General features: G+C 45.3%; 35 protein-coding genes, 1 tRNA gene and 3 pseudogenes (1 of these 39 running past the window's edge). 26 read left to right on the forward strand and 13 right to left on the reverse strand.

Going from position 1 to position 57671, the window contains the following annotated elements; all coding sequences use genetic code 11:
• Window positions 1-272: 272 nt before the first annotated feature.
• Together ETF27_RS00545 and ETF27_RS00550 are read left to right on the forward strand one after the other, a co-directional pair.
• Window positions 273-1082, forward strand: coding sequence for a DUF3822 family protein (locus ETF27_RS00545; RefSeq protein WP_130830408.1), 810 nt, complete (start codon window positions 273-275; stop codon window positions 1080-1082).
• 74 nt (window positions 1083-1156) lie between these two features.
• Window positions 1157-1699 carry an RsmD family RNA methyltransferase gene (locus tag ETF27_RS00550; protein ID WP_130830407.1) on the forward strand — a complete coding sequence of 181 codons (543 nt, stop codon included), beginning with the start codon at window positions 1157-1159 and terminating at the stop codon, window positions 1697-1699.
• Here ETF27_RS00550 and cls read toward each other — a convergent pair.
• From cls to ETF27_RS00570, 4 genes are all read right to left on the reverse strand, one after another.
• Complete coding sequence (cls, locus tag ETF27_RS00555) at window positions 1694-3115, reverse strand: cardiolipin synthase (protein ID WP_130830406.1); 1422 nt, start codon at window positions 3113-3115, stop codon at window positions 1694-1696. The genes ETF27_RS00550 and cls overlap by 6 nt on opposite strands.
• A gap of 5 nt (window positions 3116-3120) precedes the next feature.
• Complete coding sequence (locus ETF27_RS00560; protein WP_130830405.1) at window positions 3121-4776, reverse strand: hypothetical protein; 1656 nt, start codon at window positions 4774-4776, stop codon at window positions 3121-3123.
• Window positions 4773-6710: a DNA primase gene (gene dnaG, locus ETF27_RS00565; RefSeq protein WP_130830404.1), complete on the reverse strand. Its 1938-nt coding sequence runs from the start codon at window positions 6708-6710 to the stop codon at window positions 4773-4775. The genes ETF27_RS00560 and dnaG overlap by 4 nt, the downstream gene beginning before the upstream one ends.
• A 175-nt stretch (window positions 6711-6885) precedes the next feature.
• On the reverse strand, window positions 6886-7743 hold the full coding sequence (locus tag ETF27_RS00570) for an enoyl-ACP reductase FabI (RefSeq protein ID WP_147785310.1): 858 nt from the start codon (window positions 7741-7743) through the stop codon (window positions 6886-6888).
• A 616-nt stretch (window positions 7744-8359) separates the two neighbouring features.
• Here ETF27_RS00570 and ETF27_RS00575 point away from each other — a divergent pair.
• The 4 genes from ETF27_RS00575 (at window position 8360) to ETF27_RS00590 (ending at window position 12515) form a co-directional block, all read left to right on the forward strand.
• Window positions 8360-9229, forward strand: a complete 870-nt coding sequence (locus ETF27_RS00575) for an electron transfer flavoprotein subunit beta/FixA family protein (RefSeq protein WP_130830402.1) — start codon at window positions 8360-8362, stop codon at window positions 9227-9229.
• A gap of 1 nt (window position 9230) precedes the next feature.
• Window positions 9231-10253, forward strand: a complete 1023-nt coding sequence (locus tag ETF27_RS00580; RefSeq protein ID WP_147785311.1) for an electron transfer flavoprotein subunit alpha/FixB family protein — start codon at window positions 9231-9233, stop codon at window positions 10251-10253.
• Window positions 10254-10270: 17 nt separating this feature from the next.
• The gene (locus ETF27_RS00585; RefSeq protein ID WP_130830400.1) at window positions 10271-11995 is read left to right on the forward strand and encodes an acyl-CoA dehydrogenase family protein; all 1725 of its coding nucleotides are present in this window, start codon (window positions 10271-10273) and stop codon (window positions 11993-11995) included.
• Window positions 11996-12125: 130 nt separating this feature from the next.
• Window positions 12126-12515 carry a lipocalin family protein gene (locus ETF27_RS00590; RefSeq protein ID WP_240048087.1) on the forward strand — a complete coding sequence of 130 codons (390 nt, stop codon included), beginning with the start codon at window positions 12126-12128 and terminating at the stop codon, window positions 12513-12515.
• 835 nt (window positions 12516-13350) lie between these two features.
• Here the strand turns inward: ETF27_RS00590 and ETF27_RS00595 are convergent.
• Entirely contained in the window at window positions 13351-14250 is a 900-nt protein-coding gene (locus ETF27_RS00595) for a diaminopimelate dehydrogenase (RefSeq protein WP_130830398.1), read from the reverse strand.
• A gap of 309 nt (window positions 14251-14559) precedes the next feature.
• Between ETF27_RS00595 and ETF27_RS00600 the strand changes: the two genes are divergently transcribed.
• The 8 genes and pseudogenes from ETF27_RS00600 (at window position 14560) to ETF27_RS00635 (ending at window position 30556) form a co-directional block, all read left to right on the forward strand.
• The gene (locus ETF27_RS00600; RefSeq protein WP_130830397.1) at window positions 14560-16296 is read left to right on the forward strand and encodes an Ig-like domain-containing protein; all 1737 of its coding nucleotides are present in this window, start codon (window positions 14560-14562) and stop codon (window positions 16294-16296) included.
• A 56-nt stretch (window positions 16297-16352) separates the two neighbouring features.
• Window positions 16353-16559, forward strand: a complete 207-nt coding sequence (locus tag ETF27_RS00605) for a hypothetical protein (protein ID WP_130830396.1) — start codon at window positions 16353-16355, stop codon at window positions 16557-16559.
• Between the two features lie 506 nt (window positions 16560-17065).
• On the forward strand, window positions 17066-17683 hold the full coding sequence (gene ruvA, locus ETF27_RS00610) for a Holliday junction branch migration protein RuvA (protein ID WP_130830395.1): 618 nt from the start codon (window positions 17066-17068) through the stop codon (window positions 17681-17683).
• Between the two features lie 204 nt (window positions 17684-17887).
• A pseudogene (gene sov / locus ETF27_RS00615) lies at window positions 17888-25288 on the forward strand (T9SS outer membrane translocon Sov/SprA); the annotation flags it as partial.
• 336 nt (window positions 25289-25624) lie between these two features.
• Complete coding sequence (locus tag ETF27_RS00620; RefSeq protein WP_147785313.1) at window positions 25625-26014, forward strand: PH domain-containing protein; 390 nt, start codon at window positions 25625-25627, stop codon at window positions 26012-26014.
• A complete protein-coding gene (dacB, locus tag ETF27_RS00625; RefSeq protein ID WP_130830392.1) occupies window positions 26011-27327 on the forward strand; it encodes a D-alanyl-D-alanine carboxypeptidase/D-alanyl-D-alanine endopeptidase in 1317 nt (438 codons plus the stop codon). Before ETF27_RS00620 ends, dacB begins: the two co-directional genes overlap by 4 nt.
• Before the next feature lie 6 nt (window positions 27328-27333).
• Window positions 27334-28500, forward strand: a complete 1167-nt coding sequence (locus ETF27_RS00630) for a mechanosensitive ion channel family protein (RefSeq protein ID WP_130830391.1) — start codon at window positions 27334-27336, stop codon at window positions 28498-28500.
• 70 nt (window positions 28501-28570) lie between these two features.
• Window positions 28571-30556, forward strand: coding sequence for a glucosamine-6-phosphate deaminase (locus tag ETF27_RS00635; RefSeq protein WP_130830390.1), 1986 nt, complete (start codon window positions 28571-28573; stop codon window positions 30554-30556).
• Between the two features lie 175 nt (window positions 30557-30731).
• On the opposite strand, the gene ETF27_RS00640 is transcribed toward ETF27_RS00635, so the two are convergent.
• Genes ETF27_RS00640 through rsfS form a run of 3 tightly spaced genes read right to left on the reverse strand, consistent with a single transcriptional unit; the run spans window position 30732 to window position 34096 of the window.
• Window positions 30732-31595 carry a phosphatidate cytidylyltransferase gene (locus tag ETF27_RS00640; RefSeq protein WP_130830389.1) on the reverse strand — a complete coding sequence of 288 codons (864 nt, stop codon included), beginning with the start codon at window positions 31593-31595 and terminating at the stop codon, window positions 30732-30734.
• Entirely contained in the window at window positions 31588-33687 is a 2100-nt protein-coding gene (ftsH, locus tag ETF27_RS00645; protein WP_130830388.1) for an ATP-dependent zinc metalloprotease FtsH, read from the reverse strand. Before ftsH ends, ETF27_RS00640 begins: the two co-directional genes overlap by 8 nt.
• 49 nt (window positions 33688-33736) lie before the next feature.
• Window positions 33737-34096, reverse strand: coding sequence for a ribosome silencing factor (rsfS, locus tag ETF27_RS00650; protein WP_130830387.1), 360 nt, complete (start codon window positions 34094-34096; stop codon window positions 33737-33739).
• A gap of 473 nt (window positions 34097-34569) precedes the next feature.
• Between rsfS and ETF27_RS00655 the strand changes: the two genes are divergently transcribed.
• Window positions 34570-34643 (forward strand) — tRNA-Gln (locus ETF27_RS00655).
• Window positions 34644-34835: 192 nt separating this feature from the next.
• Here ETF27_RS00655 and ETF27_RS00660 read toward each other — a convergent pair.
• On the reverse strand, window positions 34836-36704 hold the full coding sequence (locus ETF27_RS00660; RefSeq protein WP_130830386.1) for a DUF349 domain-containing protein: 1869 nt from the start codon (window positions 36702-36704) through the stop codon (window positions 34836-34838).
• A 245-nt stretch (window positions 36705-36949) separates the two neighbouring features.
• Window positions 36950-37876 (reverse strand): magnesium transporter CorA family protein, encoded by a 927-nt coding sequence (locus ETF27_RS00665; RefSeq protein ID WP_130830385.1) that lies wholly within the window; start codon window positions 37874-37876, stop codon window positions 36950-36952.
• Window positions 37877-38742: 866 nt separating this feature from the next.
• Between ETF27_RS00665 and lysS the strand changes: the two genes are divergently transcribed.
• The 4 genes from lysS to ETF27_RS00685 all read left to right on the forward strand — a co-directional run bounded on the left by lysS (window position 38743) and on the right by ETF27_RS00685 (window position 43678).
• Window positions 38743-40479 (forward strand): lysine--tRNA ligase, encoded by a 1737-nt coding sequence (gene lysS, locus ETF27_RS00670; protein ID WP_147785314.1) that lies wholly within the window; start codon window positions 38743-38745, stop codon window positions 40477-40479.
• A gap of 51 nt (window positions 40480-40530) precedes the next feature.
• A complete protein-coding gene (locus ETF27_RS00675) occupies window positions 40531-41526 on the forward strand; it encodes an NAD(P)H-dependent glycerol-3-phosphate dehydrogenase (RefSeq protein ID WP_130830383.1) in 996 nt (331 codons plus the stop codon).
• A 4-nt stretch (window positions 41527-41530) separates the two neighbouring features.
• Window positions 41531-42877, forward strand: coding sequence for a glucose-6-phosphate isomerase (locus ETF27_RS00680; protein ID WP_147785315.1), 1347 nt, complete (start codon window positions 41531-41533; stop codon window positions 42875-42877).
• 81 nt (window positions 42878-42958) lie between these two features.
• Window positions 42959-43678: an HAD family hydrolase gene (locus ETF27_RS00685; protein WP_147785316.1), complete on the forward strand. Its 720-nt coding sequence runs from the start codon at window positions 42959-42961 to the stop codon at window positions 43676-43678.
• A 114-nt stretch (window positions 43679-43792) separates the two neighbouring features.
• Here the strand turns inward: ETF27_RS00685 and ETF27_RS00690 are convergent, their stop codons facing one another.
• The 3 genes and pseudogenes from ETF27_RS00690 to ETF27_RS00705 all read right to left on the reverse strand — a co-directional run bounded on the left by ETF27_RS00690 (window position 43793) and on the right by ETF27_RS00705 (window position 46820).
• Entirely contained in the window at window positions 43793-45523 is a 1731-nt protein-coding gene (locus ETF27_RS00690) for a GH25 family lysozyme (RefSeq protein ID WP_147785317.1), read from the reverse strand.
• Window positions 45524-46177: 654 nt separating this feature from the next.
• Window positions 46178-46471, reverse strand: a complete 294-nt coding sequence (locus ETF27_RS00700) for a helix-turn-helix domain-containing protein (RefSeq protein WP_130830653.1) — start codon at window positions 46469-46471, stop codon at window positions 46178-46180.
• Window positions 46471-46820 (reverse strand): annotated as a pseudogene (locus ETF27_RS00705) (type II toxin-antitoxin system RelE/ParE family toxin). Before ETF27_RS00705 ends, ETF27_RS00700 begins: the two are co-directional and overlap by 1 nt.
• A gap of 547 nt (window positions 46821-47367) precedes the next feature.
• On the opposite strand from ETF27_RS00705, the gene ETF27_RS00710 reads away from it, so the two are divergent.
• The 7 genes and pseudogenes from ETF27_RS00710 to ETF27_RS00740 all read left to right on the forward strand — a co-directional run.
• The gene (locus tag ETF27_RS00710) at window positions 47368-49788 is read left to right on the forward strand and encodes a TonB-dependent receptor (RefSeq protein ID WP_147785318.1); all 2421 of its coding nucleotides are present in this window, start codon (window positions 47368-47370) and stop codon (window positions 49786-49788) included.
• Between the two features lie 64 nt (window positions 49789-49852).
• Window positions 49853-51298, forward strand: coding sequence for a hypothetical protein (locus ETF27_RS00715; RefSeq protein ID WP_130830652.1), 1446 nt, complete (start codon window positions 49853-49855; stop codon window positions 51296-51298).
• Between the two features lie 167 nt (window positions 51299-51465).
• On the forward strand, window positions 51466-52923 hold the full coding sequence (locus ETF27_RS00720; RefSeq protein ID WP_028901953.1) for a hypothetical protein: 1458 nt from the start codon (window positions 51466-51468) through the stop codon (window positions 52921-52923).
• A gap of 52 nt (window positions 52924-52975) precedes the next feature.
• On the forward strand, window positions 52976-54361 hold the full coding sequence (locus ETF27_RS00725; RefSeq protein WP_130830378.1) for a hypothetical protein: 1386 nt from the start codon (window positions 52976-52978) through the stop codon (window positions 54359-54361).
• Window positions 54362-54419: 58 nt separating this feature from the next.
• A pseudogene (locus ETF27_RS00730) lies at window positions 54420-54676 on the forward strand (DUF4876 domain-containing protein); the annotation flags it as partial.
• Between the two features lie 90 nt (window positions 54677-54766).
• Entirely contained in the window at window positions 54767-55762 is a 996-nt protein-coding gene (locus ETF27_RS00735; RefSeq protein ID WP_130830377.1) for a leucine-rich repeat domain-containing protein, read from the forward strand.
• A 531-nt stretch (window positions 55763-56293) separates the two neighbouring features.
• Window positions 56294-57671, forward strand: the 5' portion of a protein-coding gene (locus ETF27_RS00740; RefSeq protein ID WP_240048090.1) for a C10 family peptidase. 977 nt of this gene lie beyond the right edge of the window; 1378 of the gene's 2355 nt are visible here — the first part of the coding sequence; its start codon is at window positions 56294-56296; the stop codon falls past the right edge of the window.

A 57671-nucleotide genomic window follows, 5' to 3' on the forward strand; every position in this document is an offset into this window, starting at 1 on the left:
CGCGGGGTTTTACGTTTTGTCATAATTTCTTACTTTTTTTATAGTCAGAATTGTGACAAGCTAAATCCGTATAAGACATTTTGCAAATCAATTGCTATCTTATGGAAATCTTATCGCTTTCGGCTTGTTTCCAAATGCCCGATTTTTGGTTTACCGTACTTGCCGTGTTTTGCGTCCGGCTTGTATGCCGCGATGAAGAAAAAATGAGATTTGTGGGGCTGAATGCTCATAATCGAAAAAAAATACGTAAGTTTGCATCACATTGTACAACTATGGAGAAGACTAACAGCAAACCGGACAAAACATCGCAAGTTGTCATCCGTGTAGCAGCGCATCATCTGTCGTTTTCGATTGCCGATCCTCAAACGAAAGAGAAGATGGTCTATGAGAAATACGATCTGAACGAAGGCATCGCCATCGCTGCCAATCTGCGGGAGGCTTTCCGACATTCCACCTTGTTAAGAAGCAAGTGTAAGCGGGCGTTGTTGCTCATTGACAGTAGCGTAATGTTAGTACCTGTCGATGAGTTTCGGGAGCAAGGCGCGGAAACTCTCTACAAACACACGTTTCGGCTAAGTCGCAGCAGCGATGTGGTGAAAACCATGCTGCCCGACCTTAACGCCATGGCGGTGTTCAGCGTAAACAAAGACCTGAGATTGGTGGCAGAAGACAATTTTGAAGAAGTGGGAATACGTCCGCTCATGCAACCGGTTTGGTCGCGTCTCTACCATCGAGCTTTCGTGGGAACACGCAGAAAATTGTTTGTTTATTTTCATGACAAACAACTGGAAGTCTTCTGCTTTCAGCAAAATCGTTTCCGGTTCAGCAACGTTTATGAAGCAACGCGATTGAACAATATCCTGTATTACATTCTTTATGTTTGGAAGGAATTGGGCATGAACACCGCTTGCGATGAGCTGCTGCTTTTGGGAAACATTCCAAATCGCGAACAATTGGATGAGGAGTTGCGCAAGTTCCTGCAGCGTTGCTATGTCATCGACGATGAGACCGACTTCGCCAACGCTTCCATATCAAAGCGCAAAGACATTCCTTACGATTTAAAAGCCTTGTACTTGGAGTAGAACATCAGAACAATTGTGCGTTCCAAGCAAATCGAGACTTAGCGAAGGGAACGCAAAAAACCTCACCACACACCATGCGAATCATCACGGGAAAATATAAAGGCAGACGTTTCGACATTCCTCACACGTTCAAAGCCAGACCCACCACCGACTTTGCGAAAGAAAACATCTTCAACGTCTTGAACCAATACGTAAGCTGGGAAGACGCCACGGCACTCGATTTGTTCGCGGGTACGGGCAGCATCTCCCTCGAATTGCTCTCGCGGGGATGCAGAGAGGTGGTAAGCGTGGAGAAAGATCGCGACCACGCACGCTTCATATCGGAATGTATGGGAAAGATTGACGCACGGAACGACATTCTTATCCGTGGAGATGTGTTCAGGTTTCTCAAGAGTTGTCGCCAACAGTTCGACTTTATTTTCGCAGATCCTCCTTACGCGCTTCCCGAACTTCCTACCATCCCCGACATTGTCTTTCAAAACGAGCTGCTGAACGAGGACGGCATCTTTGTTTTTGAACATGGGAAACAATACGATTTTGCGGAACATCCTCATTTTTTTGAACACAGGAGTTACGGAAGCGTGAACTTTACGTTGTTTCGGAAGATGAAACTATAGCAGCGGACTTAGCAAACGCACTAAAGACTCCCACAAGCGTTGCAGGAAAGAACGATGTGTGATGTCCTTTAGCTCCTCTAAAGGAACACTATGGGCTTCATCCTTATAAAACAATTGTTTCACTTTCAGTGCCATTCGTTCATCGTAGAAGAAAACATTTGCCTCGAAATTATTTTCAAAACTCCGAAAATCAACATTACTGGAGCCGATGGAACACAGGCTGTCGTCGCTGACGAGTAGCTTGGAATGATTAAATCCGGTCTTATAGAGCATTACTCTCACTCCGGCTCTCACCGCCTCCATGACGTAAGTCCGGGAAGCCCATTCCACAATCTTCGTGTCGGTTTTCAAAGGAATCATCAAGCGCACGTCAATTCCCGATACAGCAGCGGTTCTCATGGCAAAGAGGATTGGCTCGGTGGGTAGGAAATAAGGCGTTTCCATATAGACGTAAGTCCTCGCGTTCAAGAGAATTTTCACATATCCTTGCTCTATCTCCGGCCATTGGCTGGTGGGACTGCTCGTTACTATTTGTGCCAAGCAGTCGTTCGGCTCAACACGTGTGTTGGGATAGTATTTCCTATCCGTAATAAGGGTTCGGTCCACATAGAACCAGTCGATGAGAAATGCACGCTGCAAGCCATATACCACTGCTCCAGAAATCTTTACATGCGTGTCGCGCCATGGTTGTTTGCCGCTTCCTTGTATGTAGCGGTCGGCAATATTCATCCCACCGATAAACCCCACCGTTCCATCAATTACGCATATCTTGCGGTGATTGCGATAATTCACTTTCCTTGTGAAGAGCGGAAAACGAACGGGCATGAACGGATGTACCTCGATTCCTTCCTCTCTCATCCGCTCGAAGAAACTATCCTTCGTTTTCCAAGAGCCGACATCATCGTAGAGAAAGCGTACTTCCACCCCCTCTCGGGCACGAGCTATCAGCGCATCAGCCACAAGATGCCCCGTGGCATCGTCCGTCATGATGTATGTAATGATGTGGATGTGATGCTTTGCTTTCGCGATGGCTTGGAGAAGAGCCGGGAAAAACTCATAACCGGATTCGTAAATCTCAGTTTCATTGTTCTTGAACGGCAATGCCCAGTTTTGGTTTACGAAGAGTCCTATCAATTCCCGGTGCCGATTGGGTAGTCGAAGGTTTCTCTGCTCCACGAATTCGAGCATGGAACGTTTCGTGAGTTGATCGAGACTGTTCTGCCAAATATGCTTTTCCTTGCGTGTTCGTTGCCCGAAGAAGAAGTAAAGAACTATGCCCGCCAATGGCATGAACACAAGTATCAATGCCCACGCCATAGTCTTTGCCGGCTGACGGTGTTCCATCAGGACGGTAACCAGCGCGACTAAAGCCACAATCGTGTAGGCAACTAGGACTATCCAATGGATGTATATCATTTGTTCTATTTCTTTTTGGCGCGTATTTGCTGTAAATAAGCCAGCTCTTTCAATGCGAAATCGTAACTGTAAGGGTCGTGGAGCATGGTGTTTAGCAGACTTTCTGCTTCGTCATGTCTTTCCTGCTCTATCAAGATGTATGCCTTCCGCCGGTGCAGAAAAGAGAGAAAAGTCTGTATATGTTCTTCGGGTGGCTCATTATCGTTGGCGTTCTCATAATTTTTGCTTACGTCTCGAATGACATTATCAATGAAAGGTAAAGCTCGGAAGTCGCGCAAGTTTATCATGCAGTTGATGTATTCCTCCGTATGAATAATCCGATTCTGAAAGATAGTGAGTGTAAGATAATAGAAAGCTCTTTGGTACTGTTTCAACTCATTATGACAGAATCCCAGCATGTAACAGATATCGAAGAAACTTTCCCATTGTCGCACCGTCAATTCGTGGCGTTCCTCCTTGAGCAGAGAGAAAGCGTTTTCCAAATGCAGAATGGCTTCAAAGAAATTTCCTTGCAAATAGAGTTGTTTCCCTCTGTATGCATACTTCGCGGCATGAGGAGAAGCAATTTCGTTAATCAGTTTTTGCTCCTCATTCAGTGAGTCGGTATCTTCCTTTTTTGTTCTGTCTTTGGCATCTTGCCACATGTAATTGAACTCATCGGTTCGTTGTTTCTCCGTTCTTAAATCAAATCCCATCACTGCCGTTACAGTCATTGGCTTCAAGAAGTTGGTCGTTTCATTAAAATTACTTTCGAGCGGCGATGGCATCAGTGTGGAAGTAACTCTGTAACACAATGCGTCTTGCGTGCTTTCTGCCTGCTCAACGAAGATGGTCATATATCTGTTTTGTTCCGATTCCAAAGGATTGACGAACGAGAGCGTCATGGTTGCCGTCTTTCTTGTGAACGCTTGATTGGCAATCAACAAGGAAGCGATTTCAAAATTCTCTATTTCCGCTCTTTCAGTCATTGTGTTCATCTTATCGGTGAAGATGGATAAATGAGTCGGAACAAAGTCAAAGCAGCCGTAAGCCTTATCCATCCATTGTTTCAAGGTTAGCACCTTTGTTTCGTTGGGTTGCCATTTTTCCATCGGCTTCTCGTGCATTGCTTCGTGTTCGCGCAGCAGGAAGAACTCGCGAGTAATCTGTGAGGTTATCAACTCCATGTCTTTCCCCTTATACTCCTTGTTACGGTTTATCAATATGTCAAGTTCTACGAGGAAATGGTTTCTGCCTTTGAAGAGTTCGTCCAAAGAACGTGCCAAAATCATGCTTTCAGCACCGGCGAATAACAAGAAGTTGTAATGCAAATCCACTTCCACTTCATCGATTCTTTCGTTGAGCCGGTAAGTGAAATGCAGTCCGTTGGATATCGAGTTGTATTGATTGCATAGTTGTCTGACATTGTTTAATTCCGGCATCGGGGCGGCAGCCATACCATAAATCGATAATTGTATGTTGCTAATGCCCATCTTTGCCACTATGACAAAGTGTTCGCCCTGATAAGTAAGATGCATAACATCGTTATTCCCTTGCTTTTCCCAGTCATTATCACAGCCAAGTTCTTTCAAGCCTTTGCTTACCAGCTGTTTATTGACAGCCGGAGATAATCCGGAAAGTGGGGTTTCGCATCTGAAAAGGTCTTTTATTCTTTCTATCATACTACTATGTCGTTTCCCAACCTTTTTGCCATTACGTTGCGCATCTCCTGTAATCGTTTTATCTCGGCCATGAGTTCCATCATTTTGCTCATGTCTTTTTCCTGCGAAAGTCTCGCTTGTAAATCCTTTAAATGGCTCTTTACGTAATCCAAGCGAAAATCCAAAACAAGATGAACGACCCTATCTTTCAAATCGATTTCTCGTTCTTTCACTTGCATGCTCTCGGAAAGTTGAAATTCATCCACGCTCAATTTCACTGCTAAGGTAGAGATGAGAATATCGGGATGATGCGTAAAATATTCCTCTGTCTTAAATTCGGAATCGTTGCCATGCTCGACTGCCTCGCGAAGAATTTGCATTGATAGCGGATTGTCGAACGACAAGTTATCCAATCCCAAGTCGTAAGCGATGTATTGTGCCACGTTCAGATTGATGGTCTCTCCCGTTTCCTCGTTTTGTATATCACGAAAAATGATTTTATTGCCATCCCTTACGATTGCCTGAACAAGCAAAGTCTCCACCTTTGAGATTTGATGCGATGGAGTAGGTGCTGACTGTTCGAGGGCAAAATTGGGAGTTTCTTTCCTCTCCGTTTTCCATTGTTCTTCTTTTCGCTTCTGTTCCTTGTTATTATAGATGTAGCGATTCATCTGGATGATGAGCGTTTGTTCCTTCATTCCGGTGCGATGCGCGCATTCTCTGAGATAAGTATCGCGCAGGATGGGGTCTTTTATGACGGCTATACTTTGAACGATGGAGCTTACAGCTTCGGAACGCTTTACGGGATCGGTAACGCCTTTGAGGAGAATGTTAATCTTGAAGACGATAAAGTCGGTCTGATTTCCCTCAATGTATTTACGAAATTCCTCCGCGGAGAGTTTCTTTGCCATCTCGTCCGGATCTTTCCCATCGGGAAGCAGGAGCACTTTCACGTTCATGCCCTCCGAAAGCAGCATGTCCGTACCGCGAAGTGCAGCGTGTTGTCCTGCCTCATCGCCATCATAGAGTAGCACGATGTTGGAGGTGAATCTTCTTAGCAGTTTTATTTGGTAAGTAGAGAGCGCGGTTCCGCTGTTTGCCACAACGTTTTCAATGCCACATTGGTGCATTGATACCACATCGGTGTATCCTTCCACCATATATACAAGGTCTAATTTCGCGATGGTTTTCTTTGCTTGGAAGATGCCATAGAGTTCTCGTTCCTTGTGATAAATCTCGCTATCGGGCGAGTTTACATATTTCTGTGTTACGCCTTTTGTCCTTGAGTCCAGCAGTCGTCCGCCAAAAGCGGTTACTTTTCCGCTTACGCTCATCCATGGGAAGATGACGCGTCCATTGAAGCGGTCGAAAATCTCTCCGTTGTCGCGTTCAAAACACAATCCCGTCTTGACAAGATATTCTTTCCGGTAGCCTGCTTGCAGAGCCGCCGAAGAAAAACTCTGCCGTCCCGAAAGGCAAAAGCCCAATCTAAACTTCTCAATGATGTCATCGCGAAAGCCTCTGTCTCGAAAGTATCGCAGCCCGATGGCCTTTCCGTCCGCATGATTCTTTAGTGTTTCGTGGAAATAGTCTGCAGCCCACTCATTGACAAGGAACATTGACTCGCGCTCGTTTTCAAGTTGTTTCTCCTCAGAGGTAAGTTCGCGTTCTTTCACTTCAATGCCATATTTCCTTGCCAGCCATTTCAATGCCTCCGGATAAGTCATCTGTTCATGCTTCATGATGAAGTTTACCACGTTCCCCGCCTCGCCGCAAGCGAAACATTTATAGACCCCCTTCACCGGACTTACCGAGAACGATGGGGTTCGGTCATCATGAAAGGGGCACAAGCCCTTGAAGCTTGTTCCTGCCTTACGAAGCGAAACAAATTCGGAAATCACATCGACAATGTTTGCCGCGTCCATGATTCTGTCCACTGTGGGTCTGTCGATCATCTGTTATCTCTCGTTCGTTAAAGAAAAAAATCATTGAGGTGTAGTTCTGCAAAGATAGCAAATTATCCTCATAATCAGATAAGATTTATTTTATTTCCCATGTAATAAGCGAAAAGAGAGGGGAGAATTTCCATACGGATTTCCCACCTCTTTCCTCAATCTCACAAGAGACGAGTTATCCGTAGATAATCTTTCCGTTCTCGTCCTTGTATTCGTCCAATCCTCTTTCGTAAGTCGCCATGGCGCGCAGGCTCATGCCTACATTCGAGAAACCTCCGTCGTGATAAAGGTTCTGCATCGTTACCTTCTTTGTCAAGTCGGAGAACATTACCATGCAATAGTCGGCGCACTCATCGGCGGTGGCATTCCCCAGTGGCGACATGCGGTCGGCAAAGTCGTAGAGCTTGTTCATGCCTTTTACGCCCTGACCGGCTGTGGTCATGGTGGGCGACTGCGAGATGGTGTTGATGCGCACATGGTGCTCGCGACCGTAGATATAACCGAAGCTACGTGCGATGCTCTCCAGCAACGCCTTTGCATCGGCCATGTCGTTGTAGCCGAAGAATGTGCGTTGAGCCGCCACGTAGGTCAGTGCCACTATGGAGCCATATTCGTTTATGGCATCCAACTTCTTGGCACTCTGTATCATTTTGTGGAACGACACGGCGGAAACATCGAGCGTCGTGGAGAGCATGTTGTAGTCAAGGTCGTCATAAGTGCGATGTTTGCGCACGTTGGGAGACATACCGATGGAGTGTAACACGAAATCAATTTTCCCTCCCAGCACCTCCATGGAACGTTTGAAAACGTTTTCCAAGTCTTCCACGCTCGTGGCATCAGCGGGAATGACCTCACAATTCAATTTTTCGGAGAGTGCGTTCACCGTTCCCATCCTAACCGCCACGGGTGTGTTGGAAAGCGTGATGGTGGCACCTTCTTCCACGGCGCGTTCCGCTACTTTCCACGCGATGGATTTCTCGTTGAGTGCACCGAAAACGATGCCTCTTTTTCCTGTTAATAAGTTATTGCTCATAAGTTTTCAATCCTTAATAAGGCTGTAAATTTACGCAAAAAAGTTGAGTAAGGCTGTTTATAATTGTTAAAATGGGCAAAAACGCGCTCAATGGTTGCGTAGAAAAGTGGAACTCCTTTTGACGTGAACAGGTCTTTCCTCAACGTCATGAAATTTCTTGAACGGCATCGGTTCAGTGCTTCTTGTCAGGATTTTTCACAACCGTGTTTCAAAAGCTTAGCTATTGCACGCCAAAAGCTAAGCTTTTGGAACGTAAAAGCTAAGCTTTTGGCGTGCAATAGGTCAGCTTTTGGAGACGAAAAAGCAGGGCGTTGATTATCAGTCGTTTATAGAGATGGGGATGGAAACTGAAATGTAAGGTTTATTTACTTCCCTTTAAAGCTATCGATAACCTATGTTTCGGCAAGATTGAAACCTTGCTTCAACCCACTATTCATTATCCACGCAACATGAGGTCAGGTTCGATTCTTATCCCATAATCATGTCATTGTGAACCAGCAAAAACAGCATTAAGCGACTATTCTCCGTAATTTATTTGTCAGTTATACAAAAAAAACGTACTTTTGCTTTCAAATATTCTGATGAGCACAAAACAGAAACAACACATTATATAATTATGAGTTTGAAAATTGTAGTACTTGCCAAGCAGGTACCTGACACAAGAAACGTGGGTAAAGATGCCATGACGGCAGAGGGAACGGTAAATCGCTCCGCATTACCCGCCATTTTCAACCCGGAAGACCTGAATGCGCTTGAGCAGGCTCTCCGACTGAAAGAACAACGCTCCGGAACCACGGTGGGGGTACTAACCATGGGACCTCCGCGTGCAGGCGAAATCATTCGGCAGGGACTGTATCGAGGAGCCGATACCGGATGGTTGCTCACCGATCGCAAGTTTGCCGGCGCAGACACACTGGCAACATCATACGCTTTGGCAACCGCCATCCGTAAAATTGGCAATGTGGATATTATCATAGGTGGGCGACAGGCCATCGATGGCGACACGGCACAGGTGGGACCACAGGTGGCGCAAAAGCTGGGACTTAACCAAGTAACTTATGCGGAAGAGATTATTAAGATGGAAGATGGAAAGGCTACCATCCGTCGCTGCATAGATGGAGGTGTGGAAACCGTTGAGGCTCCGCTGCCCGTGCTGATTACGGTGAATGGAACGGCAGCACCGGCACGCCCCTGCAATGCCAAACTCGTGATGAAATACAAGTATGCCACCTGCCCGATGGAACGTAAAGGGAATGAGGCGTGGAGCGAACTTTATGAGGAACGTCCCTACCTGACATTAAAACAGTGGTCGGTGGCAGATGTGGATGGAGATGAGGCACAATGTGGGCTTTCCGGCTCGCCGACAAAGGTGAAAGCAGTGCAAAACATTGCTTTCCAAGCCAAGGAAAGTAAAACACTCACCGCCGCGGACGAGGACATCGAGGGATTGATAAAGGAATTGTTGGATGAGAAGATAATCGGATAAGATGAATAACGTATTTGTATATTGCGAAATAGAAGAAACTACCGTTCAGGAGGTTTCACAAGAGTTGCTTACCAAAGGACGTAAGCTCGCCAATCAATTAGGAGTGGAACTTCATGCCGTTGTGGCAGGCTCCGCCATAAAGGGAAAGGTGGAAGAACAAATCTTACCTTACGGAGTGGATAAACTTTTCGTGTTCGATGGTGAGGGTCTCTTCCCTTACACTTCCGCTCCACATACCGATATCCTCGTGAAACTGTTCCAAGAGGAGCAACCGCAAATAGCCTTGATGGGCGCAACGGTCATCGGACGCGACCTCGGACCACGCGTGTCGTCATCGCTGACTTCGGGATTGACTGCTGACTGCACACAACTCGAAATCGGAGAATACGACGATAAGAAGACGGGAAAGCACTATGACAACATCCTTTATCAAATTCGACCGGCATTCGGCGGTAATATCGTTGCCACAATCGTAAATCCCGACCATCGTCCGCAGATGGCAACGGTGCGATCGGGGGTGATGCAAAAAGCTGTTTACGAAGGAAAGGCAAAGAACGAGGTTGTCTATCCGAAAGTGGCTGAATATGTTTCGGAAGCGGCTTACGCGGTGAAGGTAATCGAACGACACGTGGAAGCGGCGGGAAACAATCTCAAAGGTGCTCCGATAGTCGTGGCAGGAGGTTACGGAGTGGGATCGAAAGAAAACTTTGAACTGCTCTTCCAACTGGCAAAAGAACTGCATGCGGAGGTGGGAGCTTCGCGCGCGGCAGTGGATGCCGGACTCATCCCGGACAACCGACAAGTGGGGCAGACGGGAGTAACGGTGCATCCGAAGGTTTACATCGCCTGTGGCATATCGGGACAAATCCAACACATCGCGGGAATGCAGGATTCGGGCATCATCATCTCCATTAACAGCGACCCGGACGCACCCATAAACAAAATCGCTGATTATGTCATCAATGGCAAAGTGGAGGAAGTGGTACCGAAGCTGATAAAGTATTACAAGAAAAACAGTAAATAATAAAGGCAACACACACTATGGCTAATTATTATACAGACCAACCGGAGATAGAGTTTCACTTGAATCATCCGTTGATGAAGCGAATCGTTGAATTGAAAGAACGCGACTTCGCCGACAAGAAAAACTATGAGGACGCCCCCGTGAACTACGAGGATGCCATTGAGAATTATAAGCGAATTTTGGACATTGCCGGAGACATCGCGGCGAATATCATAGAACCCAACTCGGAGGAGGTGGACAAAGAAGGTCCGCACCTTGTGGACAACAGAATGCATTATGCAAGTAAGACTTACGAAAACCTGAAGGCTACGCGACAAGCCGGTCTGTGGGGCGTCAGCATGCCACGACGTTTCGGCGGACTGAACTTGCCCAATGTGGTCTTTTCCATGCTTTCCGAAATGATATCTGCTGCCGATGCGGGCTTCCAAAACATTTGGTCGCTACAATCATGTATCGACACTCTCTACGAATTTGGTAATGAGGAACAACGAGAGAAATACATCCCACGCATCTGCAATGGAGAAACCATGTCGATGGACCTCACGGAACCGGATGCCGGATCCGACCTGCAACGCGTCATGCTCAAAGCCACTTTCGACGAGAAGGAGAACTGCTGGCGACTTAATGGGGTGAAACGATTTATAACCAATGGCGACTCGGACATCCACCTCGTATTGGCACGCTCGGAAGAGGGGACACATGACGGACGAGGGCTGTCGATGTTCATCTACGATAAGAAGAATGGGGGAGTGGATGTCAGACATATTGAAAACAAATTGGGAATACATGGCTCGCCCACTTGTGAACTGGTGTATAAAAACGCAAAAGCGGAACTATGCGGAAACACTCGCATGGGACTCATTAAATATGTGATGGCACTCATGAACGGAGCGCGTTTGGGAATTGCCGCGCAGAGTGTCGGCGTGGCGAGAGAGGCTTACACGGAAGGATTGAACTATGCCAGGGAACGCATACAGTTCGGAAAAAAAATCATAACTTTCCCTGCCGTTTACGATATGCTGTCGAGAATGAAAGCCAAACTTGACGCAGGACGCTCGCTGCTCTATCAGACGGCACGTTATGTGGATATATATAAAGCACTGGATGATATTGCTCGCGATCGCAAACTCTCACCGGAAGAAAGGAAAGAAGCCAAACAATACAATCGCTTGGCTGACGCTTTCACTCCGCTATCGAAAGGAATCAACTCGGAATATGCCAACCAAAATGCCTACGATGCCATATCAATTCATGGCGGCTCGGGCTTTATCATGGAATACAAGAGTCAGAGATTGTTCCGCGATGCCCGCATCTTCTCCATCTATGAGGGAACTACACAGTTGCAAGTGGTGGCTGCGGTGCGTTACATCACCAACGGAACGTATCTTTCCATCATGAAAGAGATGCTGACCAATGAGGTTTCATCAGAAATGGAATCCTTAAAAGCTCGCGTTGCTAAACTCGTTACGCTCTATGAAGAGGCACTGGAAAAGGTGAAAGCCGACGAAAATCAGGACGAACAAGACTTTTTGGCTCGCCGACTTTACAACATGACGGCGAGCATAGTGCAGGCATTGCTTCTCATTGAGGACGCAAGTAAGGCTCCGGAGCTCTTCGCCAAGTCTGCCAACGTGTTCGTTCGCATGGCGGAAGAGGAGGTTACGGGTTGCGCTGCTTACATTCAAGCGTTCAACGCTTCCGATTTGGAATATTTCAAGGCAGCAGAGGAAAATAAGGAGTAAAGCAACCGCATTGCCAAACAACGTCCGTGGAGTCGAAAAAGGTTCTCGATGGGAGTCTCCACGGACTACTCTTTGATTCTGCATAATTGGTCTTTAGGCTCTTTTTGTCTCAATTATAATAAACAACACAATGATGAAGAAAATATTATCTGCTTGTATGGTGCTGTCCGCCTTGTTCGCTTTTGCGTCTTGCAACAACGGAAACACCAAAGGAAAAACGGAGGAAACCTCACCCGATACTCTCAGTCTTATAGGTAAATGGACAACCACCGGTCCCATTGATTCCACTGAATTGGGAATAGAACTGAAAGCAGACGGAACGGCAGCCTCCATCAATATGCCCACACTTCCATACGATAAGTGGAAAAAAACGAACGATAGCACCATTACCATTCACGGAAGAAGTATCTTCGATGGAGAAACCACGGAACTTACCGACACCTTTGATATTGATAAAGCAGACAATGCGTTAAAGCAAAGGAACACCGACATCATCTACCGAAAGTCCTCTGTACGGTAATGGGGCATTCCTGTTTGCTTCAAGTGGTACGTATGGTAATCTCGCCTCATGTTTTACCTGCCTAAGTTTAATAATCTGTTTCTTGCAGTTTTGGCATTGAATTCCAATTCATAGTCTGCAAATCTTCTGTGGCCGGCAAATAGGTAGTTATAGGCATTTCTCTTTGGAACGCCCAAACCAGGTTATCGCTATTGTCTTTTCTATCCTCAAAGTAGAAGTTTGTCAAATCGAAGATAGTTATACGGTTAATGATATTGAACATATGGTCATTCTTCCGCCATAAATGGCTTGCAGACAAAACCATTTTGCTCCTATTTCGCGAGCATTGGTATGTTTAACGGTGTTTACATCAGCAAGACATTCTGCCCTGTTTCAAGAAATTTCTGATCAACACCTCTCTGTTCAAGCAAGACAAAAGAGAAGCATATTCTTTATTTGGTCAAATCATTGAAAACGCGAAAATCCTTCCCGGGGATATGGGAAAAGTTCAATAATGTCCTAAAATTTCTTCATTCATCTATCAAAAGCTAAGCTTTTACTTTTCAAAAGGTAAGCTTTTGCAATGCAAAAGGTCATGAATTGGAGTGCAAAAGGTGAGCTTTTAAATTACAACTTTTATCATTCTGATTATCAGTAGGTTATGATACGTTTCCCGAACGCAGTTTTTGTAATGTAATTTCGTGGTGATGATTGGAGCGAATGTTCCCTGTTAAGCGTCTGTTTGCCATCACCTGAATGACAAGCTGTGCGTTACATGCCTCATAAAACCTGCTCGCCCGCTTTTTGATGGCTGACGCATCTGAAAAGCGGGCGAGTTGGTTTGTTTTATCATTGCTTACACGAGATGGCTAATCACCTCTTCTCGCGAAGCCGGCAGATAGTCGATTACCGGAATTTCGGGCATGGTATAGCAACCCGGCGACAAACGCATGGAGGCGCGGGCGCAATTCACCAGCACTTGTGCGGTCAGTGCGGGGTTGTTGATGCTCATGTTGAACTCGAAACGCTGATTGGGGGTCTTTCCGCTCACGCCCTTCCGTACCAAGTTCACGCCGTGCCCCATGTCGCGCACATCATCAACGCTTGCCACGGCAAACACATGTGTTTCATCATTGGCAAAGTAAGGGTCGGCTTTTATCTCCGCCGTAACGTCTTCCAAATTCGCGTCCTCTTCCAATTCCACATAGACCATGCGACGATGAATGCTCTCTCCCAGAGGGATGGTTACCGAAAGTGCGTTCTTCACCCCTTTCTTGCCTCGCACGCAGACCGAGTGTCCCATCGACATGCCCGGTCCGAAGTTGGTGTAGGAGAGTCCTTTTGGTGCCAGACTTTCCATCAACACGCGCACCACCGAGTCGGAACCCGGGTCCCATCCCGCTGCGATGATACTCACTTTGCCTGCTTTCAGACAGTTGGCAGTTTGCCTTGTGCGATAATCGAGGATGCTTGTGTGTATGTCGAACGAATCAACGGTATTGATGCCCGCTGCCACTATCTTTTCCGAATAGTCCGGACAGCTGCGTGTTGGAGCGGCGAGAATAGCCACATCCACATTTTTCAGTTTCCCAATGTCGTCCACCACTTCGTAGGGTGTCAGTTCCAACGGTTTGTTTTTGTCCCCTTGTCGGCGCACGACGCCTGCTATTTCAAAATCTTTTGCCGCTTCCAATGCCTCCACGGCATAGTGTCCGATGTTGCCGTAGCCCACCACGGCTGCTCTGATTTTTTTCATTTTCTGTTGTCCTTTCATGTTTTTTACCTTCTATGAATTTGCAAATATAAATCAAAATCATGAAAGCCATCAGAAAATACACACTTTTTAAATAAAAAAACTCACCACAAAGCAAGTTGAATTGCACGAAGAGAAAGAAAATCGCACGATGTTCCCATTGTGAACCATTTGCCTCGATGACATTACAAAACGATGAAAAAAAAGTGTTTAATCTGTTTCGACGTAAATTTCGCTTTGAAAATCCATTTTTTTATACTATCTTTGTATCATATTAAGTTGAATTATAAGTATTAATTAAAAGTGTAAGTTATGGTAAAATCATTACGTTTCATGGCTACACTGCTTCTGTTGGCAGTGTTTAGCGCAGTTTCCGGGCAAACCGTTGTCTTTCAGGAAACATTCGATGAAGTCGCCGGTACGGGCGGTAACGATGGAGGATGGTCCCGCTCGGTAGCAAATAATCCAATCAGCTCATTCAATGGGTGGAGTTTTACGAAAGGCTACAAAGGCGACAAGTGTGTGAAGTTTGGAACAGCTAAAGCAGGCGGAAAAGCTGTAACGCCGGAGATAATGCTCAACGGCAACGGAAAGCTCACTTTCAGGGCAGGAGCATGGAAAGGTGACGCTACCACACTGAAATTATCAGTCACGGGTGCCACACTTGATAAAGCTGAAGTTACAATGGTAAATGAGGCGTTTACGGAATATACCGTAAACATTACCAATGCCACAGCTCCCATTAAAATCACTTTCGAATCGCCGAAGGCAAAAACTCGCTTCTTCTTGGACGATGTCGTGGTATCAGATGCTTCCGGGACGCCCAAAACAGCTACCACACTGACTTTCGCTCACCCTGAGGATTATGCGTTTACGGTTGCCGATGGAGAGCAGACTTTTACAAATTTGGCAACGCTTTCTCCGTCAGTAGAAGGGGCTGTCATTACTTATTCCAGCGACAATGAAAACGTTGCCATCGTTGATGGAAACACAGGCGAAGTCTTGACGGCAGGCAAAGTGGGTACTGCCAAGATAACGGCTACATACGAAGGCAATGACAGTTATTCCGGTTCAACGGCAAGCTACAAAATCATCGTTACCGACCCGAATGCCAAAGGCTCGCTCAACAATCCTTACTCTCCCGCAGAAGCCGTGGCAGGAATTAACGACGGCACGTTGCTGAACCAAGAATATTATGTGAAAGGTGTTATTTCCCAAGTTAAGGAAGTAAGCACAAAATACGGCAATGCCACCTATTATATATCTGCTGACGGTAAGACGGATGGAGAATTCATGATATTCCGCGGATACGATATTGACGGTGCGAAGTTCACTGAGGAGACTCAAGGCAAAATCATGCAGGGAGCAACGGTTGTTGTTTATGGAAAACTCATTAAATACGGTACCACGCCGGAGATGGGGGCACGCAATAAAATCATCTCTTACACAGCTCCAACAGCCGTTACCGCTACCATCGGTGCCACAGGCTATGCCACGCTTTATTATAGTGGCTGTGCGCTGAAGGTTCCCGCCAATGTTACAGCCACCACCTATAAACTCAATGGCGACAAGTTGGCAATCAGCCATACCTACAACGAGGGCGATGTAATCGCAAAAGGTACAGCAGTGGTCATCAGAGCAACAACAGCCGATTATGAATTCGCCATCGCGGAAGAAGAAGGCTTGGCCGATAACGAGAATATCCTGATGGGAACCGATAACGAGACGCAGCTCACGGCAGATGCCGAGGCATACTTCTATCAGCTGAACGTCAATGCCGAATCAGATCCCGCTTCCGTCGGCTTCTATTGGGGCAACGCAACGGGCGAGGCATTCAAGAACGCCGCTCACAAGGCATACTTGAAATTGCCGAAGACGGTAGAGGCGAAAAGCTGCTTCCTTCTCAGCGATGCAACCGGAATTAACGACATCGTTGCCAACGAGACTCTGAATGAGGATGCTCCGATGTACAATATTGCCGGTCAGCGTGTGAACAAAGGCTATAAAGGCATCGTGATACAGAACGGAAAGAAATACATCGTGAAATAATCGCGGTACGCATCGCAAGCATTTCACAAGATTTAGAAAAATAAAAACTTAGCGTCATGGAAAAATACATAAAACCAGAAACAAAGTGCATGGCTGTTTTGGAAACCGCCACACTTCTCGCGGGCTCCATAGAGTTCCATCCCCAGCCGGGTGGAGGCCCTCAGTTGAGTCCGAAACAACTTCAGTTACCGGATAATCTCATGGAGGAAGGAACAGACATCGATAAAGATGCCTATCATCCTTATACCTTACAATGGGAGTAAACTGAGCTTTCTTCGGGAACGTAGTCTGGAAAGGTATTAGTACCGGAGACAGACAATCATCTATTCATATTGATTGGAGGGTGTGTCGGGACATGGACACATCCTCTTTTCAGCTATCAACGGTTACCGATATATCTCAAAAGACAATCACGTGGCGATTCCGTTCACTACGTTTCTCCACCGGACACCCATCATGCCTGCACACCGAGGGAATAAGCACAGAACCTTATGGATATATTAATCGTACAAAAAATAATCTGTGGAAAGCCATTGATAATCAATCGCTTAAAACGTGCATTCCAAAAGCTAAGCGTTTAGCATTCAAAAGCTAAGCGTTTATGATGCGAAAGCTAAGTTTTTGGCTGTCGCTTGAAATTCTTATTGATTTTTTTAATGACCGATGGAGGATAAAATCACCTCCCGATACAATAATATGCATCGAATTTCGTTATTTGGAAAATATATTTCGGTTGCTTCGGTAACAAGAGAAAAGAAAAAATATTGTTATGATAGAATATATCAGGGGCGAACTGGCCGACCTGACCCCCGCGTTGGCAGTGGTTGAAGCCAATGGTGTGGGGTATGCGCTGAACATCTCGCTCAATACCTATAGTGCCCTTCAAGGTAAGAAAGAAGTGAAACTCTATGTGCATGAGTCGCTCATGACCGGAGGACGGGACGATAACTTTACCCTCTATGGTTTTGCCATGAAGCAGGAGAGACAACTCTATCAACTGCTTATCACCGTTTCGGGAGTGGGAGCCAACACCGCACGCATGATTCTCTCTTCCCTGACGCCCTCCGAACTATGTAACGTTATCGCCAACGGCGACGATAAAATGCTCAAGACTGTGAAAGGCATCGGATTGAAGACGGCACAAAGAATTATCGTCGATTTGAAAGATAAGATTGTGCAGAGTGGCATTGCCGAAGAACTTCACGTGAGCAGACAACCCGGAGCACCAAATGTAAACTCAGCCGTGAAAGACGAGGCGGTGGGCGCGCTGACAATGTTGGGATTTTCGCCCGCTCCTTCGGCAAAGATTGTTACCGCAATATTAAGCGAAGCTCCCGACTTGCCTGTGGAGCAAGTGGTAAAACTGGCATTGAAGCAAATAAAATAAGGAAAGGCGTACGGCTTCCATGCCGCCGAAATGAAACTCAGGCTATACATATTGTTACTTCTCATCCCTGTGGCAGGCATCAGTCTGCTGGCATGGGAACGAAACGTCACGGGTGGGCTGCCATTCGCGCGAAAGTGGGTTGCCGCCACTGCTCCGCCAGACACGACACGAAAGGACACGATAACTTTACGACAAGTGGAGATTGAGGATGAGGAAATACCCGATTCACTCTTGCATCCGCGTTGGAAGGTGCAACGCACCGTACCCATTACCTACGGCGACCTTGAGCAAGGCTCCTACGACCTCGCGCGTCCGGAGAACATCCGACAGACGGTGGAGTACAACGATTCGCTCAACAGATATGTCATTGGTAATAAGATTGGGAACACCTACATCACCGCCCCTGTCATGATGACTCCTGAGGAGTACATGGCATGGAGCGAAAAACGAAGTTTTGCGGATTATTATCGGTCCAAGAACAAAGAAATACTGGAAAATAAAGGAAAGGAAAAGTTCGATTTTACCGATATGCACTTCTCGCTCGGACCGGCAGAGAAAATCTTTGGTCCCGGAGGTGTACGCATCAAGACACAAGGAACGGCAGAAATGAAGTTCGGTGCCACTCTGAAAAACATTGATAACCCCGCCCTACCCATCAGAAATCGAAAGACAACCACCATGAATTTCGATGAGAAAATAAACCTGAACGTCAATGGGAAAGTGGGCGACAAGGTGAACATGAACCTGAATTACAACACCGATGCAACGTTCGACTTCGACTCGCAAAACTTCAAGCTGCGCTATGAAGGTAAGGAAGATGAAATTATCAAACTCGTTGAAGGCGGAAACATCTCGTTCCCATCGAACAACTCGCTGGTACAAGGAGCGTCTTCGCTCTTCGGTATTCGAACGGATTTGCAGTTTGGAAAGCTAAAATTGCAGACCGTACTGTCGCAAAAGAAGTCTTCCAACAAGAGTGTCAGCTCGAAAGGAGGCAAACAGCTCACGCCCTTTGAGTTCTCGGCAGCCGATTACGAAGAAAATCGCCACTTCTTTCTCTCTCATTCGTTCCGAAATAGGTACGACGCCGCCATGAAGACACTACCCAACCTTACGACAGGCATCACCATTAACCGTGTGGAAATATGGGTTACGAATAAGACCGGAACCACAAACAACACGCGCAATATCGTGGCATTGAGCGATTTGGGAGAAAATCTGAACGTGGGTCGTCCCGACCTTTGGGGCAGTGGCTCGGGTGCTGTTCCATCAAATGCCGCCAATGGGGAATACGCCGCTATCGCGCAAAACCATCCGGAGGCACGCGACATCGACCAATCTGCCACCGTGTTGGAAGGAATAGGGCTTGTCGGGGGGAACGATTATGAGAAGTTGTCCAACGCGCGGTTGCTGAACAGCTCCGAATATACAGTGAACAATGCACTCGGATATGTGTCGTTGCGATCCGGATTGCAAACCGACCAAGTACTGGCGGTGGCGTATGAATACACCTATGGTGGCGTAACCTATCAGGTGGGAGAGTTTGCGAGCGACCGAACAAACGTCTCGGAAGCTCTGTTCGTAAAATCTCTGAAGAATACGAGTAACAATCCGCGACAGGCAAACTGGGACTTGATGATGAAAAACGTGTATTATCTCGCTTCTAACATTGAACGCGACAAGTTCAGACTGGACGTAAAGTTTCAGAGCGACACAGCGGGTGTTTACCTTTCTTACATCCCCGAACCACAAGTGAAAGACCGCACGCTGATAAAAGTGTTGGGAGCCGACCGCTTGGACAATAACAACAACGCGCATCCCAATGGCTATTTCGATTTTGTGGAAGGCTATACGGTAACGAACGGACGCGTGTTTTTCCCCGCTGTGGAACCATTTGGTAATTATTTATATAAGTACCTGACAGCAAACGGTGTGGCGGAAACAACCGCGAAGAAGTACGCTTTCACTGAATTATACGACTCGACAAAAACCATTGCCAAACAGATAGCCGAGAAAGACAAGTTTCTGCTGATTGGACAGTTTCGCGGAACGAGTGCCAACGTAATCTCGCTGGGGGCGTATAATGTGCCACAAGGCTCCGTTACGGTAACGGCAGGTGGCGTAACCCTCACGGAGGGGTCGGATTACAGTGTGGATTACAGTGCCGGAGAAGTTACAATCCTCAACCAAAGCATCATAGACGCAGGTACGGCGGTGAACGTCTCGTTGGAAAGTCAGAGCGATTACGGTCAGGAACGCAAAACCATGTTTGGTTTGAATTGGGAATATGATTTCTCAAAGAACTTCATCATTGGCGGAACTTTTATGCACCTGTCGGAACAAGCCTTGACAACGAAGGTGAACATGGGGGCAGAACCTCTGAACAACACTATCTGGGGACTGAACATGAGTTGGAAAAAGGAAAGCCAATGGCTCACCAATATATTGGACAAAATTCCCTTCCTGCACCTTACACAGCCCTCACACATCTCTTTCTCGGCAGAGTTCGCACAGCTTATCGCCGGACAAAGCAAGGGAACGCAGGATAACGCGTCCTACCTGGATGACTTCGAGAATACCAAGAATACCATCGACGTGAGCCAACCCACCAACTGGAGCATCTCAAGCGTGCCCTCCGACTTCTCGGAATCGTCCGATAAGACAACGCTTCGCAGTGGTTACAACCGCAGTTTGCTGGCATGGTACAACATCGATCCGCTCTTTACACGACGCAGCAGCTCGCTCACACCGGGACATATCAAGAGCGACTTGGAACAACTCTCCAATCATTACGTCAGGGAGGTCTATGTTCACGAACTGTTCCCTAATCGCGACCAAAGCAGTTACAACGGTTCCACATCCACATTACCCATCCTTAATTTGGCTTTTTATCCGACGGAGCGAGGTCCTTACAACTTCAATCCCACACTGGACTTGAACGGTCGATTACCCAATCCCAAGCAAAAATGGGGCGGAATGATGCGAAAACTTGATAACAACGACTTCGAGGCTGCCAATATCGAATACATTGAATTTTGGATGCTCGACCCCTTCATCTATACCAATAAACAAGCGGACGCCAAAAACTATGGTGGCGACTTCTATATCAACCTTGGTGAGGTGTCGGAAGATGTGTTGCGCGATGGCAAGAAGTTCTACGAGAGCGGTATGCCGGTGGATGGAAGCAAGGCTTGGACAACCACACAGTGGGGAAAAATTCCCACACAGGCTACCGTAACCTACGCTTTCGCCACCACAGCAGGCAGTCGCGCCTTGCAGGACGTGGGCTTGAACGGATTGAACGATGAGGAAGAACAACGATTCGAGTCGTATCAAGACTTCCTGACCTATGCTCGGGCAAATACAAATCAGGCGGTTTTCGACTCTATTTGGGCGGATCCGGCAAACGATAACTATCATTATTATCGTGGGTCGGACTGGGATAGAATGCAGGCTTCCATCCTTCAGCGTTACAAAAGGATAAACAATCCGCAGGGAAACTCACCCGACAACGACAACCGAAATGAGCGTTACGACACCTCCTACAAGACAACGCCTGACGTGGAAGACATTAATCAGGATTACACACTGAACGAATATGAGAAATATTATCAGTACAAGGTAAGCATTCGACCGGAAGATATGGAGGTGGGACGAAACTATATCGTCGATAAGCGGACGGCTTCTGTGAAATTACGGAACGGAAAGACGGAAGATGCCACATGGTATCAATTCCGAATACCGGTGAGAGAGTATCAAAAGCGCGTGGGATCGATTGGCGATTTTACCAGCATCCGCTTCATGCGCTTATTTCTTACCGATTTTGAGAAACCCATCGTGTTACGCTTTGCCACTTTTGACCTTGTCAGAGGAGAGTGGCGACAGTATTTGCAGACACTCACCAACTCCGCTTCCACATCGGGCAGCATGGAAGTCAGCGCAGTGAGCATAGAAGAGAATAACGACAAGACACCGGTAAATTACGTCCTGCCACCCGGAATCAATCGCGAGCAAGACCCCACACAGCCTCAACTCGTGCAAAGCAATGAGCAGGCGTTGGCGATGATGGTGCACCGGCTCGGCAACAAGGAGTCGAAAGCGGTCTATAAGAACACCACACTTGACATTCGGCAGTACAAACGCTTACAGATGTTCGTTCATGCCAACGCGTTAGAACAAAACACGACCAATCTTTCTGACAACCAATTGGCGGTTTTCATACGTTTGGGGTCGGATTATAAGAACAACTATTACGAATATGAAATCCCATTGAAGCTGACTCCTCCCGGTCGCTATGACACTTATTCAAGGCAGGGGTGCGAAGCGGTATGGCCCGCAGAGAATATGCTCGACATTCCCGTCTCGCTCTTTACCACCGTGAAACGTCTGCGCAACGAAGGACGCGGAAATGGTACGGCAAGCTACAACCGGGAATTCTCTATCTACGATGAAAACCGTCCCGGCAATCGCGTCAGCGTGATGGGCAATCCGACGTTGGGCGAGATAAAGACGATGATCATTGGTGTGCGCAACTTGTCGGGAGTCGAAAAGAGTGGGGAAGTGTGGCTCAACGAGATGCGTTTACTCGAATTTAACAACGAAGGTGGTTGGGCGGCAAAAGGTCAAATGAACGTTCAACTTTCCGATTTTGGTACGATAGATGTGAATGCCACTCACAGTACAGAAGGCTTTGGCGGATTGGAACAAGGCGTGAACGAGCGACAACAAGAGACCAATACCGACGTTTCGGTTACCGCCAATCTGGAATTGGGTAAGTTCTTCCCCGACAAGGCAAAGGTTTCCGCACCGCTTTATTACAGCGTAACCAAGAATGAGAGCCGTCCCAAATACAATCCGCTCGACACAGATATGGAATTGAGCGATGCTCTCGATGGTGCCGCAACCCGACAGGAGCGCGACTCCATAGAATCGATTGCCGTAACGAAGCGCACCACCACCAATTTCTCTTTATCGAATGTCCGCGTGGGCATACAAACCAAGCGACACCCGATGCCTTACGATCCTGCCAACTTCTCCTTTTCGTACAGTCATTCCCATTCTCACACTTCCGGCGAGACTACCGTTTACGAGAATGAGGACAACTGGCGCGGAGCGATGAATTACAGTTGGACACCTGTGTATAAGCCGTGGACACCTTTCAAGAAAGCCATTAAAAGCCAATCAAAATATTTCGACTTGTTCAAACGGTTTGAACTGAACTGGTTGCCACAAAATGTAGCGTTCAACACCGAGATAACCAGAAGTTATTACGAGTTGCAGGAGCGCGACATGGAAGCAACCGAGAACAACATGTTGCCCCTCACATTTAACGAGCAGTTCCTGTGGAACCGCGATTTTTCCATTCGATGGGATTTCACTCGCAATCTCCACGTGAACTTCCAGAGCGCGACCCATGCAGAGATAGAAGAGCCATACACACCTATTAATAAAGACCTCTATGCCGACAGTTATGCAGCGTGGAAGGATTCGGTATGGACGAGCATCAAAAACTTTGGGACGCCGCTCGATTACCAGCAGAATTTCACGCTTTCTTATCAGCTGCCGCTGAATCTCGTCCCAATATTCGACTGGATCAACTCTGACGCTAATTACACGGCAGCATACACTTGGGTGCGCGGAACTGATTTGGAGGATGGAACGTCTTTGGGAAATACGATTACCACCAACCGAATGCTCAATATCAACGGAACCTTGAATTTCGAGCGACTCTACAATCACGTCCCATTCCTGAAAAAGACAAACGAGCGGTTCAGGAAGTCGCCCAAATCGAAAATCGACCAAAGGAGAAGGCTGAACGAGCGAACTGTAGTCGATGATAAAAACTTGAAACTCGACAAGCAGAACAAAAACTACAAGAAGTCGTTGCCGAAGAATGCCAAGAGCTTTGAGCAGGAAGTTACCTTGCCTGCCGATAGTGCCATCGTGGTTTCGCACGCGAAGAAAACCAAGCGCATAAGGGTTTCATTCAAGGATGCCGACGGACACGCCATGAAACTGAAGTGGAAGAAGATGGATGAGAACCGTGTGAAACTCTACAATAAGACCGATTCCACGCTCAGACTGAAACTTACCGTTACTCCCAAAACACCTCTCGATAATCAAGGATGGTACAAAACCGCTCAGTGTGTTGCCCGAGCCTTGATGATGGTACGCACGGCGAGCATCTCTTATCGCAACCAATATTCCATGTCGTTGCCCGGATTCATGCCTACCATTGGCGATGCGTTTGGTCAGACGCGCGGACAGGGTGCATTATCGCCGGGACTTGACTTCGCGTTCGGATTGGTAGGCGATAGTTATATCGACAAGGCGCGAGAGAACAATTGGCTCTTGATGGCAGACAGCGTGGCTACCCCTGCCACTACCAACAAAACGGAAGACCTGCAACTGCGCATGACGCTCGAACCTCTACGCGATTTAAAGATAGACCTTAACGCCAGTCGCACGGAAACGGTATCGAAGAGCATTCAGTACATGTACGTAGGCAATCCCACCACACAAAGTGGTACGCTCACAATGACAACCATCTCGTTAGGAACCGCATTCGAACGTCAGGGAGATGCTAACAATGGGTATCGCAGTGCTGCGTTCGAGAAATTCGCGAAGTCGCTCGATGTCTATCGCGACCGCGTGGAGGAAAGCTATCAAGGGGCACATTATCCGGCTTCGTTCGGAGGAGGAACGTTCAACCCCGCTGTGGGAGCCGTGAATAAGTACAGTGCCGATGTCATGATTCCCGCTTTTCTGAATGCCTACACGAGCATGTCGGGGAACGGACTGAACCTGTTTCCCGGCTTGCGGAGTCTGCTGCCCAACTGGACTCTGCGTTATAGTGGTTTGTCGCGCTTGGCTGTCTTCAAGGATATCTTCAAGAGTGTTAATATCAATCATGCTTACAAAAGTATCTTTGCCATAGGGTCGTACCAAAGTTACAGCACGTGGCAGGAATACATGAACGGACTCGGCTTTATCGCTGACGCAGGTTCAGGTGCGCCCTTGCCAAGCTCAATGTACAATATCTCTCAAGTGAGCATCAATGAGGCGTTTTCACCTTTATTGGGCATTGATGTAACGATGCAAAACAACCTCACGGCACGATTGGAATACAGGCAGACGCGTGTCGTATCCCTTTCCATGACCAGTGTGCAGATAACCGAGGCAACCTCAAAGGACTGGGTGCTCGGATTGGGCTACCGTGTAAACAACGTCAATCTCTTCGGAGGACGCAACCCTCGTTTGGTGAAAAACCTCAAACAAAAGGGAGCGAACAACAACCAGCGGCAGAACAATTCCAACAATGCTCGCAACAGTGGCGGAATAAACCATGACCTGAATCTTCGTCTTAACATGAGCTATCGGCGACAAGCTGCCATCACGCGCGACATTGCTACCTTAACCTCGTCGGCTTCGAGTGGCAATACCGCGTTCAAATTCTCCTTCACGGGCGATTACACCTTGAGCCGATTGATTACAGCCAGTCTGTATTACGATTTGCAAATCAACACGCCGCTACTTTCATCAGGCAGTTATCCCACCACCACACACGATTTCGGACTCAGTCTGAAGATGAGTCTGACCCGATAAAACAAGCCATGAAGCATGGCAATTTCAACGATGAATTTCCAAACAGTGAGCTTTCGCCTCGCAAAAGCTAAGGTTTTGCATTGCAAAAGGTAAGCTTTTGACTGCCAAAAGCTTACCTTTTGAAATGGAAGTTGTAAGGTGTTGAATTTCAAACGATTGCAGACTTCGTTTTTTTAAGTCCGTTTCTCAGTGCTTTTCGGCTGCCCGGAAGCCGGAGCTCTCTTTCAAAACACGAAGAGAAAATGCATTGGACATTCGGAGACCATAAATTGCCAATGAGCACTTTTCTGTCTGATTTTTTTTGTACTTTTGCAAGATGAACTTAGTTTCCGGAATATGAACAGAACCTTTGAACATCGCATAATGTTGCAAGAATGGTTGGCAATCGTGCTTTTTGCCGGTGCTTCCTTGTACTGCCTTCTCCATCGGGAGAGCTTTCTGCTTGTGGGCATGGGCATCTGCTTTGGTATAGCCACGTTTGTGTCCATCTTCAGAGTGATAGGCACTGCCTATACCATTACAACCGATGGGAAACTGATTATAGACCACGGCAGATTTCACCGTAAGAAGACCATTCCGCTGGATAGGATAGAACGATTGGAAGAACTGCCGTTAGCCTTTTCCTTGGGGAGTTACGTACTCTTGCATCTGAAGAGTGGGAAGGTTATCAGTCTGCAACCGTACAACCGAGAAGGGTTTATCGCTGAAATAGAGAAACGAATATGAAATTAAGATACATATATCTATTCTTGATGAGCATGCCGGCAGTGTTGCCTGTTACAGCTCAAGTGCGTTTGGATAGTGCCGAGGTGGCTCGCTCGATGAAAGGCGAAGAACCCAAAGCCTTAATCGTCGCGACCAATGAAGCCGAAGATGAAGCCGAAGAAGATGACGACTCGATAGCAAGTTTTCAAAACGACAGTGCACTCTCATGGCAGGAGAAGATAAAAGTTCGCTTGGACGGCATCTTACAAGGCGACCTGATGGAAACAACGCAGGTGGGAGTGCAGGTGTGGGATCTGACAGCAGACAGTTGTCTTTACGCCTATCGCCAACGCGCGCAGTTGCGACCGGGATCCACCATGAAACTAATAACCGCCATCACTGCTCTTTGCAGATTGGGGGCAGATTACAGCTTCAGCACGCGAATTTATTATACCGGAACCATCGACGATTCGCTCCATGTGCTCAATGGAGACATCTATTGCGTGGGAGGAATGGATCCAAAGATAAATAGTAGAGACATAACTGCAATTGCCGAGTCGGTGCGCGATTTGGGCATTACCACCATCAAAGGAAATTTCTATGCCGACCTCTCCTTTAAGGATAAAAAAGATTACGGAAGCGGCTGGTGTTGGGACGACAAGAACCCACTGCTGACACCACTGCTTGCCGGCAGGCACGACAATTTCATCACGCAACTCAGACATCGGCTTAGAGCAATGGGTATCGGGCACGAAGGAAGTGTGAACGAGCGAACGCTTCCCAAGGATGCGCAACTCATCACGACACGCTTCCATTCCATTGAAGAAGTCATGCACCGCATGATGAAAGAAAGCGACAATCTCTACGCCGAAGCCATATTCTATCAAATCGCTGCTGCCGGAGGAGGTGCGTGGAGCTCTGCCCGGCAGGCACGCGAAGAGACAAACAAGCTGATAAGAAAACTCGGATTAAATCCTTATCATTATCATGTGGCTGATGGTTCCGGGCTTTCCCTGTATAATTATGTCAGTCCGGAACTCGTAGTACGAATGTTGCGCCATGCCTATAAGAACAGCGATATTTACAACACGCTAATCGGGACGCTGCCTGTTGCCGGCGTTGATGGCACGCTGCGTAAGCGCATGCGACACACATCGGCGACAGGGAATGTGCGCGCCAAGACCGGTACGTTGAAGGGGGTCAGCTCACTGGCAGGCTATCTCACAGCCTCCAATGGGCACAGCCTGTGCTTTGCCATCATTCTCAATGGTGGGATGTATTCCGGTCCGGCACGCCGGTTGCAGAATAAAATATGTATAGCTTTAACTCAATAAGTGATTATGGATGATATCAGAATTTTTGTAGAGACAGTCCTAAACGCTCTCGGTTTACAGGGAGCTTCCGTACCGGTGGTCAGACATTTGCTGCTGGTAGTTATTGCCGTTTTTCTCACCTTGCTTTCCGGCTGGTTGTGCAGGAAGCTCTTGGTGCCGTTCGCTCTTCGGATAACAAAAAAGACGCCTTCGCAATGGGACGATGTCCTCTTCGATGAGAAAGTGCTCCTAACGGCATGCAGCATCGTTCCCGCTGTCGTTCTGTGGGAGCTGCTACCTATGGTTTTCTACCAATTCCCCATTGTCAGGGAAATGCTCACGCGACTTACGGCCGTCTATATTGTCATCAATTCCACACGCCTCATTGTACAAACCGTAAACCGGATCAGCCTCCTTGGTGGAGATAACGGAAGCTCTAAGAAACAATACATCAAGTCGTTTGTCGGTGTGCTACGCATCATTGTCATCTTCATTGCCGTCATTATCGTGATAGCCGTATTGATAAACAAAAGTCCGATGTCGCTTTTCGCCGGCTTGGGAGCAACATCTGCCATCTTGATGTTGGTCTTTAAGGACACCATTGAAGGATTGGTGGCAGGCATTCGACTGACAAGCAACGAGATGGTGAGTGTGGGCGATTGGATAACTGTTCCCGGAACTCCTGTGGATGGCAACGTGATTGATATAACACTCACGACGGTAAAGGTGCAACAATTCGACAACACCATTACCACCGTGCCTCCCATTACATTGGTAAACGGAGCGTTTCAGAACTGGAAAGGAATGCAGGACAATGGAAATCGACAAGTGAAACGCAAGATTTTCTTTGACGTAAAAAGTGTGAAACTCATCGATGAGGAGCTTCGTCGGAACTTGTTGGAGAAGCAACTTGCCAACCCCGAACAATTGAAAGAGAGCACAGTGAACATCGGACTGTTTCGCAGTTACCTTGAAGCCTATTTGAGGAAACGCACTGACGTGAATTCAAACATGACTTTAATGGCTCGTCAGCTTGAGGCAACGCAAAGCGGAACACCCATCGAACTGTATTTTTTCATAGGCACCACGGATTGGGTATCTTACGAAGCCTCTGTTTCCGATATTTTAGAACACATCTATGCCTATGCGCGGGAATTTGGATTGAATGTGTATCAGATGTTTCCGGAACAATAGAAGCGCAACGAAATGGCTTGAGAGGTGCAGTTGGGGATTAGCTGAAAAAACAGAAAAGGAGGTAATGACAATGGCTTCAGAGACAAGAAAAAATATAGTTTGCAACAGAATACCGGAGAAATTTTACAATCCCCGGACGGCAGTTGAGCAATCGGAGCTTACGCGCTTCGAGAATATTCCCACATCAATATTCCCAACAGTGGAAGGGGGAGCAGAAAAGGTGGCAGATACCATTGAACGCACCATCAGAATACGACAAGAGGCAGGTGAGCCTTGTGTGCTTCTCTTAGGTACGGGCAATTCTCTAACGCCCATATTCAACGCATTGGTAGCCAAACATCGGAAAGGATTGAGCTTCTCCAACGTAATCATCTTCAATGCTTACGAATATTATCCTTTGAAGGATGAGGGACAGAATTCTGCCATGTGCCAGTTACGCGAGCGGTTGTTAAACCATATCGACGTGAAACCTCAAAATATCATGTCGCCCGATGGACATGCTCCACAAGATAAGGTTCAGGCACATTGTCGTCTTTACGAACATCGGATTAGTAGCTACGAACGTATTGACATTGCGTTATTGGGGATTGGCAGGATGGGAAATATCGCCGCGAATGAACCGGGGTCGGGCATCACCTCCACAACGCGTCTTATCTTAATCGACAACACAGTCCGACAGGAAATGACCTTGAGTTTCGGATCACCGGATCGAGTGCCTCCTTGCTCGATTACGGTCGGGGTGCAGACCATTTTGCGAGCTGAAAGAATCTTCCTCGCGGCATGGGGAGATGAAAAGGCAGAGATTATACAAAAAACGGTGGAGGGAAAAATGACAGAAACATTTCCTGCCACTTTTCTGCAATCCCACGGAAACGCACAAGTGATTACCGACATGGCAGCCGCAGGCAGACTGACCCGCGTGGTTCATCCATGGTTGGTGGCTGATTGCGACTGGAACGACAAGCTGACGCGTGCGGCATTGGTCTGGTTGTGTGGCATAACGGGCAAGCCGATATTAAAACTTACCAATAAGGATTACAATGAGCATGGGCTTTCTGAGCTATTGGCTTTATATGGTTCTGCCTATAATGCCAACATAAAGATATTCAACGATTTGCAACATACCATAACCGGGTGGCCCGGTGGTAAACCCAACACCGAAGATGCCTATCGCCCGGAACGTTCAAAGCCTTTCCCGAAACGTGTGCTGGTATTTTCTCCCCATCCCGATGATGACGTTATTTCCATGGGAGGCACACTGCGCAAACTCGTAGAGCAGGGACATGATGTTCATGTGGGTTATCAAACCAGTGGGAACATCGCCGTAAACGATGAGGAAGTGATGCGTTATATGCACTTCGTCAATGGATTTAATAAGTTGTTCGGTACTGATAAAAATGAAGTAATAAGGGGTAAATACAAGGATATAAAAGATTTCCTGCTTGCCAAGAAAGAAGGGGATACAGACCCGAAAGATATTCTCGCCATCAAAGGACTCATACGCCGTGGAGAGGCACGCACCGCCTGTGCGTTCAATCACCTGCTTCCAACTCATGTCCACTTTCTCGACATGCCATTCTATGAGAGTGGAAAGATAGAAAAGTTTCCCATGTCGGAAGCTGATGTGAAGATTGTGCGCAACCTAATGGTTAAAGTCAAGCCTCATCAGATTTATGTTGCGGGCGATTTGGCAGACCCACACGGCACGCATCAAAAATGTACTGAGGCTGTACTAACAGCTATCGAAGAAGAAAAAAAAGCAAACGCAAGCTGGATATCCGATTGCAGAATCTGGATGTATCGGGGTGCATGGGCAGAATGGGAGATAGAGAATATAGAAATGTGCGTCCCAATGAGCCCGGAAGAGCTGCGAGCAAAGCGAGACAGTATTCTGAAGCATCAAAGTCAGATGGAAAACGCACCGTTCTTGGGCAACGATGAACGACTTTTTTGGCAACGCGCGGAAGACAGAAATCGTGGAACGGCAACCATCTATGATAAATTGGGGTTAGCTTGTTACGAGGCAATGGAGGCATTTGTGGAATATAAGCCTTAGCCACGGTATATTAGAACGAAACTATCTGCATTTATTCATTTATCCGACTGCACAGATTGCATACCGCATACCCACCTAATTTCTCCCACGTCACACGAGATGAACCGGTGTTTGCTCTAAAGCGGCATAGAAATGATTTTTTCTAAACCCTTTAGAGCGAAGACAGACAACTTTTTCAGAAAATAGTCAGTGCATAAAGATACACCACAGCTGCTGGAAGAGCCATCAGCGATGAATCGAATCGGTCGAGCATACCACCATGACCGGGCAAAATATTACCGCTATCCTTTACACCCAGTGTGCGCTTGAAAAGACTTTCTACCAAATCGCCCCATGTACCGAATACAGCAACAACGATACCCAACCCTATCCACTGTGGAATGGTGAGCATATTGACGTTGCCATCTTTTCCGGTGAAATAGCCTATCAACACCGCCACCGCAATTACGAGGATGCCACCTCCAATACTGCCCTCCCAAGTCTTTGCAGGGCTGATGCGCGGAAAGAGTTTGTGCTTTCCGAAAAGCGATCCTGAACAATATGCGCCTGTGTCGTTGGTCCACAAAAAGATGAACACGCTCAAGGGCAAAAGCAGGTCGATGGTTGTCTGTCCATTGAGATCGTGCTGAAATGCCAGAATGTTAATCATCGAAATGGGAAGGACAATATACATTTGTCCCAACATCGTGTAAGCCCAATTCAAGATGGGATTCTCGTTCTTTAGATAAAGCTCTGACAGGAAAAGATAAATAATGGTAAGAATATAGGGTACAAACACGCTGAAACCCTCAACAAAGCCTAACCGCTGACCGGCTAAAGCAACGAAGAAGTAAACCCCCGCGACAGTAGAGATAAACCGATTAATATTCACATGCTCCATTTGTGAAACAAGTGTCGTAAACTCCCACAACGTCAGCCCGGTGATAGTAGCAAACAACAACACCATATAATGGGGAGAAAGAAAGCCTGCCACCATGATTGTCACGAAAAGCACACCGGTAACGGCGCGTGTTATCAGATTTTTTTGCTTGTCAGTCATTCTCTTTCCGGGTATTTTGCGATTGCTCAGAAGTGGTATCGACAGCCTTTTCGCTTTCTGTTTGAGAATTATTCTCGCCTGTCTTTACAGCCGCCTCGTGATCGGCTTGCGCTTGTTTCACCTCATCCGGCATATCCTCCAATCTAAGTTCAGACTTTTCCTCCAAGTCCATCAATTCCTGAGTGCGACTTACCCATGGACGTTTCCCGAATATTTCCTCCACGTCTTCAGCCATAATCACCTCTCGCTCTATGAGGATTTGAGCCAAGCGGTTGTGTCCTTCCTTATGTTCGGACAAAATGTGTTTGGCGCGTGCATACTCATCATTTATCATCTTTAACACTTCTTCGTCTATCGCCTTAGCAGTGGTTTCCGAATAAGGCTTTTGGAAACCCGGATCTTGATTGTTGTAATAACAAATATTGGGCAGTTTATCGCTCATCCCCGCATAGGCTATCATGCCAAACGCGCTCTTCGTGGCACGTTCGAGGTCGTTCATGGCACCGGTTGAGATGTGCCCGGTAAACAATTCCTCCGCAGCTCGTCCACCAAGGAGCGAGCACATCTCATCGAGCATTTGCTCCTTCGTCGTGATGGGGCGTTCTTCGGGCAGATACCATGCTGCACCCAGTGCCTGCCCACGAGGAACAATGCTTACTTTCACAAGCGGATTGGCATGTTCACAGAACCAACTGACGGTGGCATGCCCTGCTTCATGGAGGGCTATGGTGCGTTTCTCCTCCGCCGTGAGTATCTTCGTTTTCTTCTCCAACCCTCCAATGATGCGATCAACGGCATCAAGGAAATCTTGTTTGCCTACGACTCGCTTATTGTGTCTCGCCGCTATCAGCGCAGCCTCATTGCATACGTTGGCTATATCGGCACCAGAAAACCCAGGGGTCTGACGCGCCAAAAGGTCTATATCCAAATTTTTATCGAGTTTCAGAGGACGCAAATGCACTTGGAATATCGCCTTGCGCTCCGGAAGGTCGGGCAAATCAACGTGTATCTGCCTGTCGAATCGTCCGGCACGGAGCAATGCCTTGTCGAGCATATCAACGCGGTTGGTGGCAGCCAACACAATCACGCCACTATTTGTGCCAAAGCCGTCCATCTCGGTAAGTAGCGCATTCAGCGTATTCTCACGCTCATCGTTGCCACCCATGGATGGATTTTTTGACCTCGCGCGACCTACGGCATCTATCTCGTCAATAAAAATAATGCACGGAGCTTTCTCTTTTGCCTGACGGAACACATCTCTTACCCTGCTTGCACCAACTCCAACGAACATTTCCACGAAGTCAGATCCGCTCATGGAGAAGAAGGGTGAGCCGGCTTCTCCTGCCACGGCTTTGGCAAGGAGCGTCTTACCGGTTCCCGGCGGTCCAACAAGGAGTGCTCCCTTTGGTATCTTACCTCCCAACTCGGTGTATTTCTTGGGGTTTTTAAGAAACTCCACAATCTCTTGCACTTCCTGTTTGGCTCCTTCCTGACCTGCCACATCCTTAAAGGTTATCCCCAATTCACCGGCTTTTTCATACAGTCTGGCTTTCGACTTGCCTACGCTGAACACACCGTTACCACCACCGGCTCCTCCGCTCATTCGGCGCATGATGAAAATCCAAAATCCAATGATGAAAATCCATGGAATAAGACTGATTAGGATATCCTTAAATCCATTCTCGTCTTTGTTCTCATAGCTGTAACCTTGAATTTTTCGATTCTTCACAGCGGCGTTGAGGAATGTCTCAAGATTATCGATGGAGCCTATTTCAACAGTGATGTATGGATTGTTGCCAACCTGTGCCGTGCCCCGCTTGAAAATTTCCCGGATATGATCGGGACTGACATACATTTTTAGTGAGCTCTCGTTCTTATTGATTACAACTCGAGTGGCATAACCTTTATTAATATATGTCTGAAAAGTAGTATAATCTTTTCTGATGCTATCCCCACCTTCGAACATGTTTTCCGGACCGCCCGTTGTGAAGAATATCAACGCGAAAATAATGGCAAGCACATAGAGCCAGTTCATGTTGAACTTTGGCATTTTCGGCATGTTGGGTTTGTTGTCCAAATTCTGATTGTCCATTTACATAAATTTATTGATTATTAAAATCCGACCGTTCCGACATCCATCCTCAGTCTAAATCAGCTATTGAGGTGAGTGTAGCGTCTTCCCAAAGATGCTCAAGGTCATAATAAGTCCGGGTTTCCGGAACAAAAACATGAACCAAAACATCGACAAAATCCATGGCAACCCATTTGTTGTTGCCCAACCCTACGCAATTCACGGGTTTTTCTCCATTCCGCTCGCGAACATAGTCGCCTACCGATTCTGCGATAGCTTCTACCTGTTGGGGGGAGTTACCGTGACAAATGACGAAATAATGGCAAATGGTGCCATCGATCTTCGACAAATCTGCAATTACTATGCCATGTCCCTTTTTGTCTTGAATGCCTTTTGTTATGGAATCTAATAATCTCTGTGTTTCGTTCATTAATAGTTCTTAAATTATGTGCCACAAAGATAGTGCAATTCGCTTGAAAGGCAAAATAAATTTGTTTTATTTTGCAAATTATATCACCGATTTCGCTATCTTTTCCAAATAAACAGAAAGTGTTCGTAAAAAAGAGATGGAAACGAGGGACAATGAACGTCAAAAACATGCACTGAATAGCAGGAGCTTAGATATTACATTTTAAAAACTAAACTTTTAAAATCAGATTTATAACGGGGTTATTTTCAATGTTATACAAAACGTATTATTTGTTATGGACAAACGTTTTCCTTATTTGAAGTGAAGCTCGTATCTTTGATGTGCGGAATGTCTATTTTCCGTGCTGACAAACTAACACTCAAGCAAGGTGTCATGGTGGAATAAACTTTTTTTGAAAAAACGAGTAGATTTATTTGGAAGTTCATAAAAAACGCAGTATCTTTGCATCACGATAACATAGAATTATGTTCTATTGGGATATGGTGTAATGGTAACACTACAGATTCTGGTCCTGTCATTCCTGGTTCGAATCCGGGTATCCCAACCATCAATAATAAAAAAGCCTGCTTGTCCGAGCAGGCTTTTTTATTATTGCCACGCAGGGGATTGACTGTGCAAAGCTGTTCGGTATATCCGAAGCCAACATACTGCCATCTTTCAAAAAAACGCTATCAACGTCTTCTTGTTGATAGCGGTTTTTAAAAGTTCGCATTTAGTTATGAGCCCTTACGAGCTGGCACTATTCTTTATTTTCGGCATCAATGGCTTTTATTTTCTGCTTAGTCTCCTCCATATCGTCTTTCAACTTTTGAATGCGTCGTTTCATGTCATCAATCAAGCTGTTGCCTTTCTTACTACTGATATTGAGGAAACCGAGGTTATTTTCGTAGGTATTGATCTCCTGCTTCAATTGTTCGTATCGGCGCAGCAGTCTTCCACGTTCGTTATCCAGCGCGTTTGCCCCACGGTCGGCAACTTTCTTGAGGTTGTTTTTGAAATTGTTAATTCTGCGTTGCGAAGCAGTGATGTTCAGTTCCTTGTAGAGTTTGTCGAGAATATCGTGATAAGCCTTATAGACCTTATCTTTCTCTTTGAATGGAACGTGCCCAATCTCATTAAACTCGTCTGATAACCGACGCACTTTTTCCTGTATGTTCTCAGCCTCTGTTTCCAACAACTGAGAAAGTTGTTCGATGACTTGTTTCTTCTTCGCAAGATTTTCTTGTTCTTCGCTGCGAACGTCTGCATGTGCCGCATTGCGAGCATCGAAGAAATGATTGCAAGCCGACAAAAAGTCGTTCCACAGTTGATCGCCATATTTCCGCGGTACCATACCGATGGTTTTCCATTCCTTTTGCAGTGCTATCAATTTTTCGGTTGTTTTCTTCCAATCCGTGGAATCCTTGAGTGCTTCTGCTTGTTCCACCAACGCTTTCTTTTTCTCCGCATTTTCTGCAAACTGCTGTTTCAACTTCTTGAAGAACTCTCCTTTCCTTTCAAAAAAGTCATCGCATGCCTTTCGGAATCGCTCATAGATTTTCACATTCATCTTTTGAGGGGCGAATCCAATGGTCTTCCATTCTTTTTGAATTTCGATAATCTCCTTGGTCGCGTTTTCCCAATCGGCAGAACCTTTGTTCTCGCGTGCTAAGATGGCTTCCAGTTTTTCGCACAGCGAGGTTTTCTTGGTAAGATTTTCTTCCTCACGCGCCCGAAGGTTCTCAAAGTGTTGCTGGTGGCGTTTGTTTATGATGGTGCTTGCAGCCTTGAAGCGAGTCCAGATTGCTTCGCGCAAGTCTTTGTCCACCGGTCCGGTTTCTCTGAATTCCTGATGAAGTTCTTGCAGCTGATGAAACGCGCTGACCACGTCCTCTTCACTACCTAAACGCTCGGCAGCCTCACAGAGTTGGGTCTTTTTCTCCAAGTTCTTTTTGAAGTCGTATTCTCTGGCTTCCCGATTAAGGTTGAGCAGGTCGTAGAACTGTTCGATGTAGAGCTGATAGTTGCGCCACAACTCGTTGTTTTTTTCAGGTGGAACAGGCTTTACGGCTTTCCATTCTTGCTGCAAGGCTTTTACCTCTTGGAAGTTCTTGTTGGCTTCTTCCGGCGTAGTTGCCATGGATTTCAATTTTTCAAGGATAGCCTCTTTGCGTTGAAGGTTTTCCTGTTTTAATGTTTCTTGTTCCAAGAAAGCTTTTTGTCGTTTCTCTTTGATAACAGACATGGCAGCCTTGAAGTTCTCTTCGTCTTCGTCCGGAAATATCTGATACTTCTCAGGGTCGCCACCCTCCTCAATATAAGTTTTTTGTTTGGCTTCTCTTTCCGCGAGATGCATTTTGTAGAACGCGGTCTTCAAGTGTTCCACTTCCGTTCTGTCGGGGGTTTCATCGGCGATTGAGATTTCCTTGATGCGTTCTGCGATTTCTTTTTTTGAGGTGTAGTTTTTAGTTTTCTTCTGCTCGGGACTTGTCGTGTCCGCATTTTCCGCAGCATTGGATTTCGTGTTTTCTTCCACTACATCATCTTTCACCTCTTGTTCTGCAACATTCTCTTGCTGCTTTACATCTTCTGTTCCCTTGTTTAGGGAATTCTCTTGAGAGTCCATCATGTCACTTTTTTTAGTTTATGATTTGGGTTTATCCTTTACTTGTGTTCATAGTTCGCTACTCTTGTAGCGAGTTATGCGCATGAAACAATTGTTATAAAGTGCAAACTTAGATAAAAAGTTTTAATCTGCCTAATTTATAATCGTATTTTTTCTATCTATTTTCTCTTTTCTGACCGGCAGCCGGTCGGTAGTTGGTTTTGATTGGATGAGTTCTTTTTATAATTATGGTGTAATTCCATGGAGTTTTAAATGAGTCGTTTGTGTCGCAAAATCCACCAAGATGCACCGGAAACGAAGACCGAGATAAGCATTGCCACTGCAAATCCCCATTTGCTTTGTTCCATTCCGTTGATGACATTCATTCCGAAAAGCGAAGCAATGAGCGTTGGAAACATCATGATGATGGAAACCGAGGTGAGCGTACGCATCACGGTGTTCATGTTGTTGTTAATGATACTTGAATAGGTGTCCATCGTAGATTCGAGAATGTCCGAGTAAATGCTCGCTGTCTCTCTCGCCTGACTCATCTCGATGTTTACGTCCTCGATGAGGTCGGCATCCAACTCATCCACTTGCAGTTTGAATTTCAGCTTCGCCAGCAGGTTCTCGTTGCCACGTATGGAGGTAACGAAATAGGTAAGCGAATCTTGCAGACGGCTCAATCCTATGAGGCTCTCGTTGTTAATCTCCCGGTCCAAATTATGCTTAGCTTTGTCGATGAGGTTGCTGATTTGTTTCAACCGTTTCAGATACCACACTGCGGAACATAGGAAGAGACGGAATATCATGTCCACATAGTCGGTAAATCCCTCACCGCGTTTCTGCTGATAAGAAACGAAGTCGAGCATCATGTTTGTCTCGAAGTTGCAGACAGTTATGGTGACGTCACGTTTGTGTATGATACCCAATGGAACGGTGGTATAGGGTGTTCTTGAGCGTATTTCCTTGACGTAAGGAATGCGCAGGATGATGAGCATCCAACCATCATCGTATTCATAGCGAGCACGCTCATCGGTATCGCTGATGTCCGATAGGAAATAGTCCGGTATGTCGTAGGTTTCTTCCAGTTCTTGCTGTTCCTGCTCTGTGGGGCAGGTAACTTGAATCCAACAATTAGACTGCCATTCTTTGATGGTAGTTAGGGGTCCGCTAATGTTCCAGTATGTTTTCATTTGCTAATCTCCGCATAAATTTTGGGTGGGGATTAGCAACGCTTAAGTTACAATCCTCACGTTAAGAAACAAAATGTATTCGCGTGATAATCGTCCATTCGAATTCAAAATTAGTTTTCGAGTGCAAAAATAGCCATAATATTCCGTTCTGCCAAGTAAAATATCGGTTTTTTATTCTTAATTATCAGCTCATCGATCGAAAAAATGATGGGCAGGAGTCTGTGTAAAGAATGTGCTGTATCAATTAACTCCGAATGTTTAATGAAACCACCTTCACTCGGACATTTTCTGCGTTTTCGCTATCGAGCCATAGCTCCGGATGATTCAGTGAAATTATCTTCAATGCACACAAAAGGATGATAAACAAAGGATTTCCTCCTTTTTCCCAAATCATTAAGCACAATTGAACCATTTGGAATCAATGAACTAAAATCGGGCATTAAGATTTCTCTGCGTTGTATGATGGTGAGAAATTTTTATCTTTTCCCAATGGCGTCCTAATCATCACGAAATTATATTACAAAAACCGTATCAGGGACACGTTTTGTAATCTATTGATAATCAAGATGATATTGGTTGCTATTTAAAAGCTTACCTTTTGCATTGCAATTCATGACCTTTTGCACTGCAAAAGCTTACCTTTTGGAAAGCAAAAACTAAGCTTTGGATGGATGAATGAAGAAAATTTAGTACATTATTGAACTTTTCCCATATCGCCGGGAAGGATTTTCGCGTTTTCAGTGTCCTCGCTAAATATGCCATTTAACGGAAGAACCATAAAAAAGATAAAAAGCCCGAGAGTTTGCAAATAATTTAGTACATTTGCAAATCAATATATAGAATTATAATTCGAGTTTTAAGAAAGCATGAACGTTTTAGAATTATCAGAACAAGAGATTGTACGCCGCCACAGTTTGCAGGAATTACGCAACATGGGGGTTGAGCCATATCCGGCGGCAGAGTATCCGACGAACGCATATTCCACCGACATAAAATCAGAATTTAAGGAAGACGAGAAACGGGAGGTCGTGATTGCGGGTCGTCTTATGGGGCGTCGCGTAATGGGAAAGGCATCTTTCGCAGAAATACAGGACAGCAAAGGCAGAATACAGGTATATGTTACTCGCGATGAGATTTGTCCGGACGAGAACAAAGACGCTTACAACGTTGTTTTCAAAAAGTTGCTAGACATCGGCGATTTCATTGGGGTGAAAGGCTACGTGTTCAAGACTCAGATGGGCGAGATTTCCGTACACGCCGAGGAAATTACATTGCTATCGAAGAGTCTGACCCCACTACCCGTCGTGAAATATAAAGACGGAGTAGCTTACGACAAGTTCGACGACCCGGAGTTGCGCTATCGCCGCCGTTACGTCGATCTTGTGGTAAACGAAGGCGTAAAAGATACTTTTCTCAAGCGAGCAACGGTATTGCGCACCATGCGCAACTTCTTCGATGAAGCAGGTTACACAGAGGTGGAAACGCCCACTTTGCAAAGCATTGCCGGAGGAGCCAGCGCACGTCCGTTCATCACACATTTCAACGCGCTGAACGTTGATATGTATATGCGCATTGCCACAGAATTATATCTGAAAAGGCTCATTGTCGGAGGCTTTGAGGGAGTTTACGAAATAGGAAAGAACTTCCGCAACGAGGGCATGGATCGTTTCCATAATCCTGAATTTACATGTATGGAACTATATGTTCAGTACAAGGATTACCAATGGATGATGGGCTTCACGGAGAGATTGCTCGAGAAGATTTGCATGGAAGTGAACGGTACGACAGAAGTACAGGTGGGCGAACATCTCATCAGCTTTAAGGCTCCATTCCGCCGATTGCCCATCCTTGACGCCATTAAGGAGAAGACGGGTTTCGACTTGTACGGCAAGAGTGAAGATGAAATACGCCATATCGCCGTGGATGAATTGAAAATGGAAAGCATAGACGAGAGCTTCGGCAAAGGAAAACTCATTGATGAAATCTTTGGCGAGTACTGCGAGGGCACGTTCATCCAACCAACATTCATCATCGACTACCCCGTGGAAATGTCGCCACTGACGAAAATGCACCGCTCGAAGCCCGGACTCACAGAACGTTTCGAGCTGATGGTGAACGGCAAGGAACTGGCAAACGCTTATTCGGAGCTTAACGATCCATTAGACCAAGAAGAACGCTTTAAGGACCAAATGCGATTGGCTGACAAAGGCGATGACGAGGCAATGATTATCGACCAAGACTTCCTGCGCGCGCTTCGCTACGGTATGCCACCAACATCGGGCATCGGTATCGGCATCGACCGATTGGTAATGCTCATGACCGGCAAGGAATACATTCAGGAGGTGCTTCTCTTTCCACAAATGAAGCCGGAAGCCAAAATGCCACAAAGCAGCATAAAGGAATGGGCGGAAATAGGAGTGGAAGAAAACTGGGTTTACGTGCTTCGCAAATGCGGTTTCAATCTTATTCAAAACATCAAAGAAGAAAAAGCACAAGGCTTACAACAGAAAATAGGTGAGATTAACAAAAAGTATAAGTTGGGCTACGACAAACCATCGGTTGAGGACATTCAGCAGTGGATTGACAAAGCCAATCAAAAATAAAGCGTAAAAAGTAAAGACGCAAAACTCGTTTTGCTCTTTTACCTTTTCAATATGTACGAAGTAGGAAACATAGCCATCATTGGAAGCGGCAGTTGGGCAACCGCCATCGCGAAGATAGTGGTGGAACATACGCACCACATCGGTTGGTACTTCCGGAGAGACGAATCAATAGCAGACTTTCGTCGCCTCGGACACAACCCGACCTATCTGACAAGCGCACACTTCGATTTGAACGAAGTAACCTTGTCTTCCGATATTAATCGGTTGGTGCAGGACTATGATACGCTAATCTTTGTTACGCCTTCGCCTTATCTGAAATCAATATTGAAAAAGGTAAAGACCAAACTCAACAATAAATTCATCGTAACAGCTATTAAGGGTATCGTTCCCGATGAGAATTTGGTGTGCTCCGAATACTTCCACAAGGTGTATCATGTTCCGGAAGACAACCTCGCCGTAATCGGTGGCCCATCTCATGCCGAAGAAGTGGCAATGGAACGCCTGACCTATCTCACCGTAGGCTGTTCCGATCAAGAGAAAGCAAAGGCCATGACGGAAGTCTTGGCTTCCAACTACGTGAAGACCAAGACATCGCCCGATGTGCTCGGCATTGAATACGCTTCCGTGTTGAAGAACGTTTATGCCATCGCTTCCGGTATTTGTGCCGGACTGCAATATGGCGACAACTTCCAATCGGTAATCATCTCAAATGCCATGCAAGAAATGGAACGAGCCTTGACAGCACTCAACCCCATTCCACGCTCAATGATCGACAGTGTTTATTTAGGCGACCAGCTCGTTACGGGCTACAGTAACTTCAGTCGTAATCGCACGTTCGGCATGATGATAGGCAAGGGCTACAGCGTGAAATCGGCTCAAGTGGAAATGGAAATGATTGCAGAAGGCTACTTCGGAACAAAGTGCATGAAAGAAATCAACAGGCACTTACATGTGAACATGCCAATTTTAGATGCAGTTTACAACATTCTTTACGAACGTATCAGTCCACAAGTTGAAATAAAATTATTAACAGATTCATTCAGGTAAACAGATGGAAAGTATCAAATTAGACATTACCAAAGCTGCTCAGTTCTTAAATCCGGGCACAGTAGAAACATACGCTCCACAGGTGGCTAAGGCACAGGAAGCACTTGAAAACGGAACGTGTCAGGGGAACGACTTCCTTGGTTGGCTACATCTGCCGTCAGAAACCAACGAAGCATTCTTGAGCGAAATACAGACTGTCGCAGATACATTGCGAGAGAAGTGCGAAGTAGTGGTGGTGGCAGGCATCGGAGGTTCATATTTGGGTGCACGTGCCATAATAGAAGCATTGGGTAACAGCTTCGCTTGGCTCTTGAAGGATGAAAAAAATCCTACCCTTCTCTTCGCAGGTAACAACATCGGAGAGGACTATCTCCATGAACTGACAGAATACCTGAAAGACAAGCGATTTGGCGTTATCAACATTTCAAAGTCGGGAACAACCACGGAAACAGCTCTCGCTTTCCGACTGTTGAAGAAACAATGTGAAGCTCAACGTGGGAAAGATACTGCCAAAGAGGTTATCATTGCCATCACCGATGCAACAAAGGGAGCAGCGCGGAAGGCAGCGACACAAGAAGGCTACAAAACATTTGTCATTCCCGACAATGTTGGGGGACGTTTCTCGGTTCTCACCCCGGTGGGCTTACTTCCCATTGCCGTTGCAGGCTTCGACATCAAACTGTTGATGGACGGTGCACGCACGATGGAGAAAGAAACGGCCATCGATGTTCCTTTCGAGGAGAATATCGCGGCACGCTACGCAGCCGTGCGTCAGGCTCTTTACACACAGGCAGGCAAGAAGATAGAGATCATTGCCAACTTCCAACCGAAACTACACTTCATGGCTGAATGGTGGAAACAGCTCTACGGAGAAAGCGAAGGAAAGCAATCAAAGGGAATTTTCCCGGCGGCTTGCGACTTCACAACCGACCTTCACTCCATGGGACAGTGGATACAAGAGGGCGAACGCACTATCTTCGAGACCGTTTTGTCGGTAGAAGAACCCAATAAAAAACTTCTTTTCCCACACGATGAAGAAAATCTTGACGGACTGAATTTTCTCGAGGGCAAACGTGTTGATGAGGTAAACAAAATGGCTGAGTTGGGAACTCGATTGGCACACGTTGATGGTGGGGTGCCGAACATTCGCGTTAGTATTCCCAAACTGAATGAATACTATATCGGCCAACTCATCTACTTCTTTGAGAAAGCTTGTGGAATTAGCGGAATCGTTCAAGGCGTAAACCCATTCAACCAGCCGGGCGTGGAAGCCTACAAGAAGAATATGTTTGCTTTGCTCAACAAGCCGGGTTATGAGGCAGAGAGTAAGGCTATAAAAGAGAGGCTTTAAGCTCTTTCATCTCCAATTAATTCCCTCACCCTTTCTTGAAAAAGAACTGATGGGGGAATCCTATTTTTAATGGTATAAAATATGTTTCAAGAAGCGATCCAAAGATATAACGAAAAATCGGCTATTCCGTTCTCTCCGAAAGTTGTGTTGTTCGATATGGATGGGGTGCTCTACGACTCCATGCCCAATCACGCACAAGTGTGGATGTTGGCAATGAAAGCGCACGGCATCAGGTTCTCTGCCAAGGACGCATACGCCACAGAGGGGGCTCGTGGCGTGGATACCATTCAGAAATATGCCAAAGAACAGCTCAAAAAAGACCTTTCAGAGGAAGAGGCTGAAGCCATTTATGAATTGAAAGCCGGGCTTTTCCACGAATTACTACCACCTCCTATCTTCGATGGTGTAAAGGATTTGATGCGAAAAATAAAGGCAGATGGACTGCGGATTGGCGTTGTTACCGGAAGTGGACAGCGAAAACTCATACAACGACTGCTCGATGATTTCAGCGACTTTCTCTCCGAAGACCAAATCACTACTGCTTTCGATGTAAAACGTGGCAAGCCTAATCCTGACCCTTATCTTGCCGGATTGAAACGAGCAGGCAACTATGCCCCGAACGAAGGCATCGTGATTGAAAACGCGCCTCTTGGGGTTCGTGCCGGCGTGGCAGCGCGATGTTTTACCATTGCAGTTAACAGCGGACCGCTTCCCAATTCCGCATTGACCGATGAGGGTGCCGACATACTTTTCCCCTCTATCCGCCAATTGGCTGATAGCTGGGAACAATTAATAAGGTAAATGGTGTTGTGTCGTTAGCGTGGTATCGCTATCCATATCGGCTATCCGAAATCTCGTCCGAGACAGCTGTTTCAGTTATTTCGACTCGATTTCTTATGTCCGAAAGTACGTTTCTTATTGGATGGTGTGCTTTTTCAAAAACTCTTCGTAATTGTTCTTATAACCATTGAACACGTTGATATCCACATCGCCATGAATACCGGCAACCTTCCCGTCGGGACTCAACTGCCAAATTTTTAATTTAATATCGGGCTTATACTCTCCATACCGGGCTATCCAAACAAAGTAATTCCCCTGAATGTCTATGGCAAGAGGGAGATATTTCTTCGTAAACATCTGACTGACATAAAGGATGGGGCGCACTCCGGTAGCTTTATGCACCACCGACAGCCAATCGCGAATGTGCTTGAACATTATCTCTGCCCCACCCATCCTCCTGATTTGTGCATCGGAAGGTTCTACATCCAGAACCGCCGGTAAGTCGCCTTTCAAAAATCGGCTCTTCGACAGGAAAAATCTCGCTTGAGCGGCACCGGCAGATGTAGTGGAAAAGAAATGATAACTACCCACGTGGATTCTCTTTTCGCGCGCTTTTCGATAATCTTCGTGATAATATTTATTGAAAACCGTGCAACCTTCCGTGGACTTAATGTAGATGAACGATATGGGATAATCCACCTTTCCTTTTATTTTCTTTGTACTTAGTGTTCCCAAGTCCTTAATCCTTAGCCTATTCCAATCAATGTTGAACACCTTGTCATACTTTTCGTGCTGATGCCGTGAAATGTCAATGCCATAGACTCGCTCGGAATGATAAGTGAGCCGTTCGCCCTTGAAAACATTATCTTTCCATTCGCCCACCATGAGATACTCATGGGGAGCAACATAAAAACCGAAACCATTTCGTTGTCCGTTCTCCCAATGTCCGCTGTAGAAGCTGCCATTCTTTCCAAAGTGCCTCCCATAGCCGTGAGGCTTCCCATTTAGCAGCGGTCCCACATAATATCCCGATGAGTCGGTTATATGGGGTTCCACCGGTGGATTGAGTTCTGTTTTTTCCGGAATACGAGATTTCTCGAGTTCACTCCGTGCCTGCTCGGCACTCATCTTTGACCTTACATAGAGGGGCGTTCGCTTGTTGTAAGTCTGTAACAGTATGAACGACTTATGGGCATCTGTGTTAATGCGACGACAAACCACGGACTTCTTGTTTCTCTTTCTAACGATTGTGTAACGGTTGATTTGTCTGACGCGAAGCTTTCCCTTTTGATCTATGGCGCGCAACTTATTGATGAAGCGAGAGAGCGAATCCATTTGCAAGGTTACATACCTTTGATAATCGGCTATCCTGTTATAACCGAAATCCTGCACGCTATGGGTGCGCATGTAATACGTCAGCTCGTTGCGCTGTGTTTGCAAACCTGCCAACTCATCATCCAAGAGCTTATATTCCCTCTCCATTAATTGGTGAAGAGCTTCACTTCTGAGGTTCAGAATGATAGAAGGCTTGTTTTCCCATGTCGTGAGGATGCGCCCGCGACAGCTTGGAAGTATGGGAAGCATATTCACCCAATAACCTTTTACACGCACACTTCTCACCTTTACGCTGTCTTTGCTTGTCGCGCCTCCGATTAGCCGGGTGCCTTTATAATCGGTGAAAAAGAGGACAGGCGTCCCATTTACCTCCAATCGGTAGTAAGCCTCCTGTTTTACGATGACCGTGCTCCGCTCAATACTTTTTCGCGAGAGTGGCAACAATCTGTAGATGAAAATTGTCGCGAGAAGCACGCAGGTTATTCCGGCTGCAATATAAAGATGTTTTTTGTGGAAAAAGTTTCCAAACATTATCCGTTATTCGTTTATTCTTTGCAAAGGTAACATAAAATCTCAACTTTGTTTCCGTAAAAGCAAAGAAATCAATCTGCCTGTTTTTATTTTCTTTTCGACCGTAGAGTCACCCGGCAAGTGCAAAATTATAAAACGTGTTTGAATATATTGCTGTCCGCTAAAATGTGTACCTTTGTTCATGGTTACTTGAATTTATGTTAGAAAAAACAAAGGTAACAAAAGGGCTGGATTCCATGCGAGGAATCCAGTCCTAATTTTATGTTCAAAAAAAAGTTTTAGCGGACAGCAACATAAGATTATATGCTTCAAGAACAGCCATATCAACAGTAGCATCTGTTACTTGATTATGTATTCTCTGATATACTATATCTGTTAAAGACTGTTGGAAATCCAATTTCAAAAGAGTTTTTTCCAAAGTTGTAACATATAGTTGTATACCACCTCCTTGAACTTCTGCCTCAGTTGTAAGTTTGAGATATCAATCAAAAAGTTTACTATTCATTAGCCCGACAAATTGAATAAGGCTGTCTCTATCCCCAGTCATTATATCAACGGCATTATTACAGATAAGTTGTTTTTCGTCAAAACAGAAGTTAATGTTGCAACCAATGATTTTCCACATTACTTTTGGCTTAGAAAAATCCTCCGTTATTAGAAAGAAACTTCAATATTTAGCTTTCCACCTAACCCACGTTCTACCACATCAAAAAGTGTTTTTAATGTTATATTTTCGCCATTACTTTCCACCTTAGATATAAAGGAGCGTTTCTTATCAATCCGATTGGCTAATTGCTCTTGCGTCATATTCAGGCGCTCACGAGCTTCCCTTATTTTCAATCCTATACGCAAAGATTCTAATTCGCGCTCTAACTCATCACGCTTAGGCGTGCCAACAGCACCATAATATTGATCCTTTATATTGTCGAGTGATTTTAGATTATTCATCATTTCGTTACCTCCTTTTTATCGTTATAATAGTTGTTCATTATTTTTACAGCACGTTTTATTTCGTACTTTGACGTCTTTTGTGTTTTCTTTTGAAAGCCACTTAGCAAGACTACAAGTTGGTTTCCATCAAAAATACAAAAGATGCGAAAGATGTTATTGCCCAGCTGTATGCGTATTTCAAACAAGCCATTCGTACCCTCAATATACTTAAGGTAGTTTTGTGTAATACGCTCTATTTGCTCCACAATATCAAGTACCTTAATGATTTTCTTCTGAACTTTCTCATTTTGATCCTTAAAAAATCATCAAAGTATGTTTTATATGCAACAACTTGTCTGTATTTCATATCGCAAAGGTAATTTATAAATTACATATATGCAAATTTTAAGGACATTTTTATTCCGAACTCAGGTTGTTAAGTACATGCAGGATGACACGGGCAATCCACAGAGAAAAAACAAGGAGGTGATGAGGACAAAGGGTACAAGGTAACGCTTATTGGTGAGTTGATGGTTGTTAGATTTCATCGCTTGTTTATTCATAAACATACTGTTCTTTCGCTCGATGACTGGCACTGGGTTGTCATCAACTACGTCTTATTACAAAGAGTTAGTAGGGCAAAGGCAGTAAAATATGTGTACAACACCCGCATTTACGCACAATAAAAATAAATAATGTACACTCAGACCACATTCCAAACAAGTGGAACACGACTTAGCCAACAAGCTCACCTACATCACCTATTTTCACTAAAAGTAGTTATGTCCGCAAAAAGGAGCAACAAGAAAATACTTATTTTTGGGTATGTACATTTTTTTTCTGAATCGAGAAATTGAAATACCTTTGCACAATAAAAGGATTATTAAGATAAAGATAATTATTAAAATAGCAAAATGTTGAAAAAAGAACAACGAACGCAAAAGATTCTATCGGCTCCAGACTCTCTTTTCAAGGGATGCTTGCTAATGCTGACGATGCTGTTTCTAAGCATCTCTGCCACAAAGGCATACAACTGCACGAACACAAGCATAGATAAAGCCGAGGAAGGTAGCGTGACTCTTCAAGTTACAGATGCCTTAACGGGCGAACCCATAATAGGAGCCGTTGTGAAAGATAGCAACGGCAAGACATACGTCACCAACGAGTCGGGTACCTGCGCTATAAAGTTAGACGACAGCGGCAAGAAGGTGAAAATCACTGTCACATTCGTAGGTTACAAGAGTTACATTTCTTATGTGTCAGCACAAACACGCACACTGAACATCAAGTTAAAGGAAGACGTACAGCAATTAAGTGAAGTAACGGTGACATCAAAAAAGAGACACACCAACATCATGCAGCAAGCCAAGGCCCTGGATCAAAGTATACTCGAAAAAGGTGGTGCCACCTCGTTGGCAAAAATGTTGGAGTCTATTCCTGGTGTGAGTTCTATCAGTGCCGGTAGTACGGTGGCTAAACCTGTTATTCAAGGTATGCACAGTAGCCGTATTCTATTGATGAACAACGGTGTTAAATTAGAGAGTCAGAGTTGGGGTAACGACCATGCACCAGAAATTGACTATACAGGTGCCAGCATGGTAGAGGTTGTAAAGGGTGCTGAATGTATTCGTTACGGTTTTGGCGCCATGGGTGGTGTGGTATTGCTCAACGATGCGCCCCTGCCCTATGGACATAACAAGCCAATCGTGAAAGGAGTTACCAACATCGGCTATGACACCAACGCACGAGGAATAAGCGGTTCGGGAAGCATCGAAGTAGGTTGGAAGAATTTCGGTATGCGCCTGCACGGCAACTATACTCGTGGTGGTGATTACCATACGCCCGAATACATCATGAACAACACGGGCTACAACAACATCAGCATGTCTGCCATGGGTGGTTTCGAAAACAAGCGCATCACGGCAACCGTGCTTACAAGTTTGTTCTACCAACGCTCTGGCATCTATTTTGGCAGTCAAATATCCGACTTGGCGCAACTACAAGAACGATTCCGCATTGGTCGTCCAACAGAGTCGTCATTGCAACCATTCAGTTATGAAATTGGCATACCCTTCCAGCAATCACAACACTTCACGCTGAAAGGCGAGATGAAATATCGCATCAACCCAAAGCAATCGCTGGATTTGACGTTGTCGTTCCAACAAAATTTGCGACAGGAGTATGAGAACCGTATGAAAAAGGAGTGGAGCGTCATCCCGATGCAAGACCTCATATTGAAAACATACAAGGCCGACTTATCATATCGTGCCTCATGGAAGCCTTACAAAATGTCCACCTTTGCAGGCTTGGCAAATACATACCAAATAAACTACAACTTCCCAGGCACGAAGAATCCTGCCTTTGTACCAAACTTTGCCGCTCTCACCATGGGTGGTTTCCTGTTGCAAAAGGCGACTTTCTTTGAAAAATTGCAATGCGAATTGGGCTTGCGTTACGACTTTAGAGTAATGAGCGTGAGCGGTTACACGACGTTGAACAAGTACGACTATTACGATGACTTCAAGGTTTACAGCAACTTCACCTCGAGCTTTGCTGCTCACTATCAGTTTAACGACAACTGGGACATGCGTGCGAATATAGGCTGGTCATGGCGTCCACCAGACATCAACGAGCTTTATGCCATCGGTCTTCAAGAAGGTTCTTACTGGGTAGTGGGCAATAGAAACCTAAAGAGTGAGCGTGGCTGGAAGTCCATCTTAGGCGCAAGGTATCGCAACACATGGGTATCTGTAGAACCAAGCCTGTTCTACCAACACATCAACAGTTATATATACGACCATATCGGCTATGGCGCTAATCGTTTTCATAACAGTCCAAGCGGAAAATACGCCAAGTTTATGTACGATCAGGACGATGTAAGGCTGTATGGTGGCGATATAGAAGCTACAGTAAATCCCATTAAAGGACTCAGTATCGTGGCAAAGGGCGAATGGATATTCGCACGCAACATTACACGAAACGACTGGTTGCCTTTCATGCCATCAGACAAGTATGGGCTGTCAGCCAACTATGAACATGTCTTCGGTGTAGAGAAAAAGATAAAGGCATCGTTCTCTCTCACTGGCAACTATGTCACGAAACAGGAACGTTTCGACCCCAACAAGGATTTAGTGGCAGTATCGCCCGACCCTTACTTCTTGCTTGGCACCACAGCAGACGTTGCCTTCAAGCTGTCCAACAACAGGGAAATAAAGGTAATGTTGGTAGGCGATAACATCCTCAACACATTATATAAAGAATATACAGACCGATTTAGATATTATGCGCACGAACGTGGCATGAACTACTCTTTGCGCACAATCATTAAATTTTAAAAAAATGAAGTTACAATATAAGACAATAATGCGATTAACTATTTTAGCTGTAGGATGCTGCTGCATGCTTGCCGCATGTTCTACCGATAATGTTGATGATTTCTTGAAGAAAATAGTAAAAGCTCCTCCTGCTTCTATCGAGTACAATGGCAAGGGACACTCACAGATATACGCAGTAAGTGCCGTACTTAGAATGGGGTTCAAGGGTGAAAATATAAAGGTTGGAAACTTTGGTGCCGACAACAGTATAGACAACACATACGAACAAGACTCGTACAACATGATAAGCGTGAACACGGATAAACCGACAGACTATCCGCTCATGCAACAAATTGAGATAAGTAAGGACGACAATGGGCAAATGCAAATTACCAGTCAGCGTGACCATTTTGATGTAGTTGCATCAGATGACGTTTATTACGGACTTGAGCTTACGTATTATGGAGCTAACCACCAACAAATTAATGCTGAGTTCATACAGTTCTATTACAAGAAAAACGGCGACCCAGACCTCGACAACTCCACACTGGTACAACACCAACACTTCTTTACTATTGGCAACGAAGTATTGGAACACAGTTACACCATAGATGGTAAAACCGTATCCAAGAACAGTAAGCAGGGTTTTTATCCACACACACTGGATGAAAAATCCACTTATTATCCAGAGCTTACTTTTGAAATGGAGGGCGACAAGTTAAAGAGCTGCGACATCACCACTACCAATGCGCTGCTTGCACCTGAAAGTGGGAAAAAATCAGATATCATGCCGTATGACAGCACTCTGATAGACAAGGCGATAAATATATTCCCTACGCTGAAAAGAAATCAAGCCACATGGACTGAAAATGGTTATAAATTCTTTCAAACACTCACCATGCAACATGCGGCAGAACTTGCTAACAAGTTGTTTACTTACCAATACCGAGATACCGACCCGTTTGAGAAACAATTGGGATATGAATATCAAGAAGGTAGCGGTGACGGCGGTGTAGTTGACGATGGCACAAATGCACTGAGACAAAGACAAGGTGATTTCGTGGAATTGCTGCATCAATGCCGGAGAATAGGTACGGGTCCAAACAATTTAGACAGAATGGGATTCAAGGGAGTGCTGCAATTTAATCAAGCCAACACCGAATTTGCTATGCAAATAAGCCTATGCAACATCGTATCACAAATGGATAAATCAAAGAATGCCATTTGGCCCAAATATGGAAATGATAATCCAGATGCCAACTCAAAGACTTGTTTCGAAATTCCAACATTCGGAAATGGAGATGGTAGAGGACTTTATAATTTTAATGAAATAAAATCAGAATGGAGTAATCACGATATTGATATTCCTTTAACATTCCGCGTCATTGCGGACATGAAAGATGGAGACGAGAAGTTCGTGGAAGATTTCAAAAAGTTCTATCCTCACATGGATACGAATGAAATCAAGAATTATTTCTTCAATCCACAATATTTGCTGTCAAGGAATCGCAAGAGTATATTCGTCATGTAGAATCCAGCTAAATGGAAGTCATTTGCTCATCATCATTCCTCACACATAGCTGACACGTTCTCCTAACTAAGGAAAAATTACATACACGGCTAAGAGGAGTGAGAGTATGTAGCAAAGTGCCAATTATACTAAACTATCTAATCAAGAAATTTACATAAAAAAATAAAATGAAAAAATATAGTTTTTGCTTCGTTCTTATATTGATGCTATGTACATCATGCGATGATTTCATCTTTGGTAACATGAACATCAATTACAACGAAAATCCACTTGAATACAAAGAAGTACCACACAGCGGTGCGGATGCCATGGTTGACAGCTTGAAGAAAAAAGCTCCCTTTGGTGACACCATGAGTAATCCCGACCAAGATGGCGCATTCAACAACTGGGCTCGCTGCTTAGTCATGTTCAAGGAAGGACACTCACACGGTGATGAGAAATTTCATGGCAATTATGTTTACCCAGCAGCGCCATGGAGACAAGAAGAATTTGTCATAGTAGAAAACAACTCACAAAAATTTCCAACTGTAAAGGTGGAGTGGGAAAAGAGTATTCAAACTGTTTTTGAGAAGAAGTTAGGAAAACCTACTCCCCAGCAACCTTACATTCGCCTTATAGGTGGAGATAAAAACCTTTGGGGTATATGCCTGTACTTCTTGGATAAAGATGGAAAGCTGCTTAATGATGAGATATACAAGCACTCTGATGAGTATCAAATATTCTTTACCATTAGCGACGTGGACGATAAGGGTAATCCATACAAGATTGAAGACTGTAGAGGTACATGGGAAGTTGACAAAAATGGGAAAGATGGCAAAGTTGACGAGCATCCTGTCGTATCACCTTATTTCGAAGGAGTAGATAAGGACGAAACTTTAGGTCACGATATTATCATGCGTAGACAAAATGCAACCAAGAATTTGTTTGAATATGCCTACCGTGACACATGGCATCAGAATGCCATGGCTGACGGTATGCGCGAGTTTTACAACATTAGGTTGCTGCCACCCCTTGATGCCACCGATGCTAATTCATGCGTTTCCTATGACAAGGACTGTGTAGGGCTAAAAGGACATATCAACTTTTACTATGAAGCTAACGAGCCTTCATCTAATTTTAGACCTGAAATAGATGGACGATATGGGTCTGGAGAGAAAAAAGACACATGGCCTTTCATGGTAAAAGGTTTTTCTGGTGAGTCTGTAGTATATAGCCGTCCTTCATATATATTGCCATACTTCTATCTTTCCGTAAGAGTAATGAAATGTCAAAAGGGAAAGAAGGCATACATTCCTAAGGCTACTATTGCCAACAAGGAACTGGACTATGCTGGATTTTGGGACGGGATGAAGAGTGAAAAAGCCTGCGCGCCATTCTATAATCCTTTCTGGCAATCGAAGAATACGACCCTTGAGGTTCCAGAATGGAAAGAGCTTATACGCTTTAACATACCTATCAAAGTGTATTGCAATAGGTTCGATTCCGACCCAACAAACGTTTCTCCAGCAGAACCATATTATTTCTACTTAGGCAGAGAGATTGGATTAACTGGAAAACAAGCATACGATGCAAGCCAAAATGTAAAGACGCATGGCTTTGGCGCATTTGGAAACTGGTTTCTTTAATTCATATAAATTATATACAACTAAAATATAAAAACAAATAAACAAAAAAGATATGAAAAAAATAAATTACACCTTGATATTAGCGTTCATCGCATTATCCACCCTTTTCACAGCATGCCAGAGAGATGGCGACATGCCAGACAGAACTGATGCTAATTCAACAGTGGATCACCTCATTTTCAAAGAAGTTTTTTACATTGGTTACTGCACTTATAGGGATTTGTCTTCCATGGGCTTCAAAAGCCAATATAGCAGATACGAGGATGCCAACTATCTAGTGATATACAATCCTACCAATCAACCGATATCGCTTGCCAACATGGCACTCGCATATCATGCCGTTGACCCAAGTATCCAATTTTCGTTCCAAAAGGACGGAGCTGGAGATTTTACCAAACGGTATTATGGCATTGGAGGAATGTCGTACTTCCCCAACAATCCTGTAACAAAAAAACCACATATCATAGAGCCGGGCGACAGTGTCATTGTAGTGAAGTATGCGTGTGATCACAAGAAGAAATTCCTTGCCGAGAATGAGATCACAGAAGAAGAGGCAAAGAAAGATTACTATGGCTGGGAGGCTCTGCCCGACTATAGTAAACTTCCAAAGGACAAGACCTTTGAATTGTGCAACCAGCATTCACCGAAAAACGGAATGTGCGACCCTAACGACAAATTTGACAACAAGGATATTCCAAACATGCGTGATCTTGTTTTGTGGGATGAACTTCCATTTAAGGGACCAAGCCAGAGTATGCGCATGGCTTTGGTGAAGCTCCCTGATGGCGATGCATCCAAACCTCATACCAAAGACGAAAATGGATTTTATCCTGACGAATCGCCACGCTCTCGCAACAATTGGTATCGACTATATGATTTGTATGGAACCGAGCAGGACCAAATTAATGACGAGACAGATCCGCTGAAGAAAAGGGAACTGGAAAAGAACAGAAAATACCCAACGGCATACTACCACATGATATATAACACAACTGGTATGGGAGGCATTAATGCTATTGAGCTGAATTACAATTGGGTTGTCGACTTCCTTACCATTTGTCCTTCGACAGAGAAGAAAATGGACTTGCTGACAGGTCCAAGCTCTGTAACAGTATATGATGCAACAGGACACCCCGTAATGGAAGGAACAGAAGAAAAGAAAGAAAAAGTATGGTGGTACGATAGAGGAACGGCAAGTGTCTGCAATCGGATATTTGGAATTAATGACTTTTCTAATCCGTCATTCGATCCTTCGCAATTACAAGGTGCGCTGATTCGTCGTAGCAATGGAAAGGGATTTGTAGCCGAGATGAGTTCTGCACTGAACTACACGAAAGGTGTACCATCACTGTGCAGACGCGACAGCAATGGAAAGCCGTTAGACATGACTGCATATTGGAAAGTCAACTCCATCAATGCACGTACCAAGAAGAAATAATAGTTGAGATATACAAGAATAACGAAACAACAATAATTGATATAAATGAGACAAGCAAATGAAGAATATGATGCTATGCGCCTTGGCAGCAATTGCGCTTTTCGCAAACTGTACACGTGACGGACAGCCAGAAGAAAAGAAAAATACCGCTGAAACAGAAAGCGCAGACCTGATTATAAAGGACATTTACTATGCTGGAGATTTCGTGGAGACACCCTACGGCAACAAATCTGAAGAAACGGATGACAAGTTTATTTCCATAACCTAACCGACCATTACATAAGTCTTGAGAACATGGCTTTGGCACTCTGTCAGTGTATATGGACAATATAAGTTCTACCTTCATCTGCTAAACATCATGAAATAGGTTTTACCTAAATATGTTTAATTTAATGTTTTTATAGTATGAGAAAAATTTACATGTTAACAATGAGCCTGTTCGTTTGCATGGGTGCATTAGCAGACAACGTAAACGGCACTATTGGTGATAATTTGAAATGGACGTTTACCAATGATGGCACACTTACCATTAGCGGAACTGGAGAGATGCAACACGCAGATGGTAACTCAGAGTATGCGTGGGGAACAGACAACCACACATTAAACCGTTCCTTAATCAAAAAGGTAGTGGTGGAAGAGGGGGTAACAAGCCTTGGCGAATACATCTTCTGGGATTGTCAAAGCCTTACGGAAGTAAAATTACCAAACTCACTGACTGTACTAAGGAAAGAATGTTTCAAACATTGTTCTGTCCTTAGGTCCATAACATTACCCGATAACATCACATTAATTGGCGAGAGTGCCTTTGAAGAGTGCAAGGCTTTAGAGACTGTTACTTTCCCGAAAAATCTAAAGGAAATAAACGCTAAAGCATTCTACAACTGCAATCTTAAGAAGGTAGATCTTTCACAAACACAAGTAGAAACAATTGGCATGGGAGCTTTTGCTCACAATGTTCAATGTGAAGAGGTATATTTGCCAAAGACGCTCAAAACGTTCTTTGGTACCGATGAGGGTGCTTTTGGTGACTGCAACAAAATAAAGAAAGCAGTATGCCTTGCTGTAAATCCACCCCAAACCCTTGATGGAGGTGAAGACTTTATCAATGGAGGCATCAAAATGGATCCTGTTGATTGGGTAAACATTTTCACTGGCTTTGATGACGATTTTGTATTGGAAGTGCCAGCAGGAAGCGAGGATAAATACAGAAGCGCAAACGGCTGGAAAAATGCAGCCAACAACATTGCTACTGGTATCCATGGTGTTAAGGCGTCTCAGGGAAAGGTTGGTGTATACGACATCACTGGCAAGAGATACATGAACCATGCTGATGCACAAACAGTCAACACATTGCAACGTGGCGTTTATATCATCAATGGAAAAAAAGTGTTAGTTAAATAACACACTCATTTATCCCCACCTATAGAATGTATTAAAGATGTACCTAAGAAAAACGTGCATAGAGACAATAAATTCCGTGCATCATAAAACAAAAGTTATTCTATACATACTGGAGGTGGGGATTTTTTATTTTATCAAATTTACCTTAGGCGATACCTCGTGTTACACAAAAACACAAGATAAAAAAGACTATTGCTGTCCGTTAAAACTTTTTGAGCCTAAAAAATTAGGGCAGGATTCCTCCTGACTTCGTCAATTTTTCAAGATATATTTGTAATTTCCTGATAATCAATGCTTATCATTGTTACTTAGGGTGACGTGCAAAAAGGTGAGTAAAATAGCAAGCTCGACCCCTTTACGAGAAATAACCTGATTTTTTACATTCTTGCCAAGAAGTATTGGATGATTTATATTTCTGGGTGACACGAAGACGAAGTCAGGAAAAAAGCAGTGGAAGTACAGAGAAAGGAAAGATGAATTACACACTTTTAAGGACACTACCAGAATTATTTTTATACTAATAAATTAAATATGAGGAAAATTTTTACAACTTTAGCGTTGCTATGCGCAACCACCTTGGCTTTTTCCGCCCCTGTGGGCAGACAACAAGCCCGACAAGCTGCATTGGCTTTTATCAAGAGTCATGCAAGTACCAACCCCCAGGTCGCTACACGAGCTTCACAAGCCGTACCCTCGCTCAACGAGGTGGCAAGTACCAATGCTTACTACATTTTCAACGTAGGCAAGGGACAGGGCTTCGTCATCGCCTCTGCTGACGACCGCACGGTTGACGTGTTAGGTTATGCCGAAGAGGGAACATACGACGAGCAGCAATGTCCGGCATCGCTCAAGATGCTCTTGGCACAATATCGACAGGAGGTTGGCATGCTGAACAACATACCTACCACCACAAATCCTGTCACCACACGCGCCAACAGAACGCTGCAGCCCATTGAACCGTTGCTGAAAACTACATGGAGCCAGTACGGTCCCTACAATCAACAAACGCCCATGCACCAAAACAAGCACTGTGTTACGGGATGTGTCGCCACGGCAGCAGCCCAAATCATGGGCTACTACCAGTATCCAAAGAAGGCTCCCGCCATACCTGCCTACACGGCTCCGTCGGCTCGTCTGCAAGTTCCCGAGCTTGCGGAGAGTACCTTCGAGTGGAACGACATTTTGCCTTCGTACCGCATTTCTACCACCCAGCAACAGCAAGACGCTGTGGCTAAGCTGATGAGGTATGTGGGACAAGCGGTGTATATGGATTATACCGCTGATGATTCAGGTGCCGATTCCTACAACGTGATATTGTTCCTTACCCGAATGTTTGGTTACGCAAAGGACATGCACCGGGTTTTCAGAGACCGTTATACCAGTGAGGAATGGTGCAACCTGATATACAATGAGTTGAAAGCCAAACGACCCGTATATTACTTTGCCGAAGATGTGGTGTACAACTATGGTCACGCCTTTGTCTGCGATGGCTATAAGGAAGGCGACTACTTTCACATCAACTGGGGCTGGGGAGGTCAATTCAACGGCTACTATCGCCTGTCGGTTCTTTCGCCACGCGAATATGGATTTACGCAACTGCCCAGTATCTACACGCGCGAGCAAGGAGCTATCATCGGATTCAGACCAAGCGAAGGTGCTGATGTATTCCCCAAAGTTGTTGACATCAAAGAGATGACGCCCCTGCAAGATCAAAGTCGCTCGAACAGTGGCGATGACTTCACAGATTTCGACATCACCATGAAATGCGTGAACAATTACGGCGAAGCCTTTGATGCTGATTGCGGCTTAGGCTTTTGGCAGGGAGGTAGATTGATAAACGCCGTCAAGCTGTTCAGCTCTACATTCAAGACCGACGGCAAGATACAAAGGAACGAAGCGAACTTCAACA

It is taken from the genome of Prevotella brunnea, assembly GCF_008016795.1.
Lineage (GTDB): Bacteria > Bacteroidota > Bacteroidia > Bacteroidales > Bacteroidaceae > Prevotella > Prevotella brunnea.

Coding starts and splice junctions, on each gene's coding strand:
- ETF27_RS00545 (WP_130830408.1), top strand. CDS start 273: ATGGAGAAGACTAACAGCAAACCGGACAAAACATCGCAAGTTGTCATC.
- ETF27_RS00550 (WP_130830407.1), top strand. CDS start 1,157: ATGCGAATCATCACGGGAAAATATAAAGGCAGACGTTTCGACATTCCT.
- cls (WP_130830406.1), bottom strand. CDS start 3,115: ATGATATACATCCATTGGATAGTCCTAGTTGCCTACACGATTGTGGCT.
- ETF27_RS00560 (WP_130830405.1), bottom strand. CDS start 4,776: ATGATAGAAAGAATAAAAGACCTTTTCAGATGCGAAACCCCACTTTCC.
- dnaG (WP_130830404.1), bottom strand. CDS start 6,710: ATGATCGACAGACCCACAGTGGACAGAATCATGGACGCGGCAAACATT.
- ETF27_RS00570 (WP_147785310.1), bottom strand. CDS start 7,743: ATGAGCAATAACTTATTAACAGGAAAAAGAGGCATCGTTTTCGGTGCA.
- ETF27_RS00575 (WP_130830402.1), top strand. CDS start 8,360: ATGAGTTTGAAAATTGTAGTACTTGCCAAGCAGGTACCTGACACAAGA.
- ETF27_RS00580 (WP_147785311.1), top strand. CDS start 9,231: ATGAATAACGTATTTGTATATTGCGAAATAGAAGAAACTACCGTTCAG.
- ETF27_RS00585 (WP_130830400.1), top strand. CDS start 10,271: ATGGCTAATTATTATACAGACCAACCGGAGATAGAGTTTCACTTGAAT.
- ETF27_RS00590 (WP_240048087.1), top strand. CDS start 12,126: ATGATGAAGAAAATATTATCTGCTTGTATGGTGCTGTCCGCCTTGTTC.
- ETF27_RS00595 (WP_130830398.1), bottom strand. CDS start 14,250: ATGAAAAAAATCAGAGCAGCCGTGGTGGGCTACGGCAACATCGGACAC.
- ETF27_RS00600 (WP_130830397.1), top strand. CDS start 14,560: ATGGTAAAATCATTACGTTTCATGGCTACACTGCTTCTGTTGGCAGTG.
- ETF27_RS00605 (WP_130830396.1), top strand. CDS start 16,353: ATGGAAAAATACATAAAACCAGAAACAAAGTGCATGGCTGTTTTGGAA.
- ruvA (WP_130830395.1), top strand. CDS start 17,066: ATGATAGAATATATCAGGGGCGAACTGGCCGACCTGACCCCCGCGTTG.
- ETF27_RS00620 (WP_147785313.1), top strand. CDS start 25,625: ATGAACAGAACCTTTGAACATCGCATAATGTTGCAAGAATGGTTGGCA.
- dacB (WP_130830392.1), top strand. CDS start 26,011: ATGAAATTAAGATACATATATCTATTCTTGATGAGCATGCCGGCAGTG.
- ETF27_RS00630 (WP_130830391.1), top strand. CDS start 27,334: ATGGATGATATCAGAATTTTTGTAGAGACAGTCCTAAACGCTCTCGGT.
- ETF27_RS00635 (WP_130830390.1), top strand. CDS start 28,571: ATGGCTTCAGAGACAAGAAAAAATATAGTTTGCAACAGAATACCGGAG.
- ETF27_RS00640 (WP_130830389.1), bottom strand. CDS start 31,595: ATGACTGACAAGCAAAAAAATCTGATAACACGCGCCGTTACCGGTGTG.
- ftsH (WP_130830388.1), bottom strand. CDS start 33,687: ATGGACAATCAGAATTTGGACAACAAACCCAACATGCCGAAAATGCCA.
- rsfS (WP_130830387.1), bottom strand. CDS start 34,096: ATGAACGAAACACAGAGATTATTAGATTCCATAACAAAAGGCATTCAA.
- ETF27_RS00660 (WP_130830386.1), bottom strand. CDS start 36,704: ATGATGGACTCTCAAGAGAATTCCCTAAACAAGGGAACAGAAGATGTA.
- ETF27_RS00665 (WP_130830385.1), bottom strand. CDS start 37,876: ATGAAAACATACTGGAACATTAGCGGACCCCTAACTACCATCAAAGAA.
- lysS (WP_147785314.1), top strand. CDS start 38,743: ATGAACGTTTTAGAATTATCAGAACAAGAGATTGTACGCCGCCACAGT.
- ETF27_RS00675 (WP_130830383.1), top strand. CDS start 40,531: ATGTACGAAGTAGGAAACATAGCCATCATTGGAAGCGGCAGTTGGGCA.
- ETF27_RS00680 (WP_147785315.1), top strand. CDS start 41,531: ATGGAAAGTATCAAATTAGACATTACCAAAGCTGCTCAGTTCTTAAAT.
- ETF27_RS00685 (WP_147785316.1), top strand. CDS start 42,959: ATGTTTCAAGAAGCGATCCAAAGATATAACGAAAAATCGGCTATTCCG.
- ETF27_RS00690 (WP_147785317.1), bottom strand. CDS start 45,523: ATGTTTGGAAACTTTTTCCACAAAAAACATCTTTATATTGCAGCCGGA.
- ETF27_RS00700 (WP_130830653.1), bottom strand. CDS start 46,471: ATGAATAATCTAAAATCACTCGACAATATAAAGGATCAATATTATGGT.
- ETF27_RS00710 (WP_147785318.1), top strand. CDS start 47,368: ATGTTGAAAAAAGAACAACGAACGCAAAAGATTCTATCGGCTCCAGAC.
- ETF27_RS00715 (WP_130830652.1), top strand. CDS start 49,853: ATGCTTGCCGCATGTTCTACCGATAATGTTGATGATTTCTTGAAGAAA.
- ETF27_RS00720 (WP_028901953.1), top strand. CDS start 51,466: ATGAAAAAATATAGTTTTTGCTTCGTTCTTATATTGATGCTATGTACA.
- ETF27_RS00725 (WP_130830378.1), top strand. CDS start 52,976: ATGAAAAAAATAAATTACACCTTGATATTAGCGTTCATCGCATTATCC.
- ETF27_RS00735 (WP_130830377.1), top strand. CDS start 54,767: ATGAGAAAAATTTACATGTTAACAATGAGCCTGTTCGTTTGCATGGGT.